This is a genomic window from Cohnella sp. OV330, assembly GCF_900112065.1.
Classification (GTDB): domain Bacteria; phylum Bacillota; class Bacilli; order Paenibacillales; family Paenibacillaceae; genus Cohnella.
The window spans coordinates 230,687-288,357 of record NZ_FOKE01000007.1; the positions used below are offsets into that span (position 1 = coordinate 230,687).

Genomic DNA, 57,671 nt, shown 5'->3' on the forward strand with positions numbered 1-57,671 from the left:
GTATTCGTGATCGCGCTCGGCGAGCGGGCGGAGCGGGAGACGCCGGGACTGCTCTACCGGCTGCGCGAAGCGGGCCTGTCGGTCGACAAGGACTACCAGGGGCGCAAGACGAAGACGCTGTTCAAGGCAGCCGACCGCATCGGCGCTCGTTATGCGGCCGTCATCGGCGACGACGAGCTTGAGCGCGGCGAGGTCGGGCTGAAAAACCTAAGGACGCAAGAGCAGCGGCAAGTGCCGCTCGCCAAGCTGGCCGAAGCGGTACGCGAATGGAACCAACAAGACGAAGAGGGGTTAGCGCAATGACGATGCTTAAAACATTTGACGCAGGCAAGCTGACAAAAGAACACGTAGGACAGTCCGTCGTGCTGAACGGTTGGGTACAGGGCTGGCGCGACTTCGGCGGCATTCTGTTCATCGACCTCCGCGACCGCAGCGGGATCGTGCAGATCGTATTCAATCCCGAATTTTCCGGCGACGCGCTGGAGCTGGGAGGACGCGCGCGCAACGAATACGTGCTCGCGGTGAAGGGCAAGGTCGTCGAACGCGATCCCGAGACGGTGAACGCGAACCTCGCGACCGGCGAAATCGAAGTGCAAGTGACCGAGGTCGAGATCATGAATAGCGCCAAGACGCCGCCGTTCCCGATCGAGGACGGCGTCGAAGTGGACGAGTCGCTGCGACTGAAGTATCGATATCTCGACCTGCGCCGTCCGGAGATGCAGCGCACGCTGTACCTGCGCTCCAAGGCGACTAAGGTATTCCGCGACTTCCTGGACGAGAACGGCTTCCTTGACGTCGAGACGCCGATCCTGACGCTGAGCACGCCGGAAGGCGCGCGAGACTACCTCGTACCGAGCCGCGTGCACCCAGGCGAGTTTTTCGCCCTGCCGCAGTCGCCGCAGCTGTTCAAGCAGCTGCTCATGATCGGCGGCATCGAGCGCTACTACCAGGTCGCCCGCTGCTTCCGCGACGAGGATCTTCGCGCCGACCGCCAGCCGGAGTTTACGCAGGTCGACATCGAGACGTCGTTCCTGTCGCAGGACCAGCTGCTCGGCATGATGGAGGAGCTGATGGCGCGCCTGTTCCGCGAGACGATCGGAGCCGAGATCGAGACGCCGTTCCAGCGCCTGACGTATTCGGACGCGATCCACAAGTACGGCTCGGACAAGCCGGACCTGCGCTTCGGGCTCGAGATCGAGGACGTCACCGACATCGTCAAGACGAGCGACGTCAAGGTGTTCGCTTCGGTCGCGGCCGGCGGCGGCGTGGTCAAGGCGCTGAACGCCAAGGGCTGCGCGAGCTGGAGCCGCAAGGAGCTCGACGACCTGCAGCCGTTCGCCGCCCGCTACGGCGGCAAGGGCATCGCCTGGATCACGGTCAAGGACGGCGAGTGGAAGGGGCCGATCGTCAAGTTCTTCAAGCCTGAAGAGATTGCCGCGCTGACCGAACGGCTGGGCGTCGAAGACGGCGATTTGATTTGCTTCTCCGCCGACAAGCTGAAGACGGCCGCCGACGTCATGGGCAACCTGCGCCTTAAGGTCGGCCGCGATCTCGGCCTGATCGACAACAAGAAGTTCAAGTTCCTCTGGGTCGTCGACTTCCCGCTTCTCGGCTGGGACGAAGAGGGCAAGCGCTTTGTCGCCGAGCACCATCCGTTCACCCGTCCGCGCGACGAGGACGTCGCGCTGTTCGATACCGATCCGGGCGCGATCCGCGCGCAGGCGTACGATATCGTCCTGAACGGCTATGAAGTCGGCGGCGGCTCGATGCGGATTTACCGCCGCGAAGTGCAAGAGAAGATGTTCTCCGCGCTTGGCTTCACGCTCGAAGAAGCGAAGGAGCGCTTCGGCTTCTTCCTCGACGCGTTCGACTACGGCACGCCTCCCCACGGCGGCATCGCCTTCGGCCTCGACCGTCTGATCATGCTGCTGACCGGCCGCACGAACCTGCGCGAGACGATCGCCTTCCCGAAGACGGCGAGCGCGACGGATCTGCTGACGGACGCGCCTTCTGGCGTCGAGCACAAGCAGCTCGAGGACCTGCACATTCGCCTCTCGGCCAAAGCCCTCGCCGCCCAAGCGAAGGCGGCCGCGCCGGCCGAGCAGTCCGAGTCCGAAGCCGGGGGCGAAGAGCCGGCTGCCGCCAAGGAATAACCGGATCTTAAGGCTAAGGGAGGAGCGATCCTATGCTGCACCAGTTCTCGCGCACGGAGCTAGCCATCGGACCCGAAGGACTCGAGACGCTTAAGGGGAGCACGGTCGCCGTGCTCGGGATCGGGGGCGTCGGCGGCATCGCCGCCGAGGCGCTCGCCCGTTCGGGCATCGGGCGCATCATCCTGATCGACAAGGACGTCGTGGACATCACCAACGTCAACCGGCAGATCCATGCGCTCACGACGACCGTCGGCCAGCCGAAGGCCGAGCTGATGCGCGACCGCATCAAGCTGATCAATCCGGATTGCGACGCGATCGCGCTGAAGATGTTTTATACGGAGGAGACGTACGAAGAGCTGTTCAAGTATCCGCTGGACTACGTGGTCGACGCTTCCGATACGATCTCTTACAAGATTCACCTGATCAAGCAGTGCCTAGAGCGCCGCATTCCGATCATCTCGAGCATGGGCGCGGCGAACAAGACGGATCCGAGCCGGTTCCAGGTCGCGGACATCTCCAAGACGACGGTCGATCCGATCGCGCGCGTCATCCGCACCAAGCTGCGCAAAGAGGGCATTAAAAAAGGCGTCAAGGTCGTCTTCTCCACGGAAGACCCGATCAAGCCGCGCGAAGACGTAACCCAGCGCATCGTGCCGGACACGGCGCCGAAGGAAATCCGCAAAGCGCAGCAGCCGCCGTCCAGCAACGCCTTCGTGCCGCCGGTCGCGGGGCTCATTATGGTGAGCGTCGTCTTCCGCGAATTGGTGGAGGCGGGCCGTAAGAAAGAATAGACGCGTAGACACGCGTAGACATGTAGCCCCCTAACTGTACAATCAAAAAGCCTTCTCCGGATGCCGCCAATCGGCGCTCCCGCAGAAGGTTTTTGCGCATTTCGGCGGTTGTTTCGCTGCAGCAAGACCCAATTTAGCGGCTCGCGCCCAAATTGTGCCATTGTCCCTGTCACTCCGCAGTTGTCCTTCATACACTGGATCATCCTTGTCGTATGGAGGTGTAGAGTCATGAGCAAGCAATCGTCCGCAAGCGGGAAAAACGTACTTCTCGCATCCAAGTGCAAGCCGCATCCCAAAAAGCATCGCAAGCACCCTAAAAAGTGCGGCTGCAAGCCGCACCGCAAGCATCGCGAAGACCACCACAGCCACCACAGCCACCACAGCCATCGGAGCCATCATCATTCCGGCTCTGGCGCGGCACCTGTCCGTCCCGAGCCGATCGATCCGATCGGGGGCGGCCTTGGAGGCATCGGCAGCCTGGGCGGTCTCGGCGGGCTAGGCGGCCTTGAAGGCGGCCTCGGCTGGGGAGCGGAATCCGGGCTTGGTTCGCTCGGCGGAATCGGCGGCCCCGGATCCGGCCAAGACGGACAACATCACTCGTATTCGGGCTCGCATTCGCACCGCTCCGCAAGAACGGCGTCCGCGAAGCGCGGCCGTAAAAACCGTTAACGCGCATTTGCGCGCGATCGTCCCGGAGCTGCCGCAAGCCGCCATCGTTCGATGGCGGTTTTTCTTTTTCGTCAGAAAATGTCCCTGCAATGGCGAACCGTCACGTTCGCCCGCCGCCCGAATAGGCTATCCATAATCCTAGAGGGCGAGCGGCCCGGAGCGGAGGCGAGGCTCGTGCCCTTACCGGTCAGAATGCTGCGCGTCTCGGACCGTCATTTGGCCGAGATGGAGAACAACCTGTGGAACGGACGCTTCGTCCCCGCAGCGATGGAGGGCTGGCGCGCAGGCGCCGCGAGCGTCAGCGTCCGCTACAGGGGAGGACATACGCGCGCGTATCCGAAGCGGTCGTTCGAGGTCGCCTCGGCCGAAGGAACGCGCCATTACAATGCCGAGTTAGACGATCCTTCGATGATCCGCAACGCGCTGTCCTTTTGGTTTTTGGATCGCGTCGGATTGCCTAGCCCCTCGGCCCGCCACGTACTCCTAGCGCTCAACGGCGCGCCGCTCGGGGTATATTTGGAGATCGAGTCGGTGGACGCCGATTTTTTCCGAAAAAGGGGGCTGCGCGCTTCGAGCCTGTTCTATGCGGTCAACGACCGTGCGGACTTTAGGGCGGCACCGCGCGCGTCGCTGCTGGACGGCTACGAGTACCGCTTCGGCGGACGCGGCGAGCGGGAGCGGCTGCGCGGATTTATCGCCGGCCTTCACCGGCGGAGATCGCCTGCGGAGACGGCTGCCTATCTCAGGTCCCGCCTCGACATCGACAATTATTTGCGCTGGCTGAGCGGCGCCGTCCTCACAGGCAATTACGACGGCTTCGACCAGAACTACGCGATCTACAGGAACCGGGCCACGGGCCGTTGGTCGATGGCACCGTGGGATTACGAGGGGACCTGGGGACGCAATTGCTTCGGAAAATCCGTCGACGCGGACCTGGTGGAGATCGGCGGCTACAATTCGCTGACGCGAAAACTGCTGAGCGACAAGTCGTTAAAGCAACGCTATAAAAATTTGCTTCGGACTTTGCTTGGGACCGTCTTCACGGAGCGTTCGATCATGCCCCGCGCCGAAAAGCTGCATCGGGAGATCGCCCCGTACATGCGCGCGGAGCGGATTGCGCGCGGCGCTTATGCAGGATTTTTCGACGAACTTAAGACGATCCGGCAGTACATTCGCGACAGGCGCGCGATTCTGCTGCGGGATTTGAAGCGACTGTAGGTATTTTCCGCTGCCGCATGCAGGAACGCCAGTTCCCGTGTCGCTTCCGATAAAGCCTCCCGTCTGATAAAATAATAGGATGGGAAAGGCGGGAATACGATGGATTTGTTCAGCTACGGTGAAGAAAAGCGACCGACTGCCAGGCTGCTGGCCGACCGGATGCGTCCGGAGTCGCTCGACGAATATATCGGTCAAGCGCATATCGTAGGACCGGGCAAACTGCTGCGCAGGGCGATCGAAGGGGACGCGGTCACGTCCATTTTGCTGTTCGGTCCGCCGGGCTCGGGGAAGACGACGCTCGCGCATATCATCTCGAAGCGCACGGAAGGCGACTTCGTCCGGCTCAATGCGGTAGACGCGTCCGTCAAGGACGTGCGCGAGGTGATCGAGCAGGCGGAGCGCAACAAGAGCATGTACGGCCGCAAGACGATCCTGTTCCTGGACGAGGTGCACCGGTTCAACAGCGCGCGGCAGGATGCCCTGCTGCCCGCCGTCGAGAAAGGCATCATCGTGTTCATCGGGGCGACCACGGAAAATCCGTACCATTCGGTCAACGGCGCCCTCTTGTCCCGCTCCACGATGTTCCGACTCGAGGCGCTGACGAAGGCGCATTCGCTCGAAGCGATGCGGCGGGCGATCGCGGATCCGGTCAAAGGACTTGGCTTTATGAAGCTCCACGTCGACGAGGAAGCGCTGGACCATATCGCGTCGATGGCGAACGGCGATATCCGGCGGGCGCTGACGGCGCTCGAGTTGGCGGCGGTCACGACGCCCTCCGAGCCCGACGGCTCCGTCCGCGTGACGCTCGAGGTGGCGGAGGAGTCGATCCGCCAGCCTACGATCCAGGCGGACGAATCGACGCAGTATGACGTGCTCTCGGCTTTTCACAAGAGCGTGCGCGGGTCGAGCGACGCGGCGCTGTATTGGTTTTTGTACGCGGTCGAGCGGCTTGGCATGGATCCGATGACGTTCCTTCGGCGTCTGACGGTGGCGTGCAGCGAGGATATCGGACTGGCCAACCCGCAGGCGATGGTGCAGGCGGTAAGCGCGATGGAGGCGTATCACCGGATAGGCTGGCCCGAATCGAAGTTTATCGTCGCCCAGGCGATCCTCTTCGCTGTCGAGAGCCCGAAATCCAATGCGATCGCGGCGACGATCGGCAAGATCGAAGCGTCGTTCGAGCAGACCAAATCGGCCGAGGTGCCGATGCATCTGCGCGACGGCCATTACGGCGGGGCCAAGAAGCTCGGGCATGTCGGCTACAAGTATCCGCACGATTTTCCGGGCCACTACGTGGAGCAGCAATATTTGCCCGATAAGCTGAAAAACAAGACGTTTTACGAGGCGACCGAGCAGGGAATGGAGGACCGGATCCGTACGAACCAAATGCGCAGAAAGAAGGCGGAGCGTACCTGAATTCGATAGCCGTCTCGCGAAATCGGACAGGCCGACAAGCCTGCACCGCTTCCAAACCGCCGGGATCCGGGATATGAGGCCTTTAAGGGGCATTCATGCCGCATAGAAGCGGATTCAGGGCCGGGCGGACCGCTTCTTCTCCCGTTTTCGGCCCGATGCTGCGTTTGACGCGGCGACCGAACATCGACTAAGCTTAGAGTATTAATCGGAACGTTAAGCCGTATTCTTTGTTTTTTGAATTTAAAGGAGGTGCACCTGTTCTCCGTCAGGGGGGCAGGGACAATTTGGAAGGTGACCCTTTTCCGGTTGCGGTGAATTTACTCTTAATCCTCGTTTTGGTGTTCCTGAACGGCTTTTTCGTCGCGGCGGAGTTCGCGATGGTCAAGGTCCGCGGTTCCCGCATCGATACGCTCGTGCAGGAGGGGAACGCCCGCGCGCGCTTCGCTTCGCATTTGACCTCACATTTGGACGCTTATCTGTCCGCGTGCCAGCTCGGCATCACCTTGGCCTCCCTCGGTCTCGGCTGGATCGGCGAACCGGCGATCGCCGACGTGATCGAGCCGCTATTCGCAGCGGTAGGACTGCCCGAATCCTGGATCCATCCGGTATCCTTCGTCATCGCGTTTACGCTGATAACCGTGCTTCATATCGTGCTCGGCGAGCTTGCGCCCAAGACGCTGGCGATCCGCCAGGCGGAGAAAATTACGCTTTGGACCGCAGCCCCGCTCATTTTTTTCGCGCGTATCATGAATCCGTTCATCTGGCTGCTTAACGGGATGGCCAACGGCCTGCTCCGCCTGTTCGGCATCGCGCCTGCGTCCGAATCTTCGTCCGCGCATACGGAAGAGGAGATTCGCATTCTCATGAAGGAAAGTCACGAGAGCGGCATCATCGACAAGACCGAGCTTGCGCTGATGGACAATATTTTCGACTTTGCGGATACGAACGCACGGGAGATCATGATACCCCGCACGGAGATGGTATGCTTGTACGCGAACCATCCGTTCGAAGCGAACAAAGCGATCGCGCTTAAGGAAATGCACACCCGTTATCCGCTTTGCGACGACGACAAGGACGATATAATCGGTTTTATTCATATCAAGGATCTGCTTAAGCTGCCCGATAACGCCGTGCACGATATCCGCGAGCTGGTCCGTCCGATGACGACGGTGCCGGAGAGCATGCCGATCAGCACGCTGCTCAAGATGATGCAGAAGCGCAAAACCCAGATCGCGATCCTCATCGACGAGTATGGCGGCACGTCAGGTCTTGTCACGCTAGAAGACATCATGGAAGAGCTGGTGGGCGAGATCCAGGATGAATTCGACGAGGAGCGCCCCGAGATGGAGCGGGTGGACGAATACACCTATTCGGTGAGCGGACTCGTCCTGATCGACGAGGTCAACTCGGAGTTCGGCCTTGCTATTCCTTCGGACGACTACGATACGATCGGCGGTTGGATGTACTCCCAAATCGAGATTCCTCCGCGCAAGTACCAGACGATCGAGCTGGAATCCGGCTACCGCTTCGTCGTGACGGAGATCGACAATCTTCGGGTGTCGCGGATCTCGATCATTCGTCCCGAGGCGTATGAAGGCCATTCGCCGCTGCAGGCTTCGGGTTAAACAAGTTAATTCGGACGCAAAGCATGCGCCGTTCGCACCCCGTGAGGGTGCGGGCGGCTTTTTTGCGTTCAGACAGGTAGCCGGAATTGGCGACTTGTTCGTAAAAAATCGACACCAGCGCAAAAAAGCCGCCCTTTTTAAGGAGCGGCTTCTTTGCTCATCGGCTTATTCTCCCGGCCTGCGCAAATGCACGAGCATGAATCCCACTGCCGCGATCAAGGCGGAGACGGCGCCTGTCCGGAATACGGTGGAAAGGCCATAAGCGTCGAACAGCGCGCCTCCGACCGTGCCGGCGATAAGTCCCGCGATCCCGGTCCACACGACGCTGAACAGCGCCTGTCCGGACGACCGGTAGGCATCGCTGACGATGGACTGCATATAACGGAGCGCCGTGATGTAGTAGATGCCAAAGGTCACGCTGTGCATCGCCTGCACGGCGATGAAGCCCGCCGGCTCGTGGATGACGCTTATCAGCGCAAGCCTGACCGCATATAGCAGACTTGCGATTGCGAGCAGGGGGAGTTCCTTGAATCGATTGCCGTAGCGCGCAAGCAAAAAAAATACGGGGATCTCGCTAGCGGCCGACGCGAGCCAGGCGTACCCGATCAAGTCGTCGCTCGCCCCCAGGTCGCGCATCGCGACGCCGAGGAAGCCTTCGTTCATCCGGTGAGCGATCGATACGAACGCGACGAGCAAGAAGAACATCAAGGTGTCTCCGCGCTTGATAATATCGATCAAACCGCCGAACCGGAATTTGCCGACTTTGGTTTGAAAGTCCGCGAGGCCGAGCGAGATGAGCAGCGACGCGCACACGGTGCCGAGGGCCAGCCAGAGCGTCCAGTCGGAGCTCGTCTGCTTGAGCACGTAGCCGAAGACGAGCGAGCACACCGCAAAGCCGAGCGATCCGAACATGCGGATCGAAGCGAAGCTGCGATTCATCGTGCTCGCGGCGAGCAAGGACATGCTGTCCATCATGGCGTTAACCGGCGTCTGGAACAGGTACATGAGCGCCATGATCAACGAGATATGCACGAATTCCTTCTGCGGCAGCAGAAGGGCGAGCGCGACGATCTGACCAAGGAAGATCAGGTTCAGCACGCGGCGCAGACCCTGGGTCTTGTCGCTGACGATGCCGGCCAGCAGGTTGGCAAAAATCGACATCATCGGTCCGACCGAGTAGACGGCGCCGATCTGCAGCTTCGTGAATCCGAGGTCGTAGAAGTATAAGGGGAAAAACGTAGCGATAAGCGTCTGCGTAGCGTAGTTGAAAAAATGAAGGCTGCGCAGAACTGTGAGTTGGGAAGAAAAGAAATTCGGTCGTTTCATCTCGTTGTATCCTCTCCCGGCATGGCCGCTAGCGTATCTAAATTTTCGGATCTCATGGCGCGTCTGAACAACCAATAAAGCAGTCCGAGTTCGGCGATCATGCCGCCCGATTGGGCGAGTGCGCCGAGTATGCCTGTCCAGCCGGGCAGCGATACCGTCAGCACGATGATAAGCGCAGTCGTCACGACCGCGTTGCCCGTCTGGGAACCGAACATCAGCTTCGTCTGGCCTTTGGACAGGATGATGCCGTTCAGCGTGTCGAGCCACGGGAAGATCAGCACGAAAGGAATGAATCCGCGGAGCGCGATCATGCTCTCGGCGAGCAGCCTGCCGTCAACGCCGAGCAGATGCGTCAGCATCCATTCGCCTGCAGGGGTGAACGCGAACGCGGACAGCAAAACGGCCGGCGTAAAGCCGATGAGCAGTACGAATCGCTTGACCTGTCGCGGATCGGTTCGATAAAACTGGAGCGCGATCTGGTGGAAGTAAGTAAAGAAGCCCAGGCACAGATTGGTCAGGCTGCCCGCTACGGCGAACGATGAGATAGACAGCGTGCCGCGGTCCGTATTGCCCAGCAAGGCGTTCAAGATGGGCGGTACCCAGACGACGATGAAGGAGGAGAAGAGGAGCGGATTGTAAAATCGCAAAATCTGCCGGGGACTCCGAACTTCGCATTCGGGCGATTCGGGCGGCAACCGGCGTGCCAGATTCCTGCCCTCGAGCCAGCTGACGAACGCTTCGATCATCATGCCGAACACGAAGATGACGGCGCCCTGCGTGGAGCTGGTGACCCCGATATGCAAAATGTACTGCGCCATCAGGAACATGCCGCCGAGACGGAACACCATGCCGATGGTCAGCCAGCGCGTTCTCATTTTATAGATGATGACCCCTTGGTACAGGCAGCGAATGCCGGAGAAGATGCTGAGGAACATCAGGACGTGGTAAACCCCTACCGCCGCGTCGGCGACTTCGGGTTCGGCGCCGTAGGCGCCTGCGAACACGAGCGTACCGACCGGCGTGTAGCCGATCATCGCGCCGAAAACGAGCGAAGCGCCGAAGACGATAAAGGCGACCTTCAGAATCGCCCGATACGATACGCGGTCGCGCACGAGGGCGGAGCAGGTCTCGCGGAAAAGGACGGCGGGACGTTCGCTGACCGTCAGCAAGCTCATGGCCGTCGCGTAACCGGCGATGACCAGCTCAGGATCGTCGGCTCTGGCGAGCGTGCCGTTGATGATGACGTGCGATAGATTGATCAACACGGCGGAAACGCCGAGCGGAATGAAAAATAAAAAGAGCGTCCGGAGCGATACGCGGTCAAGATGTTCAGGCAACGAGGTCATCTCCCATTCAAGCTACTCGGATATTATAGCAGTGTTAGCGACCAAGCGGGCCGTTTTCAATACTTTTTCACTGGATTTACCCCATGCGAAATGATAAATTATTAAATGATGCAAGGCAGGCTGAATGTGGTGATTCAAGTGTCGGCATACGATGCATGGTTGGAAGCCCAGTTCGCGCTGGACGACCGGCTCGGTATCCCGCTGCCCCGCTTCGGCGTGCCGTGGGAAGAGATGAACGCTCTTGAGCGGGCTGGCGTCGTCGAGCGTTGGGAGCTGATCCGGGGGCGCATACCGGATGCGATCATGGCGCGCGAAGCCGAGATTCGTCGTCTGCTCGCCGAATTGTTCGAAGAAGAGGACTTCGTTCGCTGCTGCTCGCTCAATGACGAGATCGCCGAGACGGCGAGCGTTATTCACGACTTGCAGATCTGGTATCGCACGCAGCAGGATCTTGAAGAAGAAAACATCAAGCGGCACGGTTAACGGACCGCGAGGATGCATGGAGGTACCGCGTGAGGGATGAAAGATGGCTGGCGCGGACTTCTCCGCGCGGCCCGATCTCGCTGATGGTCCGCGTTTACTGGTACATTCTGCCTGAAGTGAAAGTCGCGTTGGACGGATGGAAGGACCGGGCGAACGCCATACCCGACCCCGAGCTGCGCAAGCAAGCGTTGGCCAGCATCGCGTCCAAGAAGTTTCACTGTCAGGGAGGCGCCGTATACGCAGCGGCGAATCTCGGCAAGAGGGACGTGCTCATACCTCTCATCGTAGCGCTGCAGACGATTAGCGATTACTTGGACAATTTATGCGACAGGAGCACTTCGCTCGACCCGGCGGACTTCAGGCTGCTTCACGAGAGCATGCTGGACGCCGTGACGCCGGGGGCGCCGATTCGCAATTATTATGCGCTGCGGCAGGAACAGGACGACGGCGGCTATCTGGCCGCGCTCGTCGCGCGCTGCCAGGCATGCACGGCGTCTCTGCCGGCGTACGGCTCGGTACAGGGTCATGTGAGAGAGCTCGTCTCCCTGTACGGAGATCTGCAAGTGTACAAGCATATCGCGCACGACCGGAGGGAGCAGGCGCTGCTGTCGTGGTGGGAGCTTCATGCGAACCGCCATCCCGGCCTTCTCTGGAACGAGTTCGCCGCCGCCACCGGCTCCACGCTCGGGATGTTCATGCTTTTCCTCGCCGCAAGCGAAGACGAACATTCGCCGGGCATGGGCCGCGAGATCGCGGAAAGTTACTTTCCCTCGATCAACGGCCTTCATATCTTGCTCGATTATCTCATCGACCAAGCCGAGGACGAGCAGGGCGGCGATCTTAATTTTTGCAGCTATTACGACGATCAACAGCAATTGAACGAGCGGCTGCTGCGCATGGTCAGGAGCGCGCGCGCCTCGGCGGACCGCCTGCCGGCGTCCGGCTTTCACCGGATGATCGTGGAGGGTCTGGTCGCGCTGTACTTGTCCGATCCGAAGGTCAAGGGACAGCGCCGCGTGCGGCAGACGGCGAAGCAGTTGATGAAGGGCAGTCCTTGGACGCGGTTGTTTTTCTGGCTCAACAGCCATCTCATACGCAAAGCGATGTAACAGCAAAGGGGAAGAAGACGATGGGAGCAGTTCAAAAAATCGCAGTATTAACGAGCGGTGGAGATTCTCAGGGGATGAACGCGGCCGTTCGGGCCGTCGTCCGCAGCGCGCTGTTCCGGGGACTTGAAGTGTACGGCGTTCAGCGCGGATACCAGGGCCTCTTGAACGAAGACCTGCGCCAGATGGATCTGCGCAGCGTCGGCGACATTATCCAGCGCGGCGGCACGATCCTGCAGACCGCGCGCTGCAAGGAATTCTTGACGCCCGAAGGCCAGCAGCGAGGCGCCGACGTGCTCCGCAAGCACGGGATCGACGGCCTTGTCGTCATCGGCGGCGACGGCTCCTACCAAGGCGCCAACAAGCTGAGCAAGCTGGGGATCAAGACGATGGGACTGCCCGGCACGATCGACAACGACATTCCGTTCACCGACTTCACGATCGGCTTCGACACGGCGACCAGCATCGTCGTCGACGCGATCAACAAGCTGCGCGATACGATGACCTCGCACGAGCGCTCGTCGGTCGTCGAGGTCATGGGCCGTCACTGCGGCGACATCGCCCTCTATGCCGGACTTGCCAGCGGCGCCGAATCGATTCTTGTGCCGGAGGTGCCGTTCGACATTCGCGAGATCTCGCAACGCATGCGCGAGAACTTCCAAAACGGCAAGCGCCATAGTATCGTTCTCGTTGCCGAAGGCGTGTGCGGCGGCGACGAGATCGCGCGCCAGATCACCGAGCACAGCGGCATCGAGCCTCGCGTGACGGTGCTCGGCCATATTCAGCGCGGCGGCTCACCGACGCACAACGACCGGATCCTGGCCAGTCGGCTCGGAGACTTTGCCGTCGAACGGCTCGAAGCGGGCGATTCGGCCAAGGCGTGCGGCATCGTCAAGGGCCAACTGGTGACGACAGATATCGATACGGTCGTTTCTACCAAAAAGTCGTTCGACATGGACCTGTACAATTTGGCGATCCGTCTCGCTCAATAAAGCGAACCTCGCGAAAAGACCCTCTCGGCCGGCGGCGGCCAAGAGGGTCTTTGAGTTTGATAGTAAGATGGCTGTAAACGTACGAGCAATGAGGCTAATATTGGACGCCTGACGTATAGCGGTTGGTCGCGTTCCACAGGAGATACTCGTCGACGCCGCTGTCATGCAGCGCCTTGATCTGAGCCTGCACCTCGGTCGCGCCGTATTTGATGTAATGCCCGCTGCCAAGCCAGCTGGCCGTGAAGTCCTGGATCCAAGGGCGTATGACCGGCTTGGCGTCCGCGAGGGGCGCAAGCTTCTTGTTCGTATCGACCATCGCGCCTTTGATCGTGGCGTACGGCGCTTTGTCCGGATCTTTCTGCTTAAACCAACCTGTGCTGTAGTGGCTCGGGTAGATCATCGGGCTGATGACGTCGACGTTCGACGAGATCTTGCCGAAGTCCTGGCCGATTCCCTCGGCGGCCGGCACGGAGGCGGCATACCCGAAAATGTCGACCGATACGCGAACGCCAAGCGGTTCAAGCTGTTCCTTGGCGTAATTCACGAAGCCGGAAACGACATCCGTGCGGGATTCGTCCGTTTTCGTGAACTTGAGGCCGTCCGCCTTTTTCTCGAAGCCTTCGGGGAACCGCACGTAGTCGAACTGGATCTCCTTGAAGCCCAGCTTGGCCGCTTCCTTCGCGACGGCGATGTTGTAGTCCCATACTTCTTTTCGGTACGGATTGACGAAGCTGTCCTTTTTCCCGTTTTGCCACACGGTCCCGTTCGCCGTGACGAACGACAGCTCGGGATGCTTTTTCGCCAGCACCGAATCCTTGAAAACGACGATCCGGGCGATCGGATACACCTCGTGTTTCTTAAGGGTATCCATCAGGGCGCCGATATCCTTGATGAACCGCATCGGCGTACCGAGCTTCTGCAGTTCGGGATTGTCGGTCTTGTACGTGATGTAGCCGAGGTCGTCCTTGATATCGATGACCATGGCGTTCAACGCCGTTTTGTCGAGCAGGTCGAGCAAGGTCGACATTCGTTCGCCGCCGGCGCTATAGGCAGTGACGTATACGCCCTTTACCTTGGGCGCGTCGGGTTGCGGATCCGCATGCGGTACGCCCGCTTCCCCTCCGCTTGAGCCGCCGTTCACGGGCGTCGGCGAAGGTTTAGGCGTCGGCGATGCGACGGCGCCTCCGCTTACCTGCGATTTTTCCAGATTGCTCCATGCCACTTGCCACAAATGGCCCAAAATGTTTCCGCTTTCCGGCTTTTGCTGCGGGTGTCCCCATGCCGATTGGAGAACCAGCAACAGCGTCAATAACACATTCATTTCACTCTCTCCCCGCTTGCTCTTCCCAACTGTAACCCGATTATAAACGAGTTCAAACAGTGGATACAGAGGTAATTTGTAGAATATTATCCGGTCGCGAAGAGGACTGCGGAACTAGATCCGGAGCGGGCTTATGACTGAGGCTGGATGATTGTGTCAACGGTTCGCCATCGCCTGCATATAGTGGTATGATCTAATGGTATGCTTCCGTCGCGCATCGTATAGCCGCGGGGCCGGCGGCTATTTTTGCCACGTCGCCTGCCTGATTGGGATCGGGAATTCGCGTTAAAATAAAGACCTCGTTCCTCCTTCAGCGGATCGCGTAGGTCGGAGGTTGGAGCAATTGTAGCGCTTGCAAAAGAACGGCCTGCCGGAGAGCTTAACCCTCAGGGCAGATAGCTGGAGTTTGAAGGCCGTTTTGTGTTATAATGATCTGTATATTTTTTTGGCAGAGCCGTTAGTTGATGGACCGGCACCGTTAGTTGATGGCCCCATAACAGAAGGAGTATGAAACTAATTTGAGTAAATTTACGGATTTTGGTTTGGAAAGTGATGTCCTGCAAGCAATTTCCCAGCTCGGATACGAAGACGCTACGCCGATTCAGAGCCAGGCGATCCCGGTAGCCCTCAGCGGCCGCGATATGATCGGCCAAGCGCAGACGGGTACGGGCAAGACGGCCGCCTTCGGCATTCCGCTGGTCAGCAAGATCCAAGCTTCCGAAGACCGCATCGTGACGCTGGTCATGACGCCGACTCGCGAGCTCGCCATTCAGGTGGCCGAAGAGATCGAAAAGCTCGGCCGTTTCAAGGGACTTCGCTCCCTCGCGATCTACGGCGGTCAAGAAATCGGACGCCAGATTCGCGGCCTGAGACGCAAACCACAGATTATAATCGGCACGCCGGGCCGTTTGCTTGACCATATCAACCGCAAGACGATCAAGCTGGAGGACGTTCAGACAGTCGTTCTTGACGAAGCCGACGAAATGCTCGACATGGGCTTCATGGAAGACATCCAATCGATTCTGAGCCTTGTACCGGCCGAGCGCCAGACGCTGCTCTTCTCCGCCACGATGCCTGCCAACATTCAGAGGCTGGCTCAGCAGTTCCTTCGCACGCCCGAGCATATCTCGGTTATTCCGAAGACGTCTACGACGGCCAGCTCCATCCAACAATTTTATGTCGAAGTACAAGAGCGCATGAAGTTCGACGCGCTGTGCCGCCTGCTCGACATGGAACCGCCGGAGCTCGCGATCGTTTTCGGACGCACGAAGCGCCGCGTAGCCGAGCTGTCCGAAGCGCTCATGAAGCGCGGATACGCCGCGGACGGCCTGCATGGCGACCTGTCGCAGAACCAGCGCGACGCGGTCATGCGCAAGTTCCGCGACGGCAGCATCGCCGTTCTGGTCGCGACGGACGTCGCGGCGCGCGGTCTAGACGTTTCCGGCGTCACGCACGTCATTAACTTCGACTTGCCGCAGGATCCGGAGAGCTATACGCACCGTATCGGCCGTACCGGCCGCGCGGGCAAGGAAGGCACGTCGTGGTCGTTCGTCACGTACCGCGAAATGGAACACCTGCACTTCATCGAGCGCGTCACGCGCTTCCGCATCGCGAAGAAGGCGCTGCCGACCGTCGCCGAGGCGGTAGAAGGCAAGCAGCGCGTCATCGCCGACCGGCTCATCGAAGCCGTGAGCGCGGAGGACGCGGATCTCGATTCCTTCAAGGGCATCGCGACCGAATTGCTCGAGCGTCATGATTCCGTCGAACTGCTGTCTGCCGCCATCAAACTTCTGGCCGGCGACAAGAACGACGTGGCCGTAGAGCTCACGCCTGAAGATCCGATCCGCTCGAAGAAGCGCAAGTTCGGCGATCGCGGCGGCAGCGGCGGCGGTTATGGCGGTCAACGTCGCAGCGGTTATGGTAGCGGCAGTGGCGGTCAAGGCGGCCGCAGCAGCGGCGGCTATGGCGGCAGTGGCGGTGGTGGCTACAGAGGCGGCAGCAGCGGCGGCGGTTATAGCGGCGGCCAAGGCGGCCGGAGCAGCGGCAGCAGCAGCGGCAGCAGCTACGGCAACCGCAAGCCTTATAGCGGCGACTCCCGCCGCGAAGACAGCTACCGTGACGGCGGCCGTCAAGGCGGCGGACGTCGCGAAGATTCGCGCGGCAGCCGGAGCGAGGATTTCGTTAATATCTAACACCCGATTTATTTGAAGGGCTAGGTGCGCGGGCGGTGTCATCCGCATGCGCACCTTGCCGTATATCAGGAGGCGTGTCTCATGGAAATGCGCGGCATGATGGGCGGGTTCTACAAGATTTCCGAATGGATCATGCGCCTGTCCGTTACAAATGTGCTGTGGGTGCTGACCTCGCTGCCGGTGTGGTTCTTCCTCGTTTTCGGCGTATTGAGAGCGTCTACAACGGACGAGCTGGTCGCCATGCTCATTCCGATGGCTGTGCTGATGCCTTTCACCTGGTTTCCGTCGACCTCGGCCATGTTTTCCGTCGCCCGCAAATGGGTGATGGGCGACACGGACGTTCCGCTGCTTAAAACCTTTTTCCGCAGCTACAAGCAGAATTATCTGCAGGCGATGCTGGGCGGAGTGCTGTATTCGCTGCTGTTCGTGATCCTGATCGTCGACTATCAGGTGTATTTGAAAAAGTTCGAAAATCTTGGCGTGTTGTCGATCCTGTTCCTCGCGCTGATGGTGCTGCTTCTCGTTTCGTTGTTCCAATTTTTCTCGCTGCTGTCGCATTTCCACATGAAGACGGTTCAACTGCTCAAAAATGCCGTCGTCCTGACGATCGGCAAACCGCTAAGATCGTTGTCCACGGCGGTCGGCAGCGCGGTCATCGTTTTTATCAGCTTCAAGTACACGTTTTTAATTCCGTTTTTCATGGGGAGCCTCATCGCCGTTTTCGCCTTTTACAACTTTTATCTGACCATTCAGAAGATGCAGGCGATGGCGAACAAAGAAGAGGACCCGCTTCCGATCGAGGAATCGCCTACCCGTGACGAGGACATGCCCAAGGTTTAGCTCCCGAAGAGCGTTCCCAGTTGGTTAATGAACCCAACAGGCGTGTTGAAGTTTACTTTTCTCGGCGGCCTGTATATAATGGGTATCAATCCTGCCTTGCACGTTACGGCGACACATGTTTTGAACCAATGCTGTTTCCTAGGGAGCTCAACATCGCCCTGCGGATGACACGCCCCCGAAAGGGGTAGTCAGCATGCAGCGCTGCGGGCACCCACCTGCGAGAGCGGGTTCAGAAACAAGCGCGTCGGACGGCAAAGGCGGGTTTTCCGTTATTTGGCTTTAAACCCCGGGACGGGCATGGTATGATTAGCTTTAGCGCAGGTCACCCGGAGGGAGAGAGTGGAATTTGCTGAAGAGAGTACTCGTCGGATTAATACGCAGCCAAGAACACACTGGCGACAAGGCGAAGGATCCGAAGCTGAAATCCCATTACTACCGATTGTCGAAAGACAGGGCGTTCGAGGAAGTCGCTTCCGTCCTGAAGAAAATGCAGGGCTACAAGGTGCTGCACGAAGTCCCTAATATCGGAGAGCTTGTGCTTGAAAAGAAGACGATGGCCGGTCGCACGATGGACATCACCATTCAGATCGTAGGCACGGGTCCGGGCAATTCCGCCGTGGACATTTATTCCGCTTCCCGAGGATCGCTCGGCGATCTCGGCGCCAACTACCGCGTGATCCAGGAGATTTACGGCGTCCTGGACAAGAAGCTATCCAATTACAAAAATTGAGGTTTTTCAAATATAGATCGCGATGCAACTCAAAGAAGCGAGGTATAGGCTGGGGCCTTGCCTCGCTTCTGTATGTCGTATGCGAATTGGCGCTTGCGAACTAGAGCAGTGCGCGAACGGCGGCTACGGCAGCTTCGTAGTCCGGATGCTCGGTCATTTCCTTGAGCACTTCGACGTATACGATCTTGTCGCTAGCATCCAGCACGAAGATCGAACGCATGTCGAGGGCGAATTCCTTGATCAGGACGCCGTAGGCCTTGCCGAAGCTGTTGTCCTTGTAGTCCGACAGCAGGACGACGCGGTCGATGCCTGCAGCGCCGCACCAGCGGGCTTGGGCGAAGGGGAGATCGGCGCTGACGGTCAGCACTTGGACTTGTTCGCCGAGCTTGGCTGCTTCCTCGTTGAATCTTCTCGTTTGGGCGTCGCATACGCCCGTGTCGATCGATGGGACAACGCTGATCAACTTGATTTTCCCTGCATAATCTTTGAGGGATACGGTTTCGACGAGGCTCTTGCTCAATTGAAAGTCAGGCGCCTGATCGCCGGCTTGGAGCTCGGGACCGATCAGCGTGATGGGATTGCCTTTGAAAGTTGCTGCTTGACTCCGTTCTTGACTCATGGAATATAGGGCCTCCTTCGGCGAATGGACTTAACGTAACCCATTATAAATGTCGGAATTGCCGTTGTCCAATGATGAATGGCGGCCAGACGAAGGAGCGATGCCCTTTGATTTTTATCCGTTACGAAAGCTTAAGGCAATATCTGCGTTTGTACCCCGTCAATTCGGCGATCATCGCCGCGAATCTGGTCATGTTCATTATCATGCTGTTCAACGGCGATCCTACGCGCGGCGATACGCTGCTTAAATACGGAGCGCTAACGAATCTTCCGGGTTACGATCAAAACTGGAGATTCGTCACTTCACTATTTTTGCACGCCGGTCTTGCTCATCTTGCGATGAACATGTTTGCGATTTTCGTTTTCGCGGCTCCCTTGGAGCGGTTATTCGGACATGCGAAATACGCGTTTTTTTATTTGATCGCCGGCGTGCTCGGCAATGTGTTCGCCGCAGCGCTATCTGGACCGGAATGGACCGCGGTCGGGGCCTCGACGTCCATTTACGCCTTATACGGGGCGTACTTATTCATCGTCATTTTCCAAAGGTACGCGCTTGACCAAGGTTCAAGGTCTACGATTCTCGGCATTCTCGTCGTCGGACTCGTCATGTCCTTTGTCATCCCGGGCATCGGTTATTGGGCGCACGTGGGCGGACTGCTGGCCGGTTTCATTTTGTACGGCTTGATGGGCAGCCGGTTTTTGAATCGATAAGGCAAAGGGAAGGAGCTCTAATCGTGGAGCTTAGGCAATTGCAATACTTTATCCAAGTCGCGCGCCTTCAGCACGTGACCAAGGCGTCGGAGGAGCTCCACGTGGCGCAGTCTGCCGTGAGCCGCCAAATTCATCGGCTGGAAGAGGAGCTCGGCGTGCGGCTGTTCATGCAGCGGGGGCGCAACGTTCAGCTTACGCCGGTCGGGCAGCTGTTCCTGAAGCGCGTGCAAGGCGTGCTGCAGGACCTGGATCGCGCAGTGAACGAAATCCACGAGTTCATGGATCCCGAGCTGGGAGAGATCAGGCTGGGGTTCCCGCACAGTCTCGGCACGCAGCTCATTCCGCAGGTGATCGCCTGCTTCCGCAAGCTGCACCCCGGCGTCAAGTTCAGATTCCGGCAAGGCATGTATCCGTCCCTTATCCGCGACGTCGTGGAAGGAGAGATCGATCTGGCTTTCATCTCGCCGTTTCCCGAGCGGCATGAGCAGGTGACCGGAGAAGTCATTCTGACGGAGGATTTGTATGCGATTTTGCCGCAGAGCCATCCGCTGGCCGGGGAGGAGTCAATCCATCTGGCCGAGCTGAAGGACGATACGTTCGTCTTGTTCAGCAACGGATACTCCCTGCGGCCGCTCGTATGGGATGCTTGCCGGCTCGCCGGGTTCGTGCCGACGATCGGCTTCGAGGGAGAAGAGACCGATACGATTCGCGGATTGGTCGCCGCAGGCATGGGCGTGAGCTTGCTCCCGGAGATGGCGCTCTACCCGACGGGGACGATGATGCCGGCGGTCGTGAAGGTCCGCGAGCCCCACGTCACGCGAACGATCGGTTTGATCAGACGTTCGGGCGAGAAGCCGCAGGCGGTGGTCAAGCTGTTTCACGCCTTCTTGGTGGATTATTTCAGCGCGCATTACAAGCCGATTTGAACCTGGAAACAAAAGGAAAAGGACCGGGCGCAATCCCGGTCCTTTTCCTTTTGCGATTCATGTACTCAGTTCGGCTTAAATGGGTCAGTCTCGGCTGCTCGTGTAAATCAGTACGAGGCGAATCAGCTCGAGGAGCGACATGAGCGCTGCAGCCACGTAAGTCAGCGCCGCTGCGTTCAATACCTTGCCTACGCCGCGTTCTTCGTCTCTCGCGATAAATCCTTCGGCGACCATCACTTGGCGCGCCCGGTTGCTCGCATTGAACTCGACCGGCAGCGTCACCAGCTGAAAGGCGACCGCGGCTGAGAAAAAGATGACGCCGAGTCCGATCAGGTTCGTGGCGGCAAAGATGATGCCGGCGATGAACAGAAAAGGCGCGAGTCCCGACGCGAAGCGTACGATCGGGAACATCCTGTGGCGCAGCACGAGCGCCGGATAATGCTGCTGATGCTGAATGGCATGGCCGACCTCGTGGCAGGCGACGGATACGGCGGCGATGGAGCTTTCGTAGTATACGGGCTCCGACAGCCGAACGACGCGATGGACGGGGTCGTAGTGATCCGACAGCGTGCCTTGGACCGGCTCGATCGGCACGTCGTGAAGGCCGTTGCGGTCGAGCATCCGTCGGGCCGCTTCGTAGCCGGTCAGGCCGGTGGACGTGCGGACTTCGGACCACTTGTTGAACGTGCCTTTGACGCGGAACTGCGCCCAGAGAGACAGAAGAAATGCGGGAATGATCAAGACGTACATCCAATTGGCGTTCATATGCATCTACCTCCGTGGCGTATATTCCATTTAAGTGTACGGACGAGAGGCTACATAAAGTTTCCCTTGTTCAGGAGAAGGAGAAGCGCTTCGATGACCGCTGCCGTCTGCGGCGTTATCGTCTTGAAGAGGCGCTTGGCTTGACCCGGCTTCAACTGCTCGAGGACCGGTTCGAGCTCCTTCACTTCCCGCTCCAGCTGGGAGAGGTGGCTCGACAGGTCGGCAATTTTGCGGTTCACCTGTTCGCTTGGCGATACGCGGCTTAAGGCCGTGAACATCTCCTTGATCTCTTCGAGGGAATACTTTTGAGCCTTCAATTGTTCAATACGTTTGATTCGGTCGAGCGTTTCATCATTATATAGGCGATAATTGCCGTCCGAGCGTTTGGTGGCGGAGAGCAGGCCGAGGCCGGTATAATAGTCGATGGTGCGCGGGCTGACGCCGGACAATCGGGACAGTTCTCCGATCCGGTACAAATGGCGAGGCGGTTCCGCGGCTCCGTGTCGCATGAGCTTATCCCCTTCCTTAAGATCGATATGCGTTTATCATAACCAATCCCAAACCGTACAGTCAAACGTTATGCTTGTGACGAATTTATGCAGCTCTGCTCGAAATGAACCCCGTTGACAGGAATCGTGACATCGATTTCGGAATCCCCGTCTTTTTTATGAACAGTCAACAAAACTCCGCATGTAAGGTTGTGACCCAGTCTTTTAGCGGCTCAGAGGCAAAAACTTCCCTTATTCCTGAACATTCGGCTTCGAATTTATATTTTATGTTAGATATATTAAGGAAAGTCCGAACTTTTATTCGATTTTCTTATTGTCAAATCGGGATCTTCTAACTATAATGACATTAAGGCTTTCTTAAAATGTTATGAAACATTACATGTCGGGGAGTGGTCGTATTGTTAAAGAAGAGTTTGCTCGGTCTGGGCGCATTGTTGCTGTTATTCCCAACGATGGCATTCGCGGCGGACGGTGATCCGTCTGCGGCGACGCTTAATATGGGACTTAACGCCCTGTGGATTTTAGTCGCCGCGATTTTGGTACTGCTCATGCAAGGCGGCTTTATCCTGCTGGAGACCGGCTCCACGCGCATGAAAAATGCCGGTCACGTAGCGGGCAAAACGATCTTTACGGTAGGCCTCGCTTCTCTGGTATACTGGGCGGTAGGTTACGGCATCACGTTCGGCGGCGACGCGAGCGAGAGCCTCAACAAGTTCATGGGCATCGGCAACTTCTTCTTCGATCCGTCGATTCTGGCGGGCGAGGGCGACTCGTATCCTGCTACAATCTTCTTCATTTTCCAACTGGCATTCGCGGCGGTATCGCTCTCGATCGCATGGGGCGGCTTCGCGGAGCGCGCCAAGCTTTCCGTTTACCTCATCTTTACGATCGTCTTCGCGGCAGTTATCTATCCGATCATCGCCCACTGGATCTGGGGCGGCGGCTGGCTGGCCGCAGACGGCGCGCAGGACTACGCCGGCTCCACCGTCGTTCACTTGACCGGCGCGATGGCCGCGTTCGCCGCGACCATCCTGCTCAAGCCGCGGATCGGCAAGTTTAACAAAGACGGCTCCGCTAACGAGATTCTCGGTCACAACCAAGTATTTACGTCCCTGTCCGTATTGCTGCTGTGGGTCGGCTGGTTCGGCTTCAACGCAGGCAGCGCGGTATCCGTAGGCGAAGGGTTCTTCGGCTACGTGGCCTTCACGACCCAATTGGGCGCGGCAGGCGGCGCCGTATCTGCACTGCTGATCTCCTGGCTGGTCAAAGGCAAAGCCGACATCCCGTCCATGTTGAACGGCGCGCTGGCAGGTCTGGTCGCCATCACCGCTTCTTGCGCGTTCGTTGAACCTTGGGCTGCGGTCGTAATCGGTCTTATCGCAGGCGTCCTGGTCTTCGTTAGCGCACAGTTCTTCGAAAAGATTCGCGTCGACGATCCGATCTCCGCGATGTCCGTGCATGGCGCGGCAGGCGTATGGGGCACGCTGGCCAACGGCCTGTTCGCGACCCAGAAGCTCGTCGACCAAGTCGGCGTCGGCAAGGCCGGTCTGTTCTACGGCGGCGGCGGCGAACAGCTGTGGGTACAATTCCTTTCCGTCGTCGTATGCGGCGCCTTCGCTTTCGCTGTATCGTTTGTCGTCCTTTGGGTCATCAAGCAAGTGAGCGGACTTCGCGTTACCGAAGAGCAAGAGATCATCGGTCTCGACCTGAGCGAGCACGGCACTTACGGTTATCCGGAAGCGCTGAAGCGTGCCGGCACGAATACGACGTCCCTCTGATCGACGGTATCATTAATCTTAGCATCGGCGTCCCGACAGGAGGTAGGACCGCATTGTCCCAGATGGACTTGGCACAGCGGTTGCTTGAAATAAACGGCGCGGGCACGCTGCAACAATTGCGGACGATCCGGGAGGAAGTGCAGGAGCGCGTCAGCTCGCTCCTGCGCGAAGAGTACCGGGTCGTTCCGGTCGTCGAAGCGCTGAACGAGCTGCACGACGCTTTAATCCGCCGGGTATTGACGCTGGCGGAGCAGGATACGGCACGGATGGGGCTCGTCGCCCCGCCCGTGCCGTATGCCTATTTCTTATTCGGCAGCGGCGGGCGGGGAGAGCAGACGCTCGCGAGCGACCAGGACAGCGGACTGGTCTATGGCGACTGCGCCGATCCGGAAGAGGCCGAGCTTGCAGCTGCATACTTCGGCGCGCTTGGCTCCCGAATCGTCGCTTCGCTGTTCGAGATCGGCTATCCGCCGTGCGAAGGCAACGTCATCGTATCGAATCCCGAGTGGTGCCTTCCGATCTCGGCTTGGGAACAAAAGGTCGACCGCTGGTTCGCGGAGCCCAGCTGGGAAAACGTTCGATACTTGCTGATCCTGGCGGATGCGCGATTGCTGGCAGGAGACGCCGAGCTAGGCCGCAGATGGAAGGGCCGTTACATCGGCGATATGATGTCGCATGCCGACATAGCGAGGCGCATGCTCGAAAATACGCTTCGGCATAAAGTGTTGATTGGCGTGTTCGGTCAGCTTTTCGTGGAGCATTACGGGGAAAATGCTGGAAGCCTTGACGTTAAGTACGGCGCTTACATCCCGATGGTCAATATTTTTCGCCTGCTCGCCATGCGCGCCGATATTCCCGCGACGAGCACGCTCGGCCGCATTCGAGCGCTCAGGGAGATCGGAGCGCTGAGCGGCGACAAGGCCGACGAGGCAGCCTGGGCGTTCGAGGTGGTCCTGCGTCTTAGGCTGCTCGCCTCGGATCGGGACGACAACGGGCAGTGGGCGGGCAGCGGTAAGCTGAGATCCGCCGTGTTAGACAAGGAAGAGAAAGCTCCGCTCAAGAAGGCGCTGCGGATTTGCAGGCGGCTGCAGCGTCAATTGGAGAAGGAGATGCAACGCCGCTTCGGCGGGAGGTGAACGGCATGAAGGAGCCCAAGAGTCCGATGGGCCGCATGTGGCATTTATACAAGACGGGCGGCATCACGCCGGCGATCGCTTCGATGCTGGGTTCTTCCAATGCGCAGCAGATGGCGTTCATCCGGCAGGTGTCGCGCGACCAACGCAAAGAATCCGCGCTCGATACGCCTTTGTCCGAGATGGAAGCCGTCGTGTTCGACTTGGAGACCACCGGCTTCAATCCTTACAACGGCGACGAGATCCTGTCCGTGGGCGGGGTCTTGATCAAGGGAGGCGAGCTAGAAGCGGCCGAACCGTTCTATCGCCTCGTGAACCCGCGCAGGAAAATTCCCCCGCATATTACCGAATTGACCGGGATCACGGACGCGATGGCGCAGGAAGCTCCCGATCTGATGCAGGGTCTCCACGACTTTCTCGATTTCATCGGGAAACGGGTGCTGATCGCCCACGGCAGCGGTCACGACAAGCAGTTCTTGAATGCCGCTTTGTGGAAGACGTCCAAAGTAAATCTGTCCCATCGCGTGGTCGACACGATGATGGTCGCCAAGTGGCTGGAGCCTCGGCGCAAAAGCTACGGACTCGACGAGCTTCTCGAATCGTACGACATTGAGATCACTTATCGCCATCATGCGCTTCACGACTCTTTGATGACGGCCAAGCTTTGGTTCGCGTTCCTCGAGCTGATCCAGGCCAAGCAGGTGTCGACGCTCGGAGATCTTTACGCTTACCTAAGCAGGCATTAAAGCAACGACAGCCGGAGCCCTTCCCATGTACCGTCGTCGTTCGCCTTGTATGCGCGGACGGCTTCGGAAGGACGGAATCCAATGATAAGGTGGCATCCGAAGCCGTCCCATCCGCGGAGGTCCCTGTCGCTCGGAAGCGGCGGGCTGGCCGGATGAGAGTGAAAAAAGCCGACGACCAATCGTCGGCTTTTTTGCGCTGCGAAAGCGGCGGCGATCCAAGCGCTCGGTTCGAAGGCAAAGGAGGCTTCGGGGGCGGCGGCGGCGTTCGGGATAAATACCGCATCGTGCACCGCCAGGACGGCATCGTCCGATGCCCCGAGCAGAACGCCGCAGGCTTCGAGCGGGATTGCCTCGCGGCAGCCTTCGATGAGGGCGCGCAGCAGCTGTTCGGTCATTTGAACTTCGGGCGAATGGCGCATCGGGCTTCAACCTTTCTCTAGGACTCAGCTTTAATCAGTATGGGCCAGTCACCGGACGGTTGCAATGCCGGAGGCCGAGGGGATGGCGAGAAAGCGCCGAATCCGGTAAGATGGAAGAAGCGACCTAGGCGAAGCGAGGAGAAGGAATTGAAGCGTAACGTTATCATTGTCGTCATTTTTATCGTAGCGATTGCCGGCGTATTGGTCTATAATCTGGCAGGAAACGGAAAGGGCTCGCGCGAGGCGAATAGCGGCTCGGCGATGTCTGAAAACGGCGGCTCGCCAACGAAGGAGGCACCCACGGTAGGATCGTTAGCGCCTGCGCTGAAGCTGTCGTCCTTGGACGATAGCACGACCTACGCGGTAGATCCGAAGGCGCCGCAAGACAAAGTGCTGGTCATCAACTTCTGGGCTTCCTGGTGCGGGCCATGCGATGTCGAGGCGCCTGACCTGGTGAAGCTCTACGAGGAATACAAGGGGAAAATCGAACTGTACGGCGTCAACGCGACGAAGTACGATACGGTCAGGGGCGCCAAGGATTTTGTCAAAGAAAAGGCGATTCCATTCCCTGTTCTCATGGACAAAGACGGCAAGGTCGGGGACGATTATAAGGTGTTCTCGTACCCGATCAGCTTTATCGTGGATCGCCACGGCATCGTCAGGCAACGTATCGAAGGCGCTAAAAGCCTGAAGGAATGGAAGACGATGATCGACGAGGCGATGAAGGACGCGGCTTAGGCTTAACCACCGTACGCGACGCGAGAGAGCGCCCCTCAAGGCCAATGGCCTTAAGGGGCGCTCTCTCGTATAACGCGGTATTATCAGTGGTTGATCAGACCGAGCGCCTCTCGCGGCGCTTCGGGGGCGAAGTCGCTCTGCGACATGCCGAGCAGCGCGTAGCGGATGCTGTCGATGAGCGCTTCCCAGCTCGCTTCGATGACGTTGGAGGAGACGCCGACCGTACTCCAACTTTCCTTAAAGTCGGTCGATTCGATGAGCACGCGGACCTTCGCGGCCGTCGTTTCCTTTTCGTCCAGCACACGGACCTTGTAGTCGGACAGGTGGATCTCCCGAATGCCCGGGAAGTACTGGGAGAGCGCTTTGCGAAGCGCGTTGTCCAGCGCGTTGACCGGGCCGTTGCCTTCGGCGGCCGTGTACACCTGCTGGCCGCCGACGTTCAGCTTGACGATCGCTTCGGTCTGCGTGCCGCCCGCCTTGGATTTCTCGACGAGAATCTTGAACGATTCGACGGAGAACACATCGACGATATCGGTGTATGCTTCGCGAAGCAGCAGCTCCAGGGAGGCATCGGCGCCCTCGAATTGATAACCCTCGTGTTCCAGCTGCTTGATCCGTTCGATCACGCCCTTTGCCTTGGCGCTGTCGGTGGTCACGTCGAGCCCCATCTCCTGGGCTTTGGACAGGATGTTGCTCTGTCCGGCGAGCTCGGAGACGAGCACGCGCTGCTTGTTGCCGACGAGCTCCGGCGCGATATGCTCATAGGTCTTCGAATCCTTCAAGATCGCCGATACGTGGATGCCGCCCTTATGGGCGAACGCTGCCGTGCCGACATAAGGCTGATTGACGGGGAGCATCACGTTCGCGATCTCGCCGACGTAGCGCGCTACGGACGTCAAGGAGCGAAGCTGCTCGTCGGAGACGACCGGGTATCCGAGCTTGAGCTGAAGCGTCGGGATAATCGAACAGAGGTTGGCGTTGCCGCAGCGCTCGCCGTAGCCGTTGATCGTCCCTTGGATCTGGCGCGCGCCGGCGGAGACGGCGGCCAGCGTGTTGGCGACGGCAAGCTCGCAGTCGTTGTGCGTGTGGATGCCGATCGGCGCTTTGACCTGGGCCGTGACGCTGGACACGATCTCGGAGATCTCGCTCGGCAGCGTCCCGCCGTTCGTGTCGCACAGCACGATCCAGTCGGCGCCGGCTTCGCGGGCGCGCGTCAGCGCGGCCAGTGCGTATTCGGGATTCGCTTTGTATCCGTCGAAGAAGTGCTCCGAATCGAAAACGGCTTCGAGTCCGTGACGCTTCAGAAAAGCGATCGACTCGCCGATCATCGCCAGGTTCTCCTCGAGCGTCGTCTGCAGGGCCGTGTGGACATGAAAATCCCATGTCTTGCCGACTAGCGTCGCAGCTTTTGCGCCGGATTCGATCAGATTGCGCAGATTGCCGTCCTGCTCGCAGGTGCTGTTCTTGCGGCGCGTGCTGCCGAACGCCGTGAGCTTGGCGTTAAGGTTAAGCTCGCGTGCGCGCTTGAAAAATTCGATGTCTTTGCTGTTGCTGCCGGGATTGCCGCCTTCAATATAGTGAATGCCCAGCGCGTCAAGCTTCAGGGCGATCTTGAGCTTATCCTCGGCTGTCAGGCTGATGCCTTCTCCCTGGGTGCCGTCGCGAAGCGTCGTATCGAAAATGCTGATGGATTGGGTCATGGATGAAGGTACCTCCCAAGGACGTGAATAGCCAGTCGGCGAATATTTTAATTATTATAACATGCGATGCACCAATTGTAGAGGGAGGAATGCCGGAAGGACCGGGCGCCGGGTGACCGCGGAGCCTTCGCGTATTATAATGAAAGAAGCCGAAAAACGCGCGAGGAGAATGAGCAAAATGGATGGCGGGGTCCGCGAAAAGCGCGGTAGAATCATATTGCATATGGACATGAACGCTTTTTACTGCTCGGTCCATGCGGCAGAGCGACCCGATCTTTATAAAGGAAAGCCGACCGCCGTGGCCGGCAGCGTAGAGCTGCGCAAGGGGATCGTCGTCACGAGCTCCTACGAAGCGAGGGCCAAGGGCGTCAAGACGGGAATGACGGTCAGGCAGGCCGAACGGGTATGTCCCCAACTGATCCTCATCTCGCCGGACTTCGATCTTTACAGGCAATATTCCCGAGGCTTCAGACGCATCGCAGGCGCCTACACGCCGCAAATCGAGTCCGTGTCGATCGACGAGTGCTTCCTCGATATTACCGGCAGCTCCCAGTTCGGCACCGCGATCGAGATCGCCGAAGCGATCCGCCGCAGGGTGAAGGAGGAGCTCGGATTGCCGTGCTCCATCGGCATCGGACCGAACAAGCTGCTCGCCAAGATGGGCTCCGACATGCGCAAACCCGACGCGGTCACCGTCGTGCGGCGGCGGGACGTGCCCAAGCTGCTGTGGGGGAAGCCCTGCCAAACGTTGTATGGGATCGGCGGCAAAACCGCGGAGAAGCTATTGAGGATGAACATTCGCACGATCGGCGAGCTGGCCGCCGCCGACGAGAAGCTGCTGAAGGACAAATTCGGCGTTTACGGCGCTTGGATGAAGCGGGCCGCGCACGGGCTGGACGATTCTCCCGTCGAGCCGGTCCGGGATGCGGCCAAGTCGGTCGGGCATACGACGACGCTCCCGGCCGATCTGACCAAGCGCGAGGAGTTCCGTCGCGTCCTGCTGAATTTGGCGGATCAGACCGCGCGGCGGCTCAGGCGGGAAGGCATGATGTGCAGGGCGGTCCAGATCACGATCCGCGATCCGGACATGAAGACGATCACGCGCTCCCATACGGTCGACGTGCCGACCGAGAGCGCCGAGGACGTATACAAAGTCGCCTGCAAGCTTATGGACGCGAACTGGCGCGAAGGAGAGCCGGTCCGACTGCTCGGCATCACGCTGCAGAGCCTGTCCCCGAAGACCGAGACGCCTGTCCAGCTGGACCTTTTCGAATACGAGGAGACTCCGCGAAAAGAGCAGCTCGTCTCCGTACTCGACCGGCTTCGGGACAAATTCGGCGAGAGCGCGGTGCTCACGGCCGGCATGCTGACCAACGATCCGTCATCCTTGATTCGCAACAAGAAGATCAGGGGAACCTCCCTACAGACCGACTTTTTGCGCGAGAAGGAAGACGGCGAATAACGCCGCTATAAGCCGGGGCTATAGCCCGGTATTCCTTATTTTTATTTGAAAGTCGCGGTCTTTTGTATTATATTTGGATTTAACCGGCGAACGTTTCCGCGTATTGCAGGCGGGATTGACTTTTTTAGGAGGCTTATCATATTATGGCTAAATTTACGTATGTCGATAAAGACACTTGCATCGCGTGCGGCGCATGCGGCGCCACGGCACCCGATATTTACGATTATGACGACGAGGGTCTGGCAGAGGTCATCTACAAGGGCGACGCCAACCGCGGCACGACCGAGATTCCCGAGGAATTGTACGACGACCTCCAAGACGCTTCCGACGGCTGCCCGACGGATTCGATTCAAATCGCCGACGAGCCGTTTAATATGTAGCTCGCGATTTCATTCGCGGATCGACGACATCAGCCTTCCCGACAGCCGCCAGGCTAGGGAAGGTTTTTTTGCGACCTTTTTTGACAAAATTTGAACAATCTCGCGCCGGATTCAAGTATACTAGCTATGAAACGTCGATCGAATCGCAAAGGGCAGGGGAACCCGTGAGAGAGAAAATCAAAAGATTGGCCATCTTGATGAACGCGCTGCTGCTGATCGCTCTGTTTTTCGCGCACAGCGAGCGATGGCTCGGCCGTCTCGACAACATGCTTTACGACTACAATATGAAGCAAGCCGCGGGCCAACCGCCCAAGGATATCGTCGTCGTCGCGATCGACAACGATTCGCTCGCGGAGCTTGGCCGTTTTCCTTGGGACCGTGCCGTCTATGCGCCGTTCCTCGACATGCTGAACCAGCCGGGCAGCGAACCGAAGGCGATCGGCTTCGATATTACGTTCAACGAAGAGACGAACGCGGACAGCGATCAGGCGTTCGCGGACGCGCTCGCCGCGTACGACAATGTCATCCTGCCCGTCATCGGGGATACGGAGGGCGACGTGTTCGGCGAGACCGTCGCTAGGCCCGATTCACTGCTCAAGGCCTATCGAATAGACGGTCCGCTGCCCCTGTTCGCGGAGCACGTCAAGCTGGCGAACATCAACCGGGTCGCGAGCCCCGACGGCGTCATCCGCCAGACGTGGCTCAAGATCCAGGACGAGGAAGGCACGGTATACCCGTCGCTCGCCTACATGGCGGCGGACATGGCCGGCGCGGACTTGACCGCTTACGACGGGATGACGGATCCCGGCAAAGTTTTCGAAAAAAACAACGCGGTCGCCAAAAACACGATCACGATCGACTACCGGCTGAACACGGAGGACGTCACGACCGTATCGTTCAGCAGGGTGCTGAACGGCGAGATCGATCCGAGCGTTTTCAAGGATTCGGTCGTGCTGGTCGGCTTCACCGCAGTCGGATTGTCCGACGACTCGGGACAGGACAGCGGGACGACGCCGATCGAAAAGAAGATGCAGCTCGTCTACGTGCACGCCAATATCGTGAACCAGCTGCTTAGCGGCACGTCGGTCGGCTACGCGCCGGCTTGGACGATCTGGCTGGGCGGACTCGTCCTATTCCTCCTGTTTATCCTGCTGCCGTGGCGCCTCAAAAACATCTACTCGATCCTGCTGTATCTCGCGGCGGCTTCCGGGCTGGTCTACGGCCAGATGCTCGCGTACGATGCCTACAAGATTCAGATCGGCGTCGCGGACACGATCCTCGCGGTCACGCTCGCTTACCTGACCAACGTGTCGCTCAAGTCCTATCTCGAGAGCGCGCAGAAGCACTTCGTCACGCGCCAATTCGGGCGCTACATATCGCCCGACCTGGTCAAGCAGATCGTCTCCCAGGATATCGACATCAAGCTCGGCGGCGACTCGAAGACGATTACCGTCTTGTTCCTGGACATCCGGGGTTTCACGCCGCTGTCCGAAAAGCTGTCGCCACCGGAGCTGGTCGATACGCTGAACACGATGTTCAACATGATCACGGAGACGACGCTCGCCAACAGGGGCACGATCGACAAATTCATCGGGGACGCGGCCATGATCCTGTTCAACGCGCCGCTCGACGTCGAAGAGCACGAACGGCTCGCCGTAAAGACGGCCTACGAGATTCAACAGGGCATGAACGAGATCAGGCGCGCGATCCGGGAAAAGTACGGCTGCGAGGTCAACGTCGGCATCGGCATTCATACCGGCACCGTCGTCGTCGGCAATATCGGTTCGTACTTGCGCGTCGACTACACGGCGATCGGCGACAACGTCAACATCGCGGCGCGGATCGAATCGCAGACGAAACCCGGGCAGATTATGGTGTCCGATGCCGTATATGCCAAGACAGCCGCCTATTTCCGGTTCGACGACGGCGAGGATCGCATGTTCAAGGGCAAGTCGCTGCCGATCCGCGTCTACGAGCTGCTCGGCATCGCCGGCGAGCCCGCTGCGGCGATTGCTGCGATGAAGGACGATCAGACCGCGATTTAGAGACTTTTGTCGGATTTTCCCGGAATTAAGCTTCTATACAATAGTAATTAACGAGTCACTAGACCGACTAGCCTGTGAGGAGAATGAAAATGAAAGCATGGAATCGCAAAACGGCCGGCGCCGCGATGGCGCTCGCACTTACCCTGACCGTACCCGGCGCCGCGTTCGCGGCGGATACGGGCTGGCTGCAATCCGGGAGTCTGTACGAGATTCGTACCTGGGCAGGCCAATCCGAATGGGGAAGCCAGGACGGACAGCTCGCGGGAGCGACATTGTTCAAGCCGCACGCGATCGCCGTGCGCGCGGACGGCAGCCTGGCCGTCTCGGACAGCGGCAATCACCTGATCCGCATGCTCGCTTCGAACGCGCTGACTACATACGCAGGACACTTCTCCGGCTCCGACGAGGGCGGCTTGCCGACGGGTTCCTATCACGACGATTTGTCGGATCGCGCGCTGTTCGACCAGCCGCTCGGCATCGCATTCGACGCCGCCGGCAACGCCTACGTCGCGGACGCGGGCAACAACGCGATCCGCAAGATCGGGACGGACGGCAAAGTGACGACGCTGGCCGGCAGCGGCCTGGCCGGCGCGGCCGACGGGAAGGGCGGCGCAGCTACGTTCTACTCGCCGTCCGACGTCGCCGTCGACGCGGCAGGCAACGTATACGTGGCGGATACGCTGAACCATGAGATCCGGAAGGTCGCGGCGGACGGCACCGTCACGACGCTGAACGCGCCTTCGACGCGCGTCGGCCAGTATCTGCCGGGCGCCGCGGAGAGCTTCGGCGACTATGCGGACGGCCCGCTGGCGAGCGCCAAGTTCAACGAGCCCAGCGGACTGGCGCTCGACGCCAAGGGCAATCTGTATGTGAGCGACCGCGGCAACCAGCGCATCCGCTATATCGACTTTGCCGCGGGCACGGTCGGCACGGTTGCCGGGACTGCGCCTGCGATGGGGGCCGATAGCCCGTATGCCGAAGGCGATTACTTGGACGGGGCGGCCGCTTCCGCGCGATTCGACGCGCCGGAAGGTCTCGCGATCGCGCCGGACGGGACGCTCATTATCGCGGACAGCCTGAACCATGTCGTACGGCTGCTCAAGAACGGGCAGGTAACGACGCTGGCCGGCGAAGCGACCGAGCCGGGAGCCGTCGACGGCGTCCTGTATGCGGCGCAGTTCGACCGCCCGACCGATGTCGCCGTTCTGGCGGACGGGAGCCTCGCGATCGCGGACGAGTCCGGCAACAAGATCCGGCGGCTCGAGAAGTACGCGGGAGCGGCCGGATTAAAGAAGGACGGCGCGATCAAAACGCTTCTGAACGGATCGCCGCTGAAGTCGGACAAGCCTGCGTTCGTATCCGGCGGCGCGACGTATTTGCCGCTGCGGGCCGTCGGCCAGGCGACGGGATTCGCCGTGACCTATGACGCCAAGACCAAGTCGGGCAAGCTGACCAAAGGCGATACCGTCTATTCGGTGACGAACGGGCAGAAAAAGGTCGCCAAGAACAGCGGCGGAATAAAATCCGATCTCACGCTCAACGCCGCTCCGGTATTGAAGGACGGCAGCTTCTACGTACCGGTCCGCTTTTTCGCCGCGGAGGGCGATCTCGACATTCAATGGGATGGCTCCGTACAAGCCGTCATTATCCGCAGCAAAACGTTTTAACCGCAGCTTAACAGGGGACCGTCCGCAGCGCATGCCGCTGACGTACGGTCCTTTTTAGCCGGCGCGGAAGTCGACGACGCCTCAAGGCTAATGCGATCGCGCCTTCGCACCGACATTAACGATAGCGTCCGCAGCAGGGAGGGAAAAATAATGTCTAACGACGACCGTCTCGAAGAACAAATCAAACAGTTCTACGAGCTCGGACCGGATGTGCACGATGCGCTCCCGATCAAGGATTACTTGCTTAAGCACGGGAATAACCAAATGGCCTGGTATCTGCTCGGAAAGGAGTACCTGTCCCGCGGCCAGGAGGCGAAGGCGAACTACTGCTTTGCGCAAGCCGGCCCCGTGTACGAGGCGTTCGAGTCCAAGAAGAGCCCGCAGTTGAACACGGGAGATGGCGCCGTTGGGCCGGGTAAAGATGCCAAGACGGGCTCCGCCCGCAGGCGGCGGGCCGGATGGCTGGCGGTTGCAGCCGGGGCGGCGCTGCTCGCGCTAGGCGTATTTGTTTATGCCGAGCAGGCGGCGGCGCCGGAAAAGTCGGCGTTTGGCGGCGGCGAACAGGCCGAGCCATCTGCGCAAACGGGAGGCCAGCCGCCGCAAGGGCAGGCTTCGCCTTCGCCGAATCAAGCAGGCGGCGGGAAAGGCGGCACGGCCGCACAGGGTGGCGGAGGCGGCGGGGGATCGGCGAAGCCGGCAGGCCTGATGGCGGCGGCAGCCGAGCGGGACGGCGCAGGGCAAGCCATACTCGGGAATCTGCTCACCGCGCAAGATCAAGCGGGCCCTTCGTTGTTGTTCAAGTCGCCGAAGCTGGGCAACTGGATCGATTGGGTGAAGGCCGGCACGCCGATCGCGAAGGTCAATGCGCCTTCCAATAAGGCCGCGGCGAGCGTCGATTGGTACGATTCGGGCTGGTGTCCGTGCGGCGCCGCACAGGACGGCAAACCGACGGCTGCGCGGATCGCGTCCTGGAAGCCGCTGCAGGAGGGCAAGCTCGTGCTGAGGTCGGCGATGATCGCCTACAAGCAGCGAACGGGGAAGTGGCCGGCTTCGCCGAAAGCGCTGGCTGCGGCATACCCCGCCAATATTATGTCGGGCTGGAATACCGAGCAGACGGCATGGTTCGGCGAGCTGTCGGCTGAGCTGTCGGCCAAGTCTGCGCCTGCGGGAGCAACGGCCGGATGGCCGAATAAGACGGGACCTGCCGCTGGCAACGGGACGCCGGCAGGCACGCTGGCATCGCTCGCCGAGCAGCCGATCGAGATCGTCATCGATAAGACGAGGCATCGCCTGGCCGTGATCAGCGGCGGCGTATTGCTGCGCAATTACGAGGTCGGACTCGGCGCGAAGGATACGCCGACGCCGGAAGGCAGCTTCGTCATTACGGAAAAGGTGAGAAATCCGAACGGCAGCGCGACGGGAGCGTTCGGCAGCAGAGGGATGACGCTGTCGGATACGCTCTATGCGATTCACGGGACGGACGAGCCGTCGAGCGTCGGCAAGGACGAGTCGCACGGCTGCGCGAGGGTGAACAAGGAAGACGTCGAGGAGTTGTTCGATCTGGTACAGATCGGCACGAAGGTAACGATAAGCAAAGGGGGGCTGCCCGTCGAACTGCGCGCGCCGGAAAAGCGCTTCAAGCTGAAGCCTGCGCAGAACGAGACCAACCCCTCCAAAAAATACGAATGGCTGAATTAAATCGGATCCCGCCGCCTACGGATTGACGATCAGAAGGACGGCCACCGCGATGACGATGACGCCGAAAACGGTACCCGCGATGATGATGCCGCGCTTGTTGACCTGCTCCTTGGTCTCGGTTTTGCGGTGAATCGGTGCTTGTTTTTTTGGCGCGCTCATGGGAACCAACCTTTCCATTTTACATAATCGGCATATGCTACTATTGTAAACGCTTGATCTTTAAAACGCCAGATGAAACGGATGCCCGCGGGGGGCGATATTCCCTTTTCTTTTGGCGCAGAAAAGGCTAAACTGATACGCGAGGGTTTTATGCGGCTTAACCGTTTGACGCCGCGATTTGAAAGGATGCTGAAACGCTTGTATAAGTGGGTTAAACCCCTGTTTTTCAAAATGGATCCGGAGGACGCCCACCATCTCGTGGTAGACGGCATGGGCGCGGCCTCGCGAATCCCGGGCGTGCCGGCTCTGCTGTCCGGCATATGGGGGGTATCGGATTCGCCGGAGCTGGCCGTCGATCTGCTCGGCTTCCAGTTCCGCCACCCCGTCGGACTCGCGGCGGGACTCGATAAGAACGCGAAGGCGGTCAAAGGCTTCGGCAGCGTCGGCCTGTCGTTTCTCGAGGTCGGTACCGTAACGCCGAAAGGACAGCCCGGCAACGACCGCCCCCGCTTGTTCCGCTTGCCGCCGGACGAAGCGCTCATCAACCGGATGGGCTTCAACAACGAGGGAGCGGACGCGATGGCGACTCGGCTTGCCCGGCTCGGCAAACGCAAGATTCCGTTGGCCGTGAACATCGGCAAGAACAAGGCGACGCCGAACGAAGACGCGGCTTCCGATTACCGGGCTTGTCTGGCCAAGCTGTATCCGTACGGCGACCTGTTCGTCGTCAATATCAGCTCGCCCAATACGCCGGACCTTCGGGCGCTGCAGCACGGCGACGAGCTGCGCGACCTGCTGGCCGCGGTCAAGGAAGAGATGGAGATTCAAGCCGCCGCGCACGGCGAGCTGCCGAAGCCGATCCTCGTCAAGCTTGCGCCGGACAATGACGAAGAGCAGCTGTCCTATATGGCGCAGGCGATCTTGGAGAGCGGCATCTCCGGCATCATCGCCACCAACACGACGATCGGCCGGGACGGACTTACGCACGCGAACAAGACCGAGACCGGCGGCTTAAGCGGACGCCCGCTCACGCAGCGTTCCACCGAAGTGATCCGCTCTCTTTACCGCATGACCGACGGCAGGCTGCCGATCGTCGGCTCGGGCGGCATCTTCACGGCCCGTGACGCCTACGACAAGATCCGCGCCGGGGCATCCTTGGTGGAGGTCTATACTTCGCTGATTTACAAAGGCCCCGGGGTCGTCAAGGAGATCGCGGAAGGCTTGAAGCGCCTGCTCAAGCAGGATGGATTTACCCGGATCACCCAGGCGGTCGGCGCCGATCACCGGCGCTGAGAGCGGCCGGGAAGGCAGACGTTCGCCCTAGTAATGCGATAGCGCGGCAATGCGGCAGGAAAGGATGCGTAGACGTATGGACGGAAGAGACTGGAGCAAGTTCCTGTTGCCCTACCAGCAGGCCGTAGAAGAGCTTAAGATCAAGCTGAAGTCGCTGCGTACCGAGCTGAAGGCCCGCGACGAATACGCGCCGATCGAGTTCGTGACCGGCCGGGTCAAGCGGATTTCGAGCATCCTGGAAAAGGCGAAGCGGCTTAGCGTGCCGATGGACCAGATCGAGACGGGCATCGAGGATATCGCGGGCATCCGCATCATGTGCCAGTTCATGGAGGATATCCACCGGGTCGCGGATATGATCCGCATCCGCAAGGATCTGCGGCTCGTATACGAAAAGGACTATATTACGAATTATAAGGACAGCGGCTACCGGAGCTACCACATCATCGTCGAATATCCGGTACAGACGTCGCTGGGCTCGATGCCGGTGCTGGCGGAGATTCAAATTCGCACGCTCGCTATGAATTTCTGGGCGACGATCGAGCATTCACTGAATTATAAATACCGCGAGCAGCTGCCGGAGCATGTACGGGAGCGTCTGCGCAAGGCGGCGGAAGCCGCATACTCCCTCGACCGCGAGATGTCGAGCATCCGCCAGGAGATCGTGGACGCCCAGCAGGATTTCGAAGAGAAGTCGGGCATCGTTCGCAAGGTGCTGAACGATATCCAAGGCCTGTATTTTTTCCGCCGCGTCCGCGAGGCCGCGCAGTTTCAGCTGCGGTTCAACGAGCTGTGGGAGCAGGAAGACATGTGGGCGCTGGCGGAGCTGTCTCAGGAGATCCAAGCCGCGCTCGCCCGAGCGGGCAAGAACACCAGCCAGTAGCGGGCGGCGTGCAGCCGTATCGGAGCTTATTCGGAGCATTGCCGCACGAGGCTAAGGCGAGTCGAAGGCTGCCCGCCGGTCGCACGGGCCGGGCGAGACGTTAAGAGAGTTCGGGCCGGCTGGATGCGGCCCGGAGGCTCTCTTTTTTTATAGGTGACAAAGACGGAATGCGGCTCCGACAAGCGGAGAGAAGGAGGCGGCGATGGCGCTGCCGAAGGAATACGTGACGAAGATGCGCGAGCTGCTGGGCGAGGAGGCCGAAGCTTTTCTAGCCAGTTACGGCGAGCCCAAGCGAACCGCGATCAGGCTGAATGGACTGAAGGACGAGCCAAGCGAGAATGGTGAAAAGGACAAGCCCGATCATATGGACAAGCCGTCTGCGGGACAGTCGTACGTTCTGGGCAGAGATCCGGTACCATGGGCGAAAGGCGCATATTATACGGAGGAGGCCGAGCGCCCCGGCAAGCATCCTTATTACTACGCGGGTCTCTATTACATTCAAGAGCCTAGCGCGATGCTGCCCGCAGAGCTGCTCGACCCGAAGCCGGGACAGCGCGTCCTCGACCTGTGCGCGGCGCCCGGCGGCAAGTCGACGCAGCTGGCGGCCAAGCTGCGCGGCACGGGCTTGCTCGTGACGAACGATCTGGCGACGGAACGTACGAAGGCGCTGGCCAAAAACATCGAGCGGGCGGGCGTCAGCGGCGCCGTCGTCACGAACGAGTCGCCCGCGAAGCTCGCGGCGGCATTCGGCGCGGCGTTCGACCGGGTGCTCGTCGATGCGCCGTGCTCAGGCGAAGGGATGTTCCGCAAGGACGAGGACATGGTCCGTCACTGGGATACGGATGCACCGGCCAGATATGCGGCCATGCAGGACGAGATCATGCGGGAGGCGGCCAAACTGGTCGCGCCGGGCGGACGTCTCGTGTACTCCACCTGCACGTTTTCTCCCGTGGAAAACGAAGGGACGATCGCGCGCTTTTTGGCCGCGCATCCGGACTTCGACGTCGTGGCGCCGGAGTTCCCGGCTGAATGGGGTTTTGCGCCGGGAAGGCCCGAATGGCTGACGACCGAGGAAGCCGCTGCGCTCGGCACGGATCGCGCGGCGCGCTTGGCCAGCACGATCAGGCTCTGGCCGCATCGCGTGCGCGGCGAAGGCCACTTCGCCGCGCTGCTCGAACGGGCCGCCCCGGTTGACAGGACGGCGTCCGATCCCGCGCAGGAGAGCGCACCGGCCCCGGCCGGAGCCGCTGGAAGTCCGAAGGCGACCGGAAAAGCGAGCGGCGGCGCGTCGTTCACGGATGCGAAGCGCGCCAAGCGAACGTCTACGGATCGCCGCGGCGGTGATGCTGCCGGGCGCGGACGTTCGCCGGGCTCCCGCGATCGGTCGGGAGGAGACATGGATACGATCGCGCGTTACGCAGCATTCGTGCGGGATAGCCTGCCCGGCTGGAAGCCGCCCGGCCCGATCCGGATCAAAGGCGACCATGTGTACGCCGTTTCCGAGCTGGCAGGAGATTTACACGGGCTGCGTCTCGTGCGCGAAGGCTGGCTGCTCGGCTTGTCGACCAAGCATCGATTCGAGCCTTCCCAAGCGCTCGCGATGGGTCTCAAGCCTGACCAGGTTGCGCTTTGCCTGCATCTTCCGGGCGACGACGAAGCCGCGATCCGGTATTTGAAGGGCGAAACGCTGCAGCCCGCGCCGGAAAAAGTAACCGGGTTAGGCGGCGAGCCGTCGAACCTGCGGGGATGGACGTTGGTCTGCCTGGACGGATGCCCGCTCGGATGGGGCCGCTGGGACGGAACGACGCTAAAAAACGAGCTGCTGCCGGGATGGCGGCAGGTATAGCGATTCCTTGACGGAAACGAAGGAGAAGCCATGAAATCAAAAATGAGACTCGACAAAATGCTTGGAAATCTCGGATACGGCACGCGCAGCGGCTTGAAGGCGCTCGTGCGTCAGGGCGCGGTGACCGTAAACGGCGTCCGCGTCAAAGACCCGGGCATGCAGATCGACCCCCATGCGGACGAGGTCATGCTGGAAGGGGAGCGGATCGTCTATCGCGATACGGTGTACGTCATGCTCCACAAGCCGGCTGGCTTCGTATCCGCCACCGAGGACAATCGCGACCATACGGTGCTGGAGCTGCTTCCGGAGGATCTTCGCGTGTTCTCGCCTTTTCCGGTCGGACGGTTGGACAAGGACACGGAAGGGCTCCTGCTGCTGACGAACGACGGCAAGCTGTCGCACGACCTGCTGTCTCCACGCAAGCATGTGCCGAAGACTTATCAGGCGCTCGTCGCAGGCCACGTCGGCTCGGAGGACATCGCGACATTCGCCACGGGCGTGACGCTCGACGACGGCTATGTGACGCTGCCCGCAGCGCTGCGCATGCTCGCAGAGGCGAAGCCCGAAGCGAATCTCGAAGCCGACGGCGCTGCAGGCATCGAACCGGAGGCATCTTCCTTTACGCTAGAAGAAGCGATCGCACGGCTCGATTCGTTCCCCGCGCTGGGGGCGAACCGGACGAGCTGGCGGGAGGCGGTCGATGCGGGAGAGCCCCTCAGCTGGATCGAGCTGACGATCGCAGAGGGCAAGTACCACCAGGTCAAGCGGATGTTCGAAGCGGTGGGCAAAAAGGTGCTGTACTTGCGGAGGAGCGGGATGGGGCCGCTTCCGCTGGACGAAACGCTGGCGCCGGGCGAGTGGCGGGAGTTGACCGAAGACGAGCTCGAGCGCTTGCGCAGCTACAAGAAAACGGAGGAACAAACGCAATGAAATTCAAGCTGATCGCGCTGGACGTCGACGGCACGCTGCTGAACGACGATCATGAGCTGACGCCCAGGGTGAAACAGTCGGTAACCGCGGCGGCGGCGTCCGGCGCGGAAATCGTGCTTTGCACGGGCAGGGGCTCCGCGAGCGCGCTGTCGGTATTGGCTCAGCTCGGATTGTCGGGGACGGTCATCACGCATAACGGCGCATCGATCGTGGACGGCGAGTCGCGGGAAATTTTGCAGGAATCTCCGATCGGTTTGGAAGAGGTAGAACGTTACTTGGCGCTGTGCAGGGAACGCGGCATTCACTTCGACCTGAATACGGCGTTCGACATCTACGTGGAGCAGCTCAACGAACAGACCGCTTCCATGTATGCACGCATGCTGTCCGAGCCGATCTTGCGATCGCGCGAGGACTTGTATCCCGAACGGACCGTCAAAATTTCGATCTTCGCGCCTAAGGAAGACCTAGACGAGCTGGAGTCGCACTGGCAGGATTGGCGGCACGAGCTGCAGACGATCCGAAGCGGGGATTACTTTATCGATCTCCAACACCGGGAAGCTTCAAAAGGAACGGCGCTTAAGCAGTGGGCGGAAAAACGGGGGATCCCGCGCGAACAGGTGCTGGCCATCGGCAACTACTTTAACGACCTCGGCATGCTGCAGTACGCGGGACATGGCGTGGCGATGGACAATTCCCCGCCCGAGGTCAAAGCCGCCGCGGACGCGGTGACGGCGTCGAATAACGAGGATGGGGTCGCGCTCGTGCTTGAAGCCTGCCTGGCAGGCGCCTCGACGCCATCGCGGTAATCATCGCGCATATCGCATATCATCGTGCGCAAAGTGAAAAAGCCGGCCCCTCGGGCCGGCTTTTTGGCATTACGGAATGGCGTGGGGATTAGAAGCCTGCGCGAAGGATAATCACGAGCAGTATGAAAAGCACCAGAACGAACGCAGCGGACGAACCATATGCACCTGCAACACCGGACATGCGAATTCCTCCTTTGTCATTCAATCGGGTCTCCGAGCCGGCGGCGGCAACTCGTTGCCGTTTGCCGCGTCGTCGCTCGGACTAATGTATCATATGACAAAGTCCCGGAGCGGATTGGACAGATGCCCGGTTCGCCTTCATTTTGGGCGCGGACCGGTTTGGCGGGAGCCGCCGCTCAGTTCGTTCGCAGGCCCTTGGGATAATGGTTCTTGAGCTGGCCGCCGCTCGCCTTGAACCAGCCGAGCGGATAGCCGTCCGCGCAGAGAAGACCCCATCCTTGGGCAGGCGCGCCTCCGCGCTCGCCGTGGTCGTCCAACAGTGCTTCCCCGCGCAAATAAGCCATGACCGCTTCGCAGCGGGCCGGATAATCGCGCGTCAGCGCGGCTTGGTCCGCGCGGACGGCGTGCGCCAGCGCGTGGGCAGGCTCGAATCTGCCCTTCTTGACGTCGCCCAGGTGGAGGCCGGGACGGTGCGTCCGGAGACCGCCGAGCGACTCGGCCGGAAGCGGAGAGTTTTCAGGCTGCGGATACCAATACAGCGACTCGCCGAACAGCAGCGGGACGCCCGCTGCAGGCAGCGCGTATCCCGGCAGCGACTGCGCGGCGAACGACGCGTACAGCTTGAGCGCGGAGAGCGCGCCGGCGTCGGCTCGCGGCGTTTTGCCGCCTTTGGCGCGCCGCTTGTCCGGTTTGCCGGGATCGTTCGCCGTCCCGGCCTCTTTTTCAAGCACGGCCGCGAAGTGCCCTTCGCCTTCCCCGCGGTGCGGCCACATCCGTCTCGCCGAGACGAGCTTGAACGCCGGATGCCCGGCCAAAAACCAGGCGATCGTCTCCTCGTTCTCCTCGCGGTTGAACGTGCAGGTAGAGTAGACGAGCCGGCCGCCGGGCTTGAGCATGGCGGCCGCATCGGGCAAAATGTCGCGCTGCCGCGCCGCGCACATCGCCACCGCGTCCGTCGACCACTCTGAGCAGGCTTCGGGCTCTTTGCGGAACATGCCTTCGCCCGAGCAGGGCGCGTCGAGCATGATTTTGTCGAACGCCTCGGGCAGACGCCCCGCGAGCTCGCCGGGCGCCGCCTGCACGACGACGGCGTTGGCGATGCCGAGCCGCTCCGCGTTCTCGGAGAGAATACGAGCGCGTCCCGGATGGATCTCGTTGGCGACGAGCAAACCTTCGCCCCGCAGCTTGGCGGCGATCTGCGTCGTCTTGCCGCCCGGCGCCGCCGCCAGGTCCAACACGATGTCGCCGGGCTTCGGATCGAGCAACTCCGCTGCGATCATGGCGCTCGGCTCTTGAATGTAATAGAGGCCGGCATGGTGGTACGGATGCTTCCCCGGACGGGATTGTCCGTCGTAAGTATATCCCGTCCGGCACCAAGGCACGGGGGCGAGGCCGAACTCGGCCGTTAGCGACCGCAGCGCCGGATTGTCGTCCGACGGGGTGAGTTTGGTCTCATGGAGGCGAAGCCCGTACGAACGGGGCGCCTCCATGCTGCGCAGGAACGCGCCGGTCTCCTCGCCCAGTTGGGCGGCGATTCGTTCGACGTAGGTTTGAGGCAGAGCTGGCATGGGAGGACTCCTTACGGTTGATCGTATAACGTGACGCGATTTTTGCCCGAACGCTTGGAGCGGTACATCGCTTCGTCGGCGTTTTTCATGAGCTGCTCGGCCTTTACGCCCGGCATGGACAGCGCGCAGCCGACGCTCACGGTCACGATCGTCTCCTTGGCGATGCGGGCCCGGATGCGTTCGGCGACGGCGGGAGCGTCAAGGGAGGCCGAATGGACAAAGGCGACGAGCTCTTCGCCGCCGTAACGGCCGGCAAGGCCGATACCCTCCGTCTCGTCCCGCAGGATGGCGGCCGCTTGCTTCAGCACGATATCCGCAGCTTGGTGACCTTTGGTGTCGTTGAGCTTCTTGAAGTCGTCGATATCGCAAAAAATCGCGCCGACGGCCCCTTGGCCCGCTTGCTCCAACGATTTTTCCAGACGGGCGTTAAAGAAGCGGCGATTGTACAAGTCGGTCAATCCGTCGGTAATCGAGGAACGGTACGCGGTCTGCATCAGCTCCACGACCCGCTCGAAGAGAATCATGAACAGGACGATATAATAAAATACGGGCAAAATGGCGGCCATCAGATCGAAGACGGGCGACACGACGCCGAAATCCCGGGTCAGAAACGCGGCGAGCTGTCCGAAAAAGGCGAAGCAGAGACTGACGGCATAACGCGCGCGCTGCCTTAGATGGGGCGCGAACATCATCGCGAAAAGGCCCGACAGCACGAGCACGTACCCGTCCTCGAGCGCCAATAGCAGGTTCGCCCGTTCCCCGGTTCCGACGGCGCCGATCTCGGCGGCCGGGACTCCCGTCGCGGACAGCAGATTGCATACCGCGATCGTGACGCCGACGGCGAGCAAGCCGTAAAACCAGGCGCGCGTGCGCGCCCGCTTCCTGTAGTATAATTCGAAGAAAGCGAAGTTAAGCGCGATGAAGGCCGCGATATAAAGTACGCCGCTCAGCTGGGGCACCGTGCGCCCTTCGAGCGCGCCCAAGGCGTCGGCGAGCGACAGTCCGTGATAAACGGCGAGCAGGGACAGCGCGAGCAGAAGCAGCCGAAACGCGCTGCTGCGATTGCCGGCGATGAGCCGGTAGGCCATAAACATCATCAGGCCGATGATGACGGCGGATGCGGCGGAGGAGGAAGCGAGCAGCAGCTCGCGATTGTTCCAGAAGTCTTGAACGTCCATGCGTATCCCCTTGCATCCGGTCCTTGAGTGCGCTGCGCGAGACGTGCCGGCGACATCGGGCCGCCTGCGTCGAACCTCGCTTGCAGAAACATATGTTCCACTATATCATAATTTAGACAATACGAGATAGTAGGGCTATAAGGAGGAATCGCCGATGAATATTTTACAGGCGTTGTTTTTCCCCCCGGAGCAACCGGGCGGCGTATCTTCCATGGTGCCTTATATCGGCGAGCGTTTCCGCAAGATCGGCTGGGATATGGAGCTGTTCTCGATTCCGAAGCGAATCCGGAACAAGGGACAGGAACCGTTTGAATTCGAAACGTTCGACTGGCGCCGATATGCGGGCAACCCGGTCGTCGACAAATACATGCAGACGCTGAAAGACTACGTATGGTGGACGAAGCTCCGGCTGAAGAGCGGCTACGATCTGATCCACGCCCATCATCCCGTGGCGGCGCTGGCGCTGCGGAAGATTTACCCGGACACGCCGCTGGTCATGACGGTCCATTCCAGCTTCGAACGGGAGCTGATCCTGAACGGGCGCATCGCTTCGGGCAGTCCCGAGCATCTCTTTCTCACGTCGCTCTACGGCGAGCTCGAGGCCAAGACGGACAAAATGCTGACGGTATCGCATTCGTTCGCCGCCTATATGGGCGGATATATGAAGCGGCCGGAGTTGATCGGCGTCATTCCGAACGGATACGACGAACGCCGATTTAAGCCGATCTCCCACGACAACGAGGTCGCCCAGATCGTCACGGTCTGCCGCCTCGTCCCGGCGAAGGGCATCGACCTGCTCATCAAAGCCTGCGCCGAGCTGCGCAAGAAGGACCGGAAGTTCGTGCTGCACATTATCGGCGACGGTCCGATCCGCCCCGAGCTGGAGAGCTTGGCGCAGGAGCAGGGCATTTACGACGAGACGATTTTTTACGGCTATATGCTTCACCCTGAAGAAATGCTGCCGTTTTTCGATATCTTCGTGCTTCCGTCGCGAGCCGAGGCGTTCGGCTCCGTGTTCGCCGAAGCCGCGCTGTGCCTGCTCTCCTTGATCGGCACCGACGTCGGAGGCATCGCCGAGCAGATCGAGGACGGCGTCAACGGCTTGCTCGTCCCGAGCGAAGACCCGAAGGCGTTGGCGGAAGCCATCGACAAATTCATCCTCGACCCGCACTACCGCTACGAGCTGGCGCGGGCCGCCTGGAACAAGGCCAAAAAGACTTACTCGCTGAGCCGCGTCATCCAGGAGCTGAAAAAAATATATATCGATCTCGGACCGCCGGTAGAAGAGACGAATTGATTCGTCTTACGCCGGTCGTCATCTTGAATTCGGAGTTGATAGGATGCAGACGCCGTTTCGGTTCATGCATGCCGCCGACCTTCACTTGGACAGTCCGTTCCGCGGGCTGTCCAAAGTTCCTTCTGCGGTCCGCGAGCGGCTAAGAAATTCGACGTTGAACGCGCTCGACAAGCTCGTCGAGACAGTGTTAACGGAAGAGCTGGATTTCCTGGTGCTGTCGGGCGATCTGTACGACGCCGCGGACCGCTCGCTTCGCGCGCAGCTGCGCATGCAGAAGGCGATGGGCCGGCTGGCGGAGGCGGGCGCGCAGGCGTTCGTCGTGCACGGCAACCACGATCCGTCCGGCGGCCGGTCCGCGCGGCTCGATTGGCCCGCGTCGGTGCACGTGTTCGGGGCGGAGGAGGTCGGCTGCCGGCCGGCTTATACGCGCGAAGGGAAGCTAGCGGCGCACGTGTACGGCATTTCCTATCGGGAGTCCGCGGTCAAGGACAACCTCGCGACGCGCTACCGGGTGCAGGAAGGCGCTCCCTTTCACCTCGCGGTTCTGCACGGCAACATCGACGGGCTGGAAGGGCACGACAACTATGCGCCCTGCAGGCTGGCGGAGCTGACGGCGTCCGGCTTCGACTACTGGGCGTTCGGTCATATCCACGACAGGCGCGTGCTGCATGAGTATCCGCATGTCGTTTATCCGGGCAATATCCAAGGGCGAAGCATCCGGGAAACGGGGCCGAAAGGCGCGTACCGCGTGGATGTCTCGGAGCAGGGGCGCGTCCGGCTTTCGTTTCGCGAGCTGTCCGAAGTCAGATGGCTCGTCCGCGAGGTGCGGATCGGCGAGGAGGACGGCGAGCAGGCGCTTCAAGACAAGCTGCTCGAGGCTGCCGAAGACGGACGCCGCGAAGCCGAAGGCAGGCCCTTGGTGCTCCGCCTGCGGCTCACGGGCAGCGGCGCGCTGCTGGAGCGCTTGCTGCGGGACGGCGAGGCGGAGGAGTGGGCCGGCGAGCTGAGGAGCTGGCTCGGCTCCCCCGACGAGCGGGACGATTGGGTCTGGATCGAGCGGATCGCGGTCGAAGCCGGCGGGGGTTCGCGTGCGGAGGCGGGTTCGTCCGAGGACGGATTTTTGGGCGAGCTGCTGCGGCTCACGGCCGAGTCGGCGTCCGATCCGGCCGCCTCGCGGGCGCTGCTTAGGGAAGCTGCCGAGCCGCTGCGGCACCACCCGAAGCTGCGGCAGTGGCTGGACGGCCGCGACGATGCGCAGCGGGCGGAGCTGATCGCGCGCGCGGGCGAGCTCGCGGCGGCGCTGCTGCGCGAAGGAGGCGAATGACGCGCGCAGCTACCCGAGCGCGGCAGTGGTCGCGAAAGAGATAGGGCGGAATCCGGCAAGGAGGCGTAAAGCATGTACATCGAGGAACTGCATATCGACGGGTTCGGACCGCTGGCCGGCATGCGGCTTCGGTTCGACGCGGGGACGACCGTCGTATGGGGACCGAACGAAGCGGGCAAGAGCACGCTGCTTCGATTCATGCGAAGCATGCTGTACGGCTTCGCGACGCGCGCGCAGCTGCCCGAGCGGGGAGAGCCCGTGGGCGGCGGCCGGCATGGCGGCAGGCTCGTCCTGCGGGACGAGCAAGGCCGCCTGCGGATTCTCGAGCGGTATGCGGACGCGCCGCAGCGCAAAGGCGCGCCTGTCGCGACGCTGCGGGAGGCGGACGGCGGCGAACGGCGGCTCACGCAAGCCGAGGTCGAACGGCTGCTGCTCGGCGGCGTGTCGGAGCAGCTGTTCAGGCAGCTGTTCGCCGTCAGCTTGGACGAACTGCACGAGCTTCGTTCGCTTAAGGGCGACGAGATCGGCAATTATTTGTACCATGCGGGCATGGCGGGCGGCGCGGCATTGACGTCCGCAGGCAAACGGCTGAGGGCCGAGATGGACCGGCTGTACCGTCCGAAAGGCTCCGTACAGGAGATGGGCGAACTGCTCGCGCGGATCCGGGAGCTGGAGGGCCGGCTGCGCCAAGGGCGTCAAGGGCTCGGCGCCTATCAGGAGGCGCTCGGACGGCTCGCGGCGCTGAACGGGCGCGCGGCAGAGCTGGAGCGCGCGCTGCCCCAGCTTCGCGCCAGGGCCGCGGCGGCGCGGGGGGCGCTCGACGGACGCGAGTGGTGGCTGCGCGCAGCCGCGCTCCGCGCCGAGGAAGAAGAGATCGCTGCTGCGCTGGCCGAGGAGGTCCGGTCTGCCGATCCGCTGCCGGCCGAAGCGGCCGCGGAATGGCGGCAGCTCGTCGAGCGCAGGGCGTTCGCGGGCACGGCCGCCAAGCAGGCTTCGGTTGAGCGCGAGCGGCTCGAGGCGGAATACGCCGGCCTCGTATGGGACGAGCGTCTTGTCGCCCGTGCGGGCGAGCTGGCGGCGATGGATCTACGCGGCGACGCGCTGGAGGCGAGACGGGGCGAACTGGCGGGCCTCGAGTCGGACATGCGTCTCGCGGAGGAAGCTGCGGCCGCCGCGCTGCTTCGGCTCGGGCCGGGCTGGCAGGAGAAGGACGCGGAGGCCGTCGCCGCGCTCGGGGAGCGGGAGGAAGCGCGCGTCATCGGCGAGCGCCTGGCCGAAGCGGAGCGAAGACGCGAGCTGCTTTCCGCGGAGGCGCAGCGTCTGCGCCGCCAGCTCGCGGCGTTCGACCAGGAGGCGGGGCGCCGTGCCGACCAAACGGCGGCGAACCGGGGCGGCGTTTTCCGGTTCAAGCCGGATACGCGGGACGCGCTGCTGCATGCCTGGCATCGGCTGGACGACGCGCTTCAGGCAGCGGAAGCCGCGAGGCGCGAATATGCTTGGGCCGCTTCTGCCGCGGAGGCTGCCGGGCTCGCCGCGAACGCGTCGGCCTTGGGCGCCGCCGTTCGCGAACGGGACAGCGCGGAGGTCATGCGCGAAAGCCTTGGAGGCGGCAGAAGGACAGCCGGGCGCGGCAGAAGCAAGGGGAGGACGAATCGACGCGGTCATGCGCCTAGCGCGGAGATCTCCTTCGCGCTCGTGCCGTTTCTTGCCGTAGGGGCCGTCGGCGCGTCGATCGCCGCCTTCGTATCAAAGGAAGGGCGATTCGCGTTCGCCGCGCTCGCGATCGTGCTTGCGCTCGGCGCGGGCGCAGCCGTCTGGATGAGGCGAATACCGCCCGGCGCATCCGTCGGCGCCAATCAGGATCCCGCCGCTGCGGATGCGCTGCTGCGACGGTTGGACGCCGCCCGGGAGGCGGAGCGGCGAGCGCGGCGGCAAGCCGGCGAGTCGCTGCGGCAGCTGCTCGTGCAGGGTGAGGCCGAAGCCGAAGCTGCGGCGGCTCTGGATCGGGAGACAGCCGACAAGCTCGCTGACGGCGGCGGGGCGTCCGAGGCAGGCGCATCGGGGGAGCTTCGGCTCCGGCTGCGAGACGAGGTGTACGGAGAGCTGGATCGGCTCGGAGAAGCGGAGGCCGAGCAAGGCCGGCACGCCGAACGGCAGGCTCGCAGAGAGGCGCTCGCGCGCGAACTGGCCGGCGCGGAAGGCGAGCTGGCGGAGACGGAGGCGGCGATCCGCGCCGTCCGCGCGGACTGGTCCGCGTGGCTGGCGGCGCGCAAGCTGCCGCCCCAGCTGCAGCCGGCCGCGCTGCCCGAGCTCGGCCAGCTCGCGGAGCAGGCGCTGCAGCAGCTTCGGCAGCGGGCCAGGCTCGCGGCGCGGGCCGATTCGCTGAGGGCGGAACGCGACGCGTTCGAAGCGGAGGCCGCCGCGCTGCTCGCCGCATGTCCGCCCGCTGCGCATAGCGGCGGCGACGCGGCGCTTGCGGTGAAGTTGCTGCACCGCGAAGCGCGGGAGCAGCAGGGCATAGCGGCCGCGGCCCGCGGGCTGGACGAGCGGCTCCGGCAGGCGGCATCGGCCGAAGCCGCCGCGATGTCCGCGCTCGAGGACGCGGCATCGGCCGTCGCCGCCGTCGTGCAGGCGGCGGGCGCGGACGGCGAGGACGCGTACGCGATGCGCCTCGGCGCGGACGAACGGCGCAGGTCGCTGCGCCGGGAGCGCGCGGAAGCCGAATTGCGGCTGTCCGCCGGCCGCGGCGAGCCGGAGCTGAAGGCTCTGCTGGATTTGCTGGATAGGCATGACGAAGGCGCGCTGGCGATGCTGGCAGACGAGGCGCGCGAAGCGGTAGTCGCCTGCGAAGCGGAGCGGGCGGAGACGCTGGACGCGCGAGGGCGCTTGTCCGAGCAGTTGGAGCGTCTAGGGCGCGAAGCCGAGACGGAGGAGACGTCGTACGAGCTGGAGGAGCTTCAAGCCGAGCTCGAACGGTTGGCGGAGCGGTATACGCTGCTTGCGGCGACGGCCGAGCTTATCCGGCGGACGCGCGTCACGTTCGAGGAGGAGCGCCAGCCCGCCGTGCTGAGGCAGGCTTCGGCCTATTTTGCGGAGCTGACGGAAGGAAGATACACGCGTATCGCGGTGCCAGGCGACATGCCGGATTTGCTGGCGGAGACAGCGGATCGCCGGATCGTCGGCAGCGCCTTCCTGAGCCGAGGGACGCAGGAGCAGCTTTATCTGTCGCTGCGGCTCGCGCTGGCAGGCGCTGCTTCCCGCGAGCAGCCGCTGCCCTTGCTGCTGGACGACCTGTTCGTTCATTACGACGAGGACCGGCTAAAGCGGTGCGTGAACGTCCTGAACGAGCTGTCCCGAACCCGGCAGATTCTGCTGTTCACCTGCCACAGGCATGTCGCCGATACGCTCGCGGAGGGCATGCCGGGATCGAGACTGCTGAAGCTGCCGGAACTGACGGCTCGGCCGAGCGGCCTTAACGGTCTTTAGACGCGGGTGACGCGGCTCAAGAAAATCCTTCGGGCGGGGCGGACGGCGGAGCGGGCCTCACGCGGTCCCTGCCCATAAGCATGACCCAGCCGAGGCTCAGCATGCCGAAGATCGGGTACAACGTCGTCAGCAGCGGACCGAAGCCGAACTGGCCGGCCATGAAGCACAGCAGCAGCACCAGCACGACGAGCGCGTTTAACGGAATTCTCACGCGTTCCCGCAGCTGCAAGGAAAGGCCGTAGATGTCCGCGACGAGCGTCGTGAAAATCTCCATGAAAATCAGGAACACGAAGATCCAGTGGATCCAAGGTCCGATCTCTCTGGCGATGCCGCCCATCGGGATATCGAACTGCTCGATGCCGGGCATGCGCGAAGACAGCGCCAGATGGCCTGCCAGCAGCATGCCGCCGATGCCGAAGCCGCCGATCCACGCGCCTCTTCGCAGGACGACGGGATCGCCGATTCGCGCGCCGAGCGGCACGAGCACGGCCTGCGACATGGAGAGGTTGAAGGCGCCGTACAAAAAGGGAGACAGGATGGCCGCCCAAGGAGACAGTTCCATCGGCAGGGTCATCCAGCGGTCGGCGCCGGGACCGCGCAGCGTCTCCACGACCAGCACGGCGGTGAATACGATCATGACCGGCACGACCAGCGTATTGATCGCGAGAATCGCGCTCATGCCTTTTCGCAGCAAGAAGAAGCAGGCCGTCATCGTAATGAGGAGACCGGTCTGATAGTTCAGGTTCAGATGCTCCGAGAAAAGCGATCCGGCGCCGGCCAGCATGACCGCGTTTACGCCCAGGAGCACGAGCAGCATCAAATGGCTGATCCAGGCGCCGGCCTTCGGTCCGAAAAGATGCTTGTTCAGGTCCTCATAGGATCTGGCGCGCATCTCAGCCGCCAACAGCATCATCTTGGCGCCCAGCCAGACGAATAGCGCGGTGGATACGAGGATCATCGGAGCGGCCCAATTGCCGAACCGCGTAAAAAACTGCAGCACTTCGCGTCCGGTCGCGAACCCGGCGCCGACGACCGTGCCGATGAACGTGAACGCAACCTGCAGGCTTAAGCCCCATCGCCTCATCTCCGGCGGACCTCCCCCGACTCGTCCATGATTGTCCTTCTCTCAGTCTATGAGAGAGCCGGACGCGCCATGACAAGCCTGAGGGGAAAGGGGTCAGACGAGCGACGATCCGATCAGCTTGATCGTGACCACCTCGTCCGCCACCGGATCGAAGTCCAGGCGCAATATGCCGCCCTCGACGTCGGCAGTCATGGACGAGGAGGACGGGGTCGCCTTCATCGACAGGCTGCGGGCGGCGTCGGCCGTCGCGCTGCCGACTTCGACGTTCGGCAGCCCGGAGGAGACGGAGGCCGACGAGATTTCTACATAAACGACATGCTCGGATGAATCGACCCCGATCGTCAATCCGCCGTATTCGCGGAGCTCGACCGTATGTCCCGCGTCCGGCAGCGTATAGCTGTCGCTTGCCCGGCCGCCGATCTCGGCTTCAGCGTCCGCCAGCGTCATGCCGAGCGAGATGCCGCCGAGCCGAGGTTTCTGCGAAAGGGTCTTGTCCGGCGTCCCGGCCGGTGCTCCGCCATGCGCATGAATCGTTACCTCGGGCGTCGGATTCGGGTATGCATCCGAAGCTTCGGCGGAGGGTACGGAAGTCGCCGCCGATTGAACGTCGTGCGCGCTGCCGCATGCGGCGGACAGCAGGATGACGCCGGTCGCCAGTACGCCGAGGAGCAGGTTACGCTCTTTGCGTCGGCTGTTATACATGAGGACACCGCCTTACATTCTTTTCTATATTTAGTTGGACCCGCCGGATAGAGATAAAGTTGCTCGTCGAATCGGATTTGAGCAGTTGCGCATGGGCCTCCCGTCGCAGGCGACCGCCAATGGGGGAAGAAGGGCCTAGAAATCTTCGCGCGCCGGCCGGTGTTGCGTGAACGCGCAGGGATATGGTATTTTATTCGGAAAAGAGTGGACGGGGAGATTGTCATGGAGATATTGAAACAACGGATTTTAGAGGAAGCGACCGTCGTAAGCGCAGGCGTCCTGAAGCTCGACTCGCTGCTCAATCACGGCGTCGATCCGGGACTGACGATGGAGCTCGGCAAGGAATTCGCGCGCCGCTTCGAGGGACGGGATATCACGAAGGTCGTGACGATCGAAGCGTCCGGCATTCCGGTCGCGTTCGCCACGGCGCTCGTCATGAACGTGCCCCTCGTATTCGCCCGGCGCAAGAAGACGCTGCTTAACGAACCGGACGCCTATTGCGAGCGCGTGCCTTCGTTTACCAAAGGCATCGTCACCGACCTGCTCGTATCGCGACACCTGCTGAAGGCCGAGGACCGGGTGCTGTTCATCGACGATATTATCGCCAACGGAGACGCGGCAAGAGGGCTGCTGAAGATTCTCGAGCAGGCCGGCAGCTCGGTGGCGGGCATCGGGATCGTGCTCGAAAAGTCGTTCCAGGCGGGCGGCAGGACGCTGCGGGAGCTGGGCTACGAGGTCGAATCGCTCGTCAAGATCGCTTCTTTGGAAGGTAACGCCATAACGTTCGAGGACTAGTCCCTATTCTTTGTAAGATAATCCCAAGCCCAACCTTGAAGAGAAGACTTCCCGTCGGGCTGCCATTTGTTCTATAATAAGGCTAAGTGCAGAGGGAGGCGAGCAGCAAATGGGAGATATGAATGTGCCGCAGCAGTTTTTCGTCGACAAGCTGGAGCAAGCCAAGATCCATTTCGAGCGCGCGCTCGACTGCAAGCATACGGAGTTCGACGACCTTTATCCTTATATGATCGAGCATCCGCAGTTTTTCTGGTACAAGCGATACGTCGCTTGGTCGGAGCTTCTCACGATCGTGAAGCTGTGCGACGAGCTGGGGATCTCCTGGACCGAGCAGTTCACGGAGCGTCAAGCCGAGTACGTACGCGGCCGCGTCATGTCGAGCAAGGTACTCGATTATTGGTACGAGACAAACGAATCGCGCGAGCATGTCGGCTAAGCAGCTGCGGCGTTGAATAGCAGGAGGACCCGGACGAGACGGCCGTCTTGTGCGGGTCCTGTTTTTTATATGCTTTAAACGAATGGAGAGGAGACCGTCATGGCAATTAGCGACGAACAACTTGATCAGTACCGGGTCGAAGGAATCAAAGTCCGCGTCGTGCGGGACATCCTGCAGATCAACGACGTGCGGGGGATCGTCGTGGCATGGGACGACGATTACGTGCTTATCCGCAGACCGAATCGCCGTGTCGTGAAGCTGCGGCGCAGCTATGCGATCGGACCCGCGTCGGAGCCCAGGCAGGCACCGGTGCTGGACGGCGCGCCCTTCGAACTCGAGGATGTCGGCGAACCGGATGATGCAAATGACTGAAAATTAGAACTTTGCGGACAAGCTTGACTTCGTTTCCCGGCCCGTGCTATTATGAGTTTCGTGATTGCGGAACGTAAGGCGCGGCGCCGTTAACGGACAAGCGCAGATCGTTCCCGGCAACATCACTTTGCGGTCGTGGCGGAATTGGCAGACGCGCTGGATTCAGGTTCCAGTGGGCTAACCCCCCGTGGAGGTTCGAGTCCTCTCGACCGCACCACCTCATCAACGACAGGCTTTCGATTCGTCTTAGGACGAAGCGGGAGCTTTTTTATTGCGATCCGCTAGAGCAGCGGCCCGCCTTTTAGTACCGCGCATAAGGCGATCGGACATCTTCATATGGAAATGAAATAAAGCTTTACAATCGAGTGAAAACCCTATATAATCTAATTTATCGTCTTGAGATAGAAGTTTTGATCGGGACGCTTCATATGCGGTCGTGGCGGAATTGGCAGACGCGCTGGATTCAGGTTCCAGTGGGCTAACCCCCCGTGGAGGTTCGAGTCCTCTCGACCGCACCACTTCGATTTTAATAAGCTCGCATGTCCCCCTTCGGCGCATGCGAGCTTTTTGCATACCAATTTACAAAAGCGATTTCGGTCAGTTTTTTAAGCAGGATGCTGAATGGCGTGCGTCCGCCGAATGGTCTACCATGAAGAGGCGAATAGGTGCTGCTGGAAGGGGAAGGGGCGTTAGGAACCGGCATGAGCGTTAAGGCGACGGAGACCTGCAAAGGCTGTACTTCAAGCGTAAAGGTCACGGAGGCGCAAATCGAGCGTCTGTTGTCCAAAATCAAACCGAGCGACCGGATTGACGACGATAGCTATAAAACGAGGCTGGAAGCGTGCGCGAGCTGCGACGGACTGGCTTACGGCACGACATGCATGCACTGCGGTTGCCTCGTACGGCTGCGGGCGAGCCTGAAAGAGGGACGCTGTCCGCACCCGGAATCCCAAGTCAATCCGAAATGGCTGGCATAGGGCGCGCATCCGGACTGAACGATGAAGGCGAAAATGAAAGCTCCATGCGCTTAGATGCGCATGGAGCTTATTTGCCGTCAGGTACGGGGCTTGAAGCTGATCGTCGCGACCGAAGCGGCCGCCATAGGGACGATGTACGCTTGACCGTCGCGCTTGATACCTTCCATCGGCTTCGCTTCGACCCGGTCGGGCGCCTCGAACGTATTGTGCGCGCTCATGCCTTCGCCGCTTAATACGAGACCTTCCATTTCGTATTCGCTTTCGGTTCCGCGCAGCTCGAGCCGGAGCTCGGCAGCGTCGGCGGGATGCATATTGAAAAGGCTGACATGAACTACGCCGTCCTTTTTAGAAGCCGTCGCGCCGACATGGGGCAGCGGCTGTCCTTCTCCCGAGCCGAAGCTGCCGAATTCCCCATGCAAGGCGAGCGCCTCGGCATCCTGATGAACGGCATACATTTTCAGAACGTGGTAGGTCGGCGTACGCAGCATCCGGTCGCCTTCGGTAAGCACGACCGCTTGCAGGACATTAACGAGCTGCGCGATGTTGGCCATCTGGACGCGATGCGCGTGCTTGTGGAAAATATGCAAATGCGCGGCGGCGACGAGCGCGTCCCGCATCGTGTTTTGCTGGTACAAAAATCCCGGATTCGTTCCCGGTTCGACGTCGAACCAGGTGCCCCATTCGTCGACGATCATGCCGATGCGGCGCTCGGGATCGTATCGGTCCATGACCGTGCCGTGCCGGGTGAGCAGCTCGTCCATATGAAGCGCCTTGCGCATCGTGAGTTCCCAATCGGACGCTTCGAACTCGGTTGCCGAACCTTTTTCCTGCCACGTACCCGGGACGGTATAGTAATGCAGGCTCAGTCCGTCCATTTGCCCGGCGGCCTTCTGCATGAGCACTTCCGTCCAGCGGTAATCATCCGAGTTGGCCCCGCCGGCGATCTTGTAGAGCTTGTTGTCGCCGTACTGCCTGCAGTACGTTTGGTACTGGCGGTACAGGTCGGCGTAATATTCGGGCAGCATATGTCCGCCGCATCCCCAGTTTTCGTTGCCCACGCCGAAGTACTTGAGCTTCCAAGGCTTCTCGCGACCGTTCTGCCTGCGAAGGTTGGCAAGCGGAGATTCGCCGTCGAACGTCATATATTCGAGCCACTCGGACATCTCTTGCACGGCGCCGCTGCCTACGTTGCCGCAAATATAAGGCTCCGCGCCGATCAGCTCGCACAACCGGAAAAATTCGTGCGTCCCGAAATGGTTGTTTTCCACGACGCCGCCCCAGTGCGTGTTGATCATGCGCTTGCGGGTCTCGCGCGGACCGATGCCGTCGCGCCAATGATATTCGTCGGCGAAGCAGCCGCCCGGCCAGCGCAGCACCGGAACCTTGAGCTCGCGCAGCGCCTCGAGCACGTCGTTGCGGATGCCGTCCGTATTCGGGATCGGCGAGTCCTCTCCGACCCACAATCCTTCGTAGATGCATCGTCCGAGATGCTCCGAAAAGTGACCGTAAATATTTTTGTTGATCGTTCCTGTCGTCCAGTCCGTATGCACGATTGCCTTCAGCATGCGATTACTCCTTCCAAAATAACGTTACTCTTTGCGATGAACGCGTTTTCAGCTTCATTATAGAGGCTTGAGAAGGAGCGAACCATCCATTATAATATCAAAAAAAATGACCGATCGTGCTTTGGGAGGGATCGATTTGCTGGATTTGCTGAGCTGCGGCTATCACCATGTCCATCCGGACGGTATCACGATCGACAGGCCGAGGGGCGCGGGCAACTATGCCTTCGTTTTTTTTAAGAGCCGCTCCGAGGTCATCGTCCGCGGCCGATCGATGAGCGTTGAGCCGGGGACCCATATCCTGTTCGGGCCGGATACGCCGCATCTGTACCGGGAGATGGAGCGTCCGTTCGCGAACGATTGGTTCCATTGCGTGGGCGAAGAGATGGGGGCGCTGTTGGCCGAGCTGGGATATCCGTTGGACGAGCCGGTCAAGGCCGTCGATGCTCTGCAGATCTCGCGGGGCGTCATCGAGCTGCGGCGCATACAGAGCAACGGGGGGCGTCTGGCGGGCAGGATCCTAGATCTGGAGCTTCGCGGCTTCATGATGAAGCTGGCCAATGCGACGCAGGCAGCGCCGCTTCCGGACAAGGTCAGCGGCTATTACGGCGCCTTCGTCGATCTCCGAAGCTCGCTCTATAATGCGCCGCACGAGCGGACGACCGTGGAGGAGCTGGCCTCGCGGGTCAATTTGAGCAAATCGTATTTTCAGCACTCGTACAAGCAGTTTTTCGGCGTGCCGGTCATGACGGACATGATCGCGGCCCGACTTGAATATGCGAAATATTTGTTGAAAAACAGCAGGCTGTCCGTCTCCGAGGTGTCGACGCTATGCGGGTACGACAACGATACCCACTTCATGCGCCAATTTAAAAAGTACGTCCGCGTCACGCCTAAGCGCTATCGCGATGCCGGCGCTCCCGACCGCAGTCCAGTGCAGATCACGACTTCAGCAGGGCAACCGTTCACGACGCAAGACGATGGGAGAGGCTCCTTGCCGCGGCTACAATGAAAGAGACATAGCCAACGTTAAGGGAGGAATCGGGATGATCGGCAGTACGCAAATCGAGGCGACCGCCCCCGTCGGAGGGGCCGAAGACGGCGCGCGGTTTACGGTTCGGCAAAAGGCATGGCTTCTCTGGGAGAAGGTCGTCTGGCTCGGGATGGAATGGCGCAGCGAGGGCAAGCTCGATTACGGCATATGCAAGCTGCTCATCAAACGGCATTCGGGGGAACCGATCGTTTGCGAGGACGGCACGCGAATCGAGGCCGGCGACCGGATCGGCGAGCTGC

Annotated in this window: 53 protein-coding genes, 2 tRNA genes and 1 other RNA gene (2 of these 56 running past the window's edge); 41 read left to right on the forward strand and 15 right to left on the reverse strand. The window is 60.8% G+C overall.

Features of this window, described 5'->3' with window-relative positions; genetic code table 11:
• The 7 genes from hisS to BM235_RS18155 all read left to right on the forward strand — a co-directional run.
• Positions 1-303, forward strand: partial view of a histidine--tRNA ligase gene (gene hisS, locus BM235_RS18125; protein ID WP_090115634.1) — the 3' end only. Its footprint begins 978 nt before the window's first position; only the last 303 of its 1,281 coding nucleotides appear in the window; its start codon lies beyond the left edge, outside the window; its stop codon occupies positions 301-303.
• Positions 304-305: 2 nt separating this feature from the next.
• Positions 306-2,153, forward strand: a complete 1,848-nt coding sequence (gene aspS, locus BM235_RS18130) for an aspartate--tRNA ligase (RefSeq protein WP_177244247.1) — start codon at positions 306-308, stop codon at positions 2,151-2,153.
• 32 nt (positions 2,154-2,185) lie between these two features.
• Entirely contained in the window at positions 2,186-2,944 is a 759-nt protein-coding gene (locus BM235_RS18135; protein ID WP_090115636.1) for a tRNA threonylcarbamoyladenosine dehydratase, read from the forward strand.
• 228 nt (positions 2,945-3,172) lie between these two features.
• The gene (locus BM235_RS32095; RefSeq protein WP_090115637.1) at positions 3,173-3,613 is read left to right on the forward strand and encodes a hypothetical protein; all 441 of its coding nucleotides are present in this window, start codon (positions 3,173-3,175) and stop codon (positions 3,611-3,613) included.
• A 174-nt stretch (positions 3,614-3,787) separates the two neighbouring features.
• Positions 3,788-4,831: a CotH kinase family protein gene (locus BM235_RS18145; protein ID WP_255374453.1), complete on the forward strand. Its 1,044-nt coding sequence runs from the start codon at positions 3,788-3,790 to the stop codon at positions 4,829-4,831.
• A gap of 99 nt (positions 4,832-4,930) precedes the next feature.
• Positions 4,931-6,247 (forward strand): replication-associated recombination protein A, encoded by a 1,317-nt coding sequence (locus tag BM235_RS18150; protein ID WP_090115638.1) that lies wholly within the window; start codon positions 4,931-4,933, stop codon positions 6,245-6,247.
• 284 nt (positions 6,248-6,531) lie between these two features.
• A complete protein-coding gene (locus tag BM235_RS18155) occupies positions 6,532-7,872 on the forward strand; it encodes a hemolysin family protein (protein WP_090115639.1) in 1,341 nt (446 codons plus the stop codon).
• 165 nt (positions 7,873-8,037) lie between these two features.
• On the opposite strand, the gene BM235_RS18160 is transcribed toward BM235_RS18155, so the two are convergent.
• Positions 8,038-9,198, reverse strand: coding sequence for an MFS transporter (locus tag BM235_RS18160; protein WP_090115640.1), 1,161 nt, complete (start codon positions 9,196-9,198; stop codon positions 8,038-8,040).
• Positions 9,195-10,535 carry a multi antimicrobial extrusion protein MatE gene (locus tag BM235_RS18165; RefSeq protein WP_369803525.1) on the reverse strand — a complete coding sequence of 447 codons (1,341 nt, stop codon included), beginning with the start codon at positions 10,533-10,535 and terminating at the stop codon, positions 9,195-9,197. Before BM235_RS18165 ends, BM235_RS18160 begins: the two co-directional genes overlap by 4 nt.
• 138 nt (positions 10,536-10,673) lie before the next feature.
• On the opposite strand from BM235_RS18165, the gene BM235_RS18170 reads away from it, so the two are divergent.
• From BM235_RS18170 to pfkA, 3 genes are all read left to right on the forward strand, one after another.
• Positions 10,674-11,027, forward strand: coding sequence for a hypothetical protein (locus tag BM235_RS18170; protein ID WP_255374455.1), 354 nt, complete (start codon positions 10,674-10,676; stop codon positions 11,025-11,027).
• 83 nt (positions 11,028-11,110) lie between these two features.
• Positions 11,111-12,136 (forward strand): tetraprenyl-beta-curcumene synthase family protein, encoded by a 1,026-nt coding sequence (locus tag BM235_RS18175; protein ID WP_090115750.1) that lies wholly within the window; start codon positions 11,111-11,113, stop codon positions 12,134-12,136.
• 20 nt (positions 12,137-12,156) lie between these two features.
• On the forward strand, positions 12,157-13,125 hold the full coding sequence (gene pfkA / locus BM235_RS18180; protein WP_090115642.1) for a 6-phosphofructokinase: 969 nt from the start codon (positions 12,157-12,159) through the stop codon (positions 13,123-13,125).
• A 94-nt stretch (positions 13,126-13,219) separates the two neighbouring features.
• On the opposite strand, the gene BM235_RS18185 is transcribed toward pfkA, so the two are convergent.
• Positions 13,220-14,446 carry a putative glycoside hydrolase gene (locus BM235_RS18185; RefSeq protein ID WP_090115643.1) on the reverse strand — a complete coding sequence of 409 codons (1,227 nt, stop codon included), beginning with the start codon at positions 14,444-14,446 and terminating at the stop codon, positions 13,220-13,222.
• A 518-nt stretch (positions 14,447-14,964) separates the two neighbouring features.
• On the opposite strand from BM235_RS18185, the gene BM235_RS18190 reads away from it, so the two are divergent.
• The 4 genes from BM235_RS18190 to BM235_RS18205 all read left to right on the forward strand — a co-directional run bounded on the left by BM235_RS18190 (position 14,965) and on the right by BM235_RS18205 (position 18,208).
• Positions 14,965-16,638 (forward strand): degradosome RNA helicase CshA, encoded by a 1,674-nt coding sequence (locus tag BM235_RS18190; RefSeq protein WP_090115644.1) that lies wholly within the window; start codon positions 14,965-14,967, stop codon positions 16,636-16,638.
• An 81-nt stretch (positions 16,639-16,719) separates the two neighbouring features.
• Positions 16,720-17,478, forward strand: coding sequence for a YesL family protein (locus BM235_RS18195; RefSeq protein WP_090115645.1), 759 nt, complete (start codon positions 16,720-16,722; stop codon positions 17,476-17,478).
• A gap of 85 nt (positions 17,479-17,563) precedes the next feature.
• A non-coding RNA gene (gene ssrS / locus BM235_RS18200) (6S RNA) lies at positions 17,564-17,746 on the forward strand.
• Positions 17,747-17,824: 78 nt separating this feature from the next.
• A complete protein-coding gene (locus tag BM235_RS18205) occupies positions 17,825-18,208 on the forward strand; it encodes a DUF1499 domain-containing protein (protein WP_090115646.1) in 384 nt (127 codons plus the stop codon).
• Positions 18,209-18,308: 100 nt separating this feature from the next.
• Here BM235_RS18205 and tpx read toward each other — a convergent pair whose 3' ends face one another.
• The gene (gene tpx, locus BM235_RS18210; RefSeq protein ID WP_090115647.1) at positions 18,309-18,827 is read right to left on the reverse strand and encodes a thiol peroxidase; all 519 of its coding nucleotides are present in this window, start codon (positions 18,825-18,827) and stop codon (positions 18,309-18,311) included.
• A gap of 107 nt (positions 18,828-18,934) precedes the next feature.
• Between tpx and BM235_RS18215 the strand changes: the two genes are divergently transcribed.
• The gene (locus BM235_RS18215; protein WP_090115648.1) at positions 18,935-19,537 is read left to right on the forward strand and encodes a rhomboid family intramembrane serine protease; all 603 of its coding nucleotides are present in this window, start codon (positions 18,935-18,937) and stop codon (positions 19,535-19,537) included.
• A gap of 23 nt (positions 19,538-19,560) precedes the next feature.
• Positions 19,561-20,463 (forward strand): LysR family transcriptional regulator, encoded by a 903-nt coding sequence (locus BM235_RS18220; RefSeq protein WP_090115649.1) that lies wholly within the window; start codon positions 19,561-19,563, stop codon positions 20,461-20,463.
• A gap of 84 nt (positions 20,464-20,547) precedes the next feature.
• Here BM235_RS18220 and BM235_RS18225 read toward each other — a convergent pair whose 3' ends face one another.
• Together BM235_RS18225 and BM235_RS18230 are read right to left on the reverse strand one after the other, a co-directional pair.
• Entirely contained in the window at positions 20,548-21,228 is a 681-nt protein-coding gene (locus BM235_RS18225; protein WP_090115650.1) for a zinc metallopeptidase, read from the reverse strand.
• A gap of 50 nt (positions 21,229-21,278) precedes the next feature.
• Complete coding sequence (locus BM235_RS18230) at positions 21,279-21,737, reverse strand: MerR family transcriptional regulator (protein WP_090115651.1); 459 nt, start codon at positions 21,735-21,737, stop codon at positions 21,279-21,281.
• Positions 21,738-22,135: 398 nt separating this feature from the next.
• Here BM235_RS18230 and BM235_RS18235 point away from each other — a divergent pair, with 398 nt between their 5' ends.
• The 3 genes from BM235_RS18235 to BM235_RS18245 all read left to right on the forward strand — a co-directional run bounded on the left by BM235_RS18235 (position 22,136) and on the right by BM235_RS18245 (position 25,394).
• Positions 22,136-23,515: an ammonium transporter gene (locus BM235_RS18235; RefSeq protein WP_090115652.1), complete on the forward strand. Its 1,380-nt coding sequence runs from the start codon at positions 22,136-22,138 to the stop codon at positions 23,513-23,515.
• A gap of 62 nt (positions 23,516-23,577) precedes the next feature.
• Positions 23,578-24,651: a DUF294 nucleotidyltransferase-like domain-containing protein gene (locus BM235_RS18240; RefSeq protein ID WP_090115751.1), complete on the forward strand. Its 1,074-nt coding sequence runs from the start codon at positions 23,578-23,580 to the stop codon at positions 24,649-24,651.
• Positions 24,652-24,656: 5 nt separating this feature from the next.
• The gene (locus BM235_RS18245; RefSeq protein WP_090115653.1) at positions 24,657-25,394 is read left to right on the forward strand and encodes an exonuclease domain-containing protein; all 738 of its coding nucleotides are present in this window, start codon (positions 24,657-24,659) and stop codon (positions 25,392-25,394) included.
• Here BM235_RS18245 and BM235_RS32990 read toward each other — a convergent pair.
• Positions 25,391-25,813 (reverse strand): Mov34/MPN/PAD-1 family protein, encoded by a 423-nt coding sequence (locus BM235_RS32990; RefSeq protein WP_090115654.1) that lies wholly within the window; start codon positions 25,811-25,813, stop codon positions 25,391-25,393. The genes BM235_RS18245 and BM235_RS32990 overlap by 4 nt on opposite strands.
• Positions 25,814-25,960: 147 nt before the next feature.
• Between BM235_RS32990 and BM235_RS18255 the strand changes: the two genes are divergently transcribed.
• Entirely contained in the window at positions 25,961-26,551 is a 591-nt protein-coding gene (locus tag BM235_RS18255) for a TlpA family protein disulfide reductase (protein WP_090115655.1), read from the forward strand.
• Between the two features lie 83 nt (positions 26,552-26,634).
• Here BM235_RS18255 and cimA read toward each other — a convergent pair whose 3' ends face one another.
• Complete coding sequence (gene cimA / locus BM235_RS18260; protein WP_090115656.1) at positions 26,635-28,251, reverse strand: citramalate synthase; 1,617 nt, start codon at positions 28,249-28,251, stop codon at positions 26,635-26,637.
• Between the two features lie 178 nt (positions 28,252-28,429).
• On the opposite strand from cimA, the gene BM235_RS18265 reads away from it, so the two are divergent.
• The 5 genes from BM235_RS18265 (at position 28,430) to BM235_RS18285 (ending at position 35,503) form a co-directional block, all read left to right on the forward strand.
• Positions 28,430-29,713 (forward strand): DNA polymerase IV, encoded by a 1,284-nt coding sequence (locus BM235_RS18265; protein ID WP_090115657.1) that lies wholly within the window; start codon positions 28,430-28,432, stop codon positions 29,711-29,713.
• Between the two features lie 143 nt (positions 29,714-29,856).
• Positions 29,857-30,093 (forward strand): ferredoxin, encoded by a 237-nt coding sequence (locus tag BM235_RS18270; protein ID WP_090115658.1) that lies wholly within the window; start codon positions 29,857-29,859, stop codon positions 30,091-30,093.
• Positions 30,094-30,257: 164 nt separating this feature from the next.
• Positions 30,258-32,138, forward strand: a complete 1,881-nt coding sequence (locus BM235_RS18275) for a CHASE2 domain-containing protein (RefSeq protein WP_143106700.1) — start codon at positions 30,258-30,260, stop codon at positions 32,136-32,138.
• 89 nt (positions 32,139-32,227) lie between these two features.
• Positions 32,228-33,805, forward strand: a complete 1,578-nt coding sequence (locus BM235_RS18280; RefSeq protein ID WP_158544021.1) for a stalk domain-containing protein — start codon at positions 32,228-32,230, stop codon at positions 33,803-33,805.
• A gap of 150 nt (positions 33,806-33,955) precedes the next feature.
• Positions 33,956-35,503, forward strand: coding sequence for a L,D-transpeptidase (locus BM235_RS18285; RefSeq protein ID WP_110468977.1), 1,548 nt, complete (start codon positions 33,956-33,958; stop codon positions 35,501-35,503).
• Positions 35,504-35,518: 15 nt separating this feature from the next.
• Here BM235_RS18285 and BM235_RS32100 read toward each other — a convergent pair whose 3' ends face one another.
• Complete coding sequence (locus BM235_RS32100) at positions 35,519-35,662, reverse strand: hypothetical protein (RefSeq protein WP_158544019.1); 144 nt, start codon at positions 35,660-35,662, stop codon at positions 35,519-35,521.
• 186 nt (positions 35,663-35,848) lie between these two features.
• On the opposite strand from BM235_RS32100, the gene BM235_RS18290 reads away from it, so the two are divergent.
• From BM235_RS18290 to BM235_RS18310, 5 genes are all read left to right on the forward strand, one after another.
• A complete protein-coding gene (locus BM235_RS18290) occupies positions 35,849-36,955 on the forward strand; it encodes a quinone-dependent dihydroorotate dehydrogenase (protein ID WP_090115752.1) in 1,107 nt (368 codons plus the stop codon).
• Positions 36,956-37,031: 76 nt separating this feature from the next.
• Complete coding sequence (locus BM235_RS18295) at positions 37,032-37,835, forward strand: GTP diphosphokinase (RefSeq protein ID WP_090115662.1); 804 nt, start codon at positions 37,032-37,034, stop codon at positions 37,833-37,835.
• 202 nt (positions 37,836-38,037) lie between these two features.
• Positions 38,038-39,681: an RsmB/NOP family class I SAM-dependent RNA methyltransferase gene (locus BM235_RS18300; protein ID WP_090115663.1), complete on the forward strand. Its 1,644-nt coding sequence runs from the start codon at positions 38,038-38,040 to the stop codon at positions 39,679-39,681.
• A 30-nt stretch (positions 39,682-39,711) separates the two neighbouring features.
• A complete protein-coding gene (locus BM235_RS18305; protein ID WP_090115664.1) occupies positions 39,712-40,611 on the forward strand; it encodes a pseudouridine synthase in 900 nt (299 codons plus the stop codon).
• The gene (locus tag BM235_RS18310) at positions 40,608-41,417 is read left to right on the forward strand and encodes a Cof-type HAD-IIB family hydrolase (RefSeq protein WP_090115665.1); all 810 of its coding nucleotides are present in this window, start codon (positions 40,608-40,610) and stop codon (positions 41,415-41,417) included. Before BM235_RS18305 ends, BM235_RS18310 begins: the two co-directional genes overlap by 4 nt.
• An 88-nt stretch (positions 41,418-41,505) precedes the next feature.
• On the opposite strand, the gene BM235_RS18315 is transcribed toward BM235_RS18310, so the two are convergent.
• From BM235_RS18315 to BM235_RS18325, 3 genes are all read right to left on the reverse strand, one after another.
• On the reverse strand, positions 41,506-41,598 hold the full coding sequence (locus tag BM235_RS18315; RefSeq protein ID WP_090115666.1) for a YjcZ family sporulation protein: 93 nt from the start codon (positions 41,596-41,598) through the stop codon (positions 41,506-41,508).
• A gap of 175 nt (positions 41,599-41,773) precedes the next feature.
• Entirely contained in the window at positions 41,774-43,165 is a 1,392-nt protein-coding gene (locus tag BM235_RS18320) for an RsmB/NOP family class I SAM-dependent RNA methyltransferase (RefSeq protein WP_090115667.1), read from the reverse strand.
• 11 nt (positions 43,166-43,176) lie between these two features.
• Positions 43,177-44,343, reverse strand: a complete 1,167-nt coding sequence (locus tag BM235_RS18325) for a GGDEF domain-containing protein (protein ID WP_090115668.1) — start codon at positions 44,341-44,343, stop codon at positions 43,177-43,179.
• A gap of 154 nt (positions 44,344-44,497) precedes the next feature.
• Between BM235_RS18325 and BM235_RS18330 the strand changes: the two genes are divergently transcribed.
• The 3 genes from BM235_RS18330 to BM235_RS18340 all read left to right on the forward strand — a co-directional run bounded on the left by BM235_RS18330 (position 44,498) and on the right by BM235_RS18340 (position 50,450).
• Positions 44,498-45,640: a glycosyltransferase family 4 protein gene (locus BM235_RS18330; protein ID WP_090115669.1), complete on the forward strand. Its 1,143-nt coding sequence runs from the start codon at positions 44,498-44,500 to the stop codon at positions 45,638-45,640.
• A 43-nt stretch (positions 45,641-45,683) separates the two neighbouring features.
• Entirely contained in the window at positions 45,684-46,964 is a 1,281-nt protein-coding gene (locus BM235_RS18335) for a metallophosphoesterase family protein (protein WP_090115670.1), read from the forward strand.
• 72 nt (positions 46,965-47,036) lie between these two features.
• Complete coding sequence (locus BM235_RS18340; RefSeq protein ID WP_090115671.1) at positions 47,037-50,450, forward strand: AAA family ATPase; 3,414 nt, start codon at positions 47,037-47,039, stop codon at positions 50,448-50,450.
• Between the two features lie 16 nt (positions 50,451-50,466).
• On the opposite strand, the gene BM235_RS18345 is transcribed toward BM235_RS18340, so the two are convergent.
• The gene (locus BM235_RS18345) at positions 50,467-51,534 is read right to left on the reverse strand and encodes a YkvI family membrane protein (RefSeq protein WP_090115672.1); all 1,068 of its coding nucleotides are present in this window, start codon (positions 51,532-51,534) and stop codon (positions 50,467-50,469) included.
• A gap of 93 nt (positions 51,535-51,627) precedes the next feature.
• Entirely contained in the window at positions 51,628-52,236 is a 609-nt protein-coding gene (locus tag BM235_RS18350; RefSeq protein WP_090115673.1) for a hypothetical protein, read from the reverse strand.
• A 222-nt stretch (positions 52,237-52,458) separates the two neighbouring features.
• Here BM235_RS18350 and BM235_RS18355 point away from each other — a divergent pair, with 222 nt between their 5' ends.
• The 6 genes from BM235_RS18355 (at position 52,459) to BM235_RS18380 (ending at position 54,816) form a co-directional block, all read left to right on the forward strand.
• Entirely contained in the window at positions 52,459-53,031 is a 573-nt protein-coding gene (locus BM235_RS18355; RefSeq protein WP_090115674.1) for a xanthine phosphoribosyltransferase, read from the forward strand.
• A gap of 109 nt (positions 53,032-53,140) precedes the next feature.
• Entirely contained in the window at positions 53,141-53,467 is a 327-nt protein-coding gene (locus BM235_RS18360) for a hypothetical protein (protein WP_090115675.1), read from the forward strand.
• A gap of 99 nt (positions 53,468-53,566) precedes the next feature.
• Positions 53,567-53,839 (forward strand): hypothetical protein, encoded by a 273-nt coding sequence (locus tag BM235_RS18365; protein ID WP_090115676.1) that lies wholly within the window; start codon positions 53,567-53,569, stop codon positions 53,837-53,839.
• A 129-nt stretch (positions 53,840-53,968) separates the two neighbouring features.
• Positions 53,969-54,056: transfer RNA gene (locus BM235_RS18370), tRNA-Leu, on the forward strand.
• A gap of 213 nt (positions 54,057-54,269) precedes the next feature.
• Positions 54,270-54,357: transfer RNA gene (locus BM235_RS18375), tRNA-Leu, on the forward strand.
• Between the two features lie 147 nt (positions 54,358-54,504).
• Complete coding sequence (locus tag BM235_RS18380) at positions 54,505-54,816, forward strand: DUF6171 family protein (protein WP_255374457.1); 312 nt, start codon at positions 54,505-54,507, stop codon at positions 54,814-54,816.
• 77 nt (positions 54,817-54,893) lie between these two features.
• Here BM235_RS18380 and BM235_RS32860 read toward each other — a convergent pair whose 3' ends face one another.
• Positions 54,894-56,381 (reverse strand): alpha-N-arabinofuranosidase, encoded by a 1,488-nt coding sequence (locus tag BM235_RS32860; RefSeq protein ID WP_090115677.1) that lies wholly within the window; start codon positions 56,379-56,381, stop codon positions 54,894-54,896.
• Between the two features lie 136 nt (positions 56,382-56,517).
• Between BM235_RS32860 and BM235_RS18390 the strand changes: the two genes are divergently transcribed.
• Complete coding sequence (locus tag BM235_RS18390) at positions 56,518-57,390, forward strand: helix-turn-helix transcriptional regulator (RefSeq protein ID WP_090115678.1); 873 nt, start codon at positions 56,518-56,520, stop codon at positions 57,388-57,390.
• A gap of 34 nt (positions 57,391-57,424) precedes the next feature.
• A protein-coding gene (locus tag BM235_RS18395) for a YkoP family protein (protein ID WP_090115679.1) crosses the window boundary here: on the forward strand, positions 57,425-57,671 show its 5' portion. Its footprint extends 392 nt past the window's final position; only the first 247 of its 639 coding nucleotides appear in the window; the start codon lies at positions 57,425-57,427; its stop codon lies off the right edge, out of view.

Excerpts from the sequence above, each read along its gene's own strand:
- aspS (WP_177244247.1), top strand. The coding sequence starts at position 306 with ATGCTTAAAACATTTGACGCAGGCAAGCTGACAAAAGAACACGTAGGA.
- BM235_RS18135 (WP_090115636.1), top strand. The coding sequence starts at position 2,186 with ATGCTGCACCAGTTCTCGCGCACGGAGCTAGCCATCGGACCCGAAGGA.
- BM235_RS32095 (WP_090115637.1), top strand. The coding sequence starts at position 3,173 with ATGAGCAAGCAATCGTCCGCAAGCGGGAAAAACGTACTTCTCGCATCC.
- BM235_RS18150 (WP_090115638.1), top strand. The coding sequence starts at position 4,931 with ATGGATTTGTTCAGCTACGGTGAAGAAAAGCGACCGACTGCCAGGCTG.
- BM235_RS18160 (WP_090115640.1), bottom strand. The coding sequence starts at position 9,198 with ATGAAACGACCGAATTTCTTTTCTTCCCAACTCACAGTTCTGCGCAGC.
- BM235_RS18175 (WP_090115750.1), top strand. The coding sequence starts at position 11,111 with ATGGTCCGCGTTTACTGGTACATTCTGCCTGAAGTGAAAGTCGCGTTG.
- pfkA (WP_090115642.1), top strand. The coding sequence starts at position 12,157 with ATGGGAGCAGTTCAAAAAATCGCAGTATTAACGAGCGGTGGAGATTCT.
- BM235_RS18185 (WP_090115643.1), bottom strand. The coding sequence starts at position 14,446 with ATGAATGTGTTATTGACGCTGTTGCTGGTTCTCCAATCGGCATGGGGA.
- BM235_RS18195 (WP_090115645.1), top strand. The coding sequence starts at position 16,720 with ATGGAAATGCGCGGCATGATGGGCGGGTTCTACAAGATTTCCGAATGG.
- tpx (WP_090115647.1), bottom strand. The coding sequence starts at position 18,827 with ATGAGTCAAGAACGGAGTCAAGCAGCAACTTTCAAAGGCAATCCCATC.
- BM235_RS18225 (WP_090115650.1), bottom strand. The coding sequence starts at position 21,228 with ATGAACGCCAATTGGATGTACGTCTTGATCATTCCCGCATTTCTTCTG.
- BM235_RS18230 (WP_090115651.1), bottom strand. The coding sequence starts at position 21,737 with ATGCGACACGGAGCCGCGGAACCGCCTCGCCATTTGTACCGGATCGGA.
- BM235_RS18240 (WP_090115751.1), top strand. The coding sequence starts at position 23,578 with ATGGACTTGGCACAGCGGTTGCTTGAAATAAACGGCGCGGGCACGCTG.
- BM235_RS18245 (WP_090115653.1), top strand. The coding sequence starts at position 24,657 with ATGAAGGAGCCCAAGAGTCCGATGGGCCGCATGTGGCATTTATACAAG.
- BM235_RS32990 (WP_090115654.1), bottom strand. The coding sequence starts at position 25,813 with ATGCGCCATTCGCCCGAAGTTCAAATGACCGAACAGCTGCTGCGCGCC.
- cimA (WP_090115656.1), bottom strand. The coding sequence starts at position 28,251 with ATGACCCAATCCATCAGCATTTTCGATACGACGCTTCGCGACGGCACC.
- BM235_RS18265 (WP_090115657.1), top strand. The coding sequence starts at position 28,430 with ATGGATGGCGGGGTCCGCGAAAAGCGCGGTAGAATCATATTGCATATG.
- BM235_RS18270 (WP_090115658.1), top strand. The coding sequence starts at position 29,857 with ATGGCTAAATTTACGTATGTCGATAAAGACACTTGCATCGCGTGCGGC.
- BM235_RS18280 (WP_158544021.1), top strand. The coding sequence starts at position 32,228 with ATGAAAGCATGGAATCGCAAAACGGCCGGCGCCGCGATGGCGCTCGCA.
- BM235_RS18285 (WP_110468977.1), top strand. The coding sequence starts at position 33,956 with ATGTCTAACGACGACCGTCTCGAAGAACAAATCAAACAGTTCTACGAG.
- BM235_RS32100 (WP_158544019.1), bottom strand. The coding sequence starts at position 35,662 with ATGAGCGCGCCAAAAAAACAAGCACCGATTCACCGCAAAACCGAGACC.
- BM235_RS18290 (WP_090115752.1), top strand. The coding sequence starts at position 35,849 with ATGCTGAAACGCTTGTATAAGTGGGTTAAACCCCTGTTTTTCAAAATG.
- BM235_RS18295 (WP_090115662.1), top strand. The coding sequence starts at position 37,032 with ATGGACGGAAGAGACTGGAGCAAGTTCCTGTTGCCCTACCAGCAGGCC.
- BM235_RS18300 (WP_090115663.1), top strand. The coding sequence starts at position 38,038 with ATGGCGCTGCCGAAGGAATACGTGACGAAGATGCGCGAGCTGCTGGGC.
- BM235_RS18305 (WP_090115664.1), top strand. The coding sequence starts at position 39,712 with ATGAAATCAAAAATGAGACTCGACAAAATGCTTGGAAATCTCGGATAC.
- BM235_RS18310 (WP_090115665.1), top strand. The coding sequence starts at position 40,608 with ATGAAATTCAAGCTGATCGCGCTGGACGTCGACGGCACGCTGCTGAAC.
- BM235_RS18315 (WP_090115666.1), bottom strand. The coding sequence starts at position 41,598 with ATGTCCGGTGTTGCAGGTGCATATGGTTCGTCCGCTGCGTTCGTTCTG.
- BM235_RS18320 (WP_090115667.1), bottom strand. The coding sequence starts at position 43,165 with ATGCCAGCTCTGCCTCAAACCTACGTCGAACGAATCGCCGCCCAACTG.
- BM235_RS18325 (WP_090115668.1), bottom strand. The coding sequence starts at position 44,343 with ATGGACGTTCAAGACTTCTGGAACAATCGCGAGCTGCTGCTCGCTTCC.
- BM235_RS18330 (WP_090115669.1), top strand. The coding sequence starts at position 44,498 with ATGAATATTTTACAGGCGTTGTTTTTCCCCCCGGAGCAACCGGGCGGC.
- BM235_RS18335 (WP_090115670.1), top strand. The coding sequence starts at position 45,684 with ATGCAGACGCCGTTTCGGTTCATGCATGCCGCCGACCTTCACTTGGAC.
- BM235_RS18340 (WP_090115671.1), top strand. The coding sequence starts at position 47,037 with ATGTACATCGAGGAACTGCATATCGACGGGTTCGGACCGCTGGCCGGC.
- BM235_RS18345 (WP_090115672.1), bottom strand. The coding sequence starts at position 51,534 with ATGAGGCGATGGGGCTTAAGCCTGCAGGTTGCGTTCACGTTCATCGGC.
- BM235_RS18350 (WP_090115673.1), bottom strand. The coding sequence starts at position 52,236 with ATGTATAACAGCCGACGCAAAGAGCGTAACCTGCTCCTCGGCGTACTG.
- BM235_RS18355 (WP_090115674.1), top strand. The coding sequence starts at position 52,459 with ATGGAGATATTGAAACAACGGATTTTAGAGGAAGCGACCGTCGTAAGC.
- BM235_RS18360 (WP_090115675.1), top strand. The coding sequence starts at position 53,141 with ATGGGAGATATGAATGTGCCGCAGCAGTTTTTCGTCGACAAGCTGGAG.
- BM235_RS18365 (WP_090115676.1), top strand. The coding sequence starts at position 53,567 with ATGGCAATTAGCGACGAACAACTTGATCAGTACCGGGTCGAAGGAATC.
- BM235_RS32860 (WP_090115677.1), bottom strand. The coding sequence starts at position 56,381 with ATGCTGAAGGCAATCGTGCATACGGACTGGACGACAGGAACGATCAAC.